This window comes from Frankia sp. Mgl5 (assembly GCF_023242985.1).
Lineage (GTDB): Bacteria > Actinomycetota > Actinomycetes > Frankiales > Frankiaceae > Parafrankia > Parafrankia soli.
This window is the reverse complement of record NZ_JALKFY010000008.1, coordinates 1-51,559: the sequence shown is the minus strand read 5'-3', so window position 1 is coordinate 51,559 and position 51,559 is coordinate 1. Positions and strand designations below refer to the sequence as shown.

The 51,559-nt window shown below is 71.8% G+C and carries 43 protein-coding genes and 3 pseudogenes; 22 read left to right on the top strand and 24 right to left on the bottom strand.

Features of this window, described 5'->3' with window-relative positions:
* Window positions 1-80 precede the first annotated feature (80 nt).
* The 3 genes from MXD62_RS06015 to MXD62_RS06005 form a co-directional block, all read right to left on the bottom strand.
* Window positions 81-1,757, bottom strand: coding sequence for an ABC transporter substrate-binding protein (locus tag MXD62_RS06015; protein WP_248828435.1), 1,677 nt, complete (start codon window positions 1,755-1,757; stop codon window positions 81-83).
* Between the two features lie 107 nt (window positions 1,758-1,864).
* Window positions 1,865-3,712: an ABC transporter ATP-binding protein gene (locus MXD62_RS06010; protein WP_248828434.1), complete on the bottom strand. Its 1,848-nt coding sequence runs from the start codon at window positions 3,710-3,712 to the stop codon at window positions 1,865-1,867.
* Entirely contained in the window at window positions 3,709-4,524 is an 816-nt protein-coding gene (locus MXD62_RS06005) for an ABC transporter permease (RefSeq protein WP_248828433.1), read from the bottom strand. The genes MXD62_RS06010 and MXD62_RS06005 overlap by 4 nt, the downstream gene beginning before the upstream one ends.
* Window positions 4,525-4,753: 229 nt before the next feature.
* On the opposite strand from MXD62_RS06005, the gene MXD62_RS06000 reads away from it, so the two are divergent.
* Together MXD62_RS06000 and MXD62_RS05995 are read left to right on the top strand one after the other, a co-directional pair.
* Entirely contained in the window at window positions 4,754-5,155 is a 402-nt protein-coding gene (locus tag MXD62_RS06000; protein WP_248828432.1) for a helix-turn-helix domain-containing protein, read from the top strand.
* A 152-nt stretch (window positions 5,156-5,307) separates the two neighbouring features.
* Window positions 5,308-6,843: a multicopper oxidase family protein gene (locus MXD62_RS05995; protein WP_248828431.1), complete on the top strand. Its 1,536-nt coding sequence runs from the start codon at window positions 5,308-5,310 to the stop codon at window positions 6,841-6,843.
* A gap of 120 nt (window positions 6,844-6,963) precedes the next feature.
* Here the strand turns inward: MXD62_RS05995 and MXD62_RS05990 are convergent, their stop codons facing one another.
* The 3 genes and pseudogenes from MXD62_RS05990 to MXD62_RS05980 form a co-directional block, all read right to left on the bottom strand.
* Window positions 6,964-7,593, bottom strand: a complete 630-nt coding sequence (locus MXD62_RS05990) for a lactate utilization protein (RefSeq protein WP_248828430.1) — start codon at window positions 7,591-7,593, stop codon at window positions 6,964-6,966.
* 253 nt (window positions 7,594-7,846) lie between these two features.
* On the bottom strand, window positions 7,847-8,545 hold the full coding sequence (locus MXD62_RS05985) for an alpha/beta hydrolase (protein ID WP_248828429.1): 699 nt from the start codon (window positions 8,543-8,545) through the stop codon (window positions 7,847-7,849).
* A gap of 577 nt (window positions 8,546-9,122) precedes the next feature.
* Window positions 9,123-10,216, bottom strand: a pseudogene (locus MXD62_RS05980) (LLM class flavin-dependent oxidoreductase).
* Window positions 10,217-10,531: 315 nt separating this feature from the next.
* Between MXD62_RS05980 and MXD62_RS05975 the strand changes: the two are divergent.
* Window positions 10,532-10,924, top strand: a complete 393-nt coding sequence (locus MXD62_RS05975; protein WP_248828508.1) for a helix-turn-helix domain-containing protein — start codon at window positions 10,532-10,534, stop codon at window positions 10,922-10,924.
* A 3-nt stretch (window positions 10,925-10,927) separates the two neighbouring features.
* Here the strand turns inward: MXD62_RS05975 and MXD62_RS05970 are convergent, their stop codons facing one another.
* Both MXD62_RS05970 and MXD62_RS05965 read right to left on the bottom strand, forming a co-directional pair.
* Window positions 10,928-14,014 (bottom strand): TIR domain-containing protein, encoded by a 3,087-nt coding sequence (locus tag MXD62_RS05970; RefSeq protein ID WP_248828428.1) that lies wholly within the window; start codon window positions 14,012-14,014, stop codon window positions 10,928-10,930.
* A gap of 233 nt (window positions 14,015-14,247) precedes the next feature.
* Window positions 14,248-15,834: an MFS transporter gene (locus MXD62_RS05965; RefSeq protein ID WP_248828427.1), complete on the bottom strand. Its 1,587-nt coding sequence runs from the start codon at window positions 15,832-15,834 to the stop codon at window positions 14,248-14,250.
* A 400-nt stretch (window positions 15,835-16,234) separates the two neighbouring features.
* Between MXD62_RS05965 and MXD62_RS05960 the strand changes: the two genes are divergently transcribed.
* The 3 genes from MXD62_RS05960 (at window position 16,235) to MXD62_RS05950 (ending at window position 19,321) form a co-directional block, all read left to right on the top strand.
* The gene (locus MXD62_RS05960) at window positions 16,235-17,224 is read left to right on the top strand and encodes an aldo/keto reductase (protein WP_248828426.1); all 990 of its coding nucleotides are present in this window, start codon (window positions 16,235-16,237) and stop codon (window positions 17,222-17,224) included.
* A 104-nt stretch (window positions 17,225-17,328) separates the two neighbouring features.
* Entirely contained in the window at window positions 17,329-18,654 is a 1,326-nt protein-coding gene (locus tag MXD62_RS05955; protein WP_248828425.1) for a TrkH family potassium uptake protein, read from the top strand.
* The gene (locus MXD62_RS05950; protein ID WP_248828424.1) at window positions 18,647-19,321 is read left to right on the top strand and encodes a TrkA family potassium uptake protein; all 675 of its coding nucleotides are present in this window, start codon (window positions 18,647-18,649) and stop codon (window positions 19,319-19,321) included. The genes MXD62_RS05955 and MXD62_RS05950 overlap by 8 nt, the downstream gene beginning before the upstream one ends.
* Window positions 19,322-19,356: 35 nt before the next feature.
* On the opposite strand, the gene MXD62_RS05945 is transcribed toward MXD62_RS05950, so the two are convergent.
* Genes MXD62_RS05945 through MXD62_RS05935 form a run of 3 tightly spaced genes read right to left on the bottom strand, consistent with a single transcriptional unit; the run spans window position 19,357 to window position 22,429 of the window.
* Window positions 19,357-20,088 (bottom strand): ABC transporter permease, encoded by a 732-nt coding sequence (locus MXD62_RS05945; protein WP_248828423.1) that lies wholly within the window; start codon window positions 20,086-20,088, stop codon window positions 19,357-19,359.
* A complete protein-coding gene (locus MXD62_RS05940) occupies window positions 20,085-21,683 on the bottom strand; it encodes an ABC transporter permease subunit (protein ID WP_248828422.1) in 1,599 nt (532 codons plus the stop codon). Before MXD62_RS05940 ends, MXD62_RS05945 begins: the two co-directional genes overlap by 4 nt.
* On the bottom strand, window positions 21,680-22,429 hold the full coding sequence (locus MXD62_RS05935) for an ATP-binding cassette domain-containing protein (RefSeq protein WP_308301200.1): 750 nt from the start codon (window positions 22,427-22,429) through the stop codon (window positions 21,680-21,682). Before MXD62_RS05935 ends, MXD62_RS05940 begins: the two co-directional genes overlap by 4 nt.
* 88 nt (window positions 22,430-22,517) lie before the next feature.
* On the opposite strand from MXD62_RS05935, the gene MXD62_RS05930 reads away from it, so the two are divergent.
* Together MXD62_RS05930 and MXD62_RS05925 are read left to right on the top strand one after the other, a co-directional pair.
* A complete protein-coding gene (locus MXD62_RS05930; RefSeq protein WP_248828421.1) occupies window positions 22,518-23,180 on the top strand; it encodes a response regulator transcription factor in 663 nt (220 codons plus the stop codon).
* A complete protein-coding gene (locus tag MXD62_RS05925; RefSeq protein WP_248828420.1) occupies window positions 23,177-24,268 on the top strand; it encodes a HAMP domain-containing sensor histidine kinase in 1,092 nt (363 codons plus the stop codon). Before MXD62_RS05930 ends, MXD62_RS05925 begins: the two co-directional genes overlap by 4 nt.
* Before the next feature lie 6 nt (window positions 24,269-24,274).
* Here MXD62_RS05925 and MXD62_RS05920 read toward each other — a convergent pair whose 3' ends face one another.
* The 6 genes from MXD62_RS05920 to MXD62_RS05895 form a co-directional block, all read right to left on the bottom strand.
* Window positions 24,275-24,745: a hypothetical protein gene (locus MXD62_RS05920; RefSeq protein WP_248828419.1), complete on the bottom strand. Its 471-nt coding sequence runs from the start codon at window positions 24,743-24,745 to the stop codon at window positions 24,275-24,277.
* A 28-nt stretch (window positions 24,746-24,773) separates the two neighbouring features.
* On the bottom strand, window positions 24,774-27,032 hold the full coding sequence (locus MXD62_RS05915) for a hypothetical protein (RefSeq protein ID WP_248828418.1): 2,259 nt from the start codon (window positions 27,030-27,032) through the stop codon (window positions 24,774-24,776).
* A gap of 134 nt (window positions 27,033-27,166) precedes the next feature.
* A complete protein-coding gene (locus MXD62_RS05910; RefSeq protein ID WP_248828417.1) occupies window positions 27,167-28,396 on the bottom strand; it encodes a hypothetical protein in 1,230 nt (409 codons plus the stop codon).
* A gap of 11 nt (window positions 28,397-28,407) precedes the next feature.
* Window positions 28,408-29,916 carry an alkaline phosphatase gene (locus tag MXD62_RS05905; protein ID WP_248828416.1) on the bottom strand — a complete coding sequence of 503 codons (1,509 nt, stop codon included), beginning with the start codon at window positions 29,914-29,916 and terminating at the stop codon, window positions 28,408-28,410.
* A gap of 274 nt (window positions 29,917-30,190) precedes the next feature.
* Window positions 30,191-30,853: a histidine phosphatase family protein gene (locus MXD62_RS05900; RefSeq protein WP_248828415.1), complete on the bottom strand. Its 663-nt coding sequence runs from the start codon at window positions 30,851-30,853 to the stop codon at window positions 30,191-30,193.
* Between the two features lie 118 nt (window positions 30,854-30,971).
* Window positions 30,972-31,505 carry a GNAT family N-acetyltransferase gene (locus tag MXD62_RS05895; RefSeq protein WP_285223967.1) on the bottom strand — a complete coding sequence of 178 codons (534 nt, stop codon included), beginning with the start codon at window positions 31,503-31,505 and terminating at the stop codon, window positions 30,972-30,974.
* 252 nt (window positions 31,506-31,757) lie between these two features.
* On the opposite strand from MXD62_RS05895, the gene MXD62_RS05890 reads away from it, so the two are divergent.
* Together MXD62_RS05890 and MXD62_RS05885 are read left to right on the top strand one after the other, a co-directional pair.
* Window positions 31,758-32,363, top strand: a complete 606-nt coding sequence (locus tag MXD62_RS05890) for a MerR family transcriptional regulator (RefSeq protein ID WP_308301199.1) — start codon at window positions 31,758-31,760, stop codon at window positions 32,361-32,363.
* The gene (locus MXD62_RS05885; RefSeq protein WP_248828412.1) at window positions 32,360-32,863 is read left to right on the top strand and encodes a nuclear transport factor 2 family protein; all 504 of its coding nucleotides are present in this window, start codon (window positions 32,360-32,362) and stop codon (window positions 32,861-32,863) included. The genes MXD62_RS05890 and MXD62_RS05885 overlap by 4 nt, the downstream gene beginning before the upstream one ends.
* A 218-nt stretch (window positions 32,864-33,081) precedes the next feature.
* On the opposite strand, the gene MXD62_RS05880 is transcribed toward MXD62_RS05885, so the two are convergent.
* Window positions 33,082-33,450 (bottom strand): hypothetical protein, encoded by a 369-nt coding sequence (locus MXD62_RS05880; protein WP_248828411.1) that lies wholly within the window; start codon window positions 33,448-33,450, stop codon window positions 33,082-33,084.
* 472 nt (window positions 33,451-33,922) lie between these two features.
* Between MXD62_RS05880 and MXD62_RS05875 the strand changes: the two genes are divergently transcribed.
* Window positions 33,923-34,243, top strand: a complete 321-nt coding sequence (locus MXD62_RS05875) for a helix-turn-helix domain-containing protein (protein WP_248828410.1) — start codon at window positions 33,923-33,925, stop codon at window positions 34,241-34,243.
* A gap of 122 nt (window positions 34,244-34,365) precedes the next feature.
* Window positions 34,366-34,737 carry a hypothetical protein gene (locus MXD62_RS05870; RefSeq protein WP_248828409.1) on the top strand — a complete coding sequence of 124 codons (372 nt, stop codon included), beginning with the start codon at window positions 34,366-34,368 and terminating at the stop codon, window positions 34,735-34,737.
* Window positions 34,738-34,828: 91 nt separating this feature from the next.
* Here the strand turns inward: MXD62_RS05870 and MXD62_RS05865 are convergent, their stop codons facing one another.
* A complete protein-coding gene (locus MXD62_RS05865) occupies window positions 34,829-36,820 on the bottom strand; it encodes a serine/threonine-protein kinase (RefSeq protein ID WP_248828408.1) in 1,992 nt (663 codons plus the stop codon).
* Between the two features lie 258 nt (window positions 36,821-37,078).
* Between MXD62_RS05865 and MXD62_RS05860 the strand changes: the two genes are divergently transcribed.
* Window positions 37,079-37,669 (top strand): NUDIX hydrolase, encoded by a 591-nt coding sequence (locus MXD62_RS05860; protein ID WP_248828407.1) that lies wholly within the window; start codon window positions 37,079-37,081, stop codon window positions 37,667-37,669.
* Between the two features lie 103 nt (window positions 37,670-37,772).
* Here the strand turns inward: MXD62_RS05860 and MXD62_RS40080 are convergent.
* A pseudogene (locus MXD62_RS40080) lies at window positions 37,773-38,063 on the bottom strand (ATP-dependent helicase); the annotation flags it as partial.
* A 389-nt stretch (window positions 38,064-38,452) separates the two neighbouring features.
* Here MXD62_RS40080 and MXD62_RS05850 point away from each other — a divergent pair.
* Genes MXD62_RS05850 through MXD62_RS05830 form a run of 5 tightly spaced genes read left to right on the top strand, consistent with a single transcriptional unit; the run spans window position 38,453 to window position 46,199 of the window.
* Complete coding sequence (locus MXD62_RS05850) at window positions 38,453-39,562, top strand: hypothetical protein (RefSeq protein WP_248828405.1); 1,110 nt, start codon at window positions 38,453-38,455, stop codon at window positions 39,560-39,562.
* Window positions 39,474-39,974: a hypothetical protein gene (locus tag MXD62_RS05845; RefSeq protein ID WP_248828404.1), complete on the top strand. Its 501-nt coding sequence runs from the start codon at window positions 39,474-39,476 to the stop codon at window positions 39,972-39,974. Before MXD62_RS05850 ends, MXD62_RS05845 begins: the two co-directional genes overlap by 89 nt.
* On the top strand, window positions 39,971-40,747 hold the full coding sequence (locus tag MXD62_RS05840) for a hypothetical protein (protein ID WP_248828403.1): 777 nt from the start codon (window positions 39,971-39,973) through the stop codon (window positions 40,745-40,747). The genes MXD62_RS05845 and MXD62_RS05840 overlap by 4 nt, the downstream gene beginning before the upstream one ends.
* Window positions 40,747-45,150 (top strand): hypothetical protein, encoded by a 4,404-nt coding sequence (locus MXD62_RS05835; protein ID WP_248828402.1) that lies wholly within the window; start codon window positions 40,747-40,749, stop codon window positions 45,148-45,150. Before MXD62_RS05840 ends, MXD62_RS05835 begins: the two co-directional genes overlap by 1 nt.
* The gene (locus tag MXD62_RS05830; protein ID WP_248828401.1) at window positions 45,147-46,199 is read left to right on the top strand and encodes a DUF2220 domain-containing protein; all 1,053 of its coding nucleotides are present in this window, start codon (window positions 45,147-45,149) and stop codon (window positions 46,197-46,199) included. Before MXD62_RS05835 ends, MXD62_RS05830 begins: the two co-directional genes overlap by 4 nt.
* Window positions 46,200-46,316: 117 nt before the next feature.
* Here the strand turns inward: MXD62_RS05830 and MXD62_RS05825 are convergent, their stop codons facing one another.
* On the bottom strand, window positions 46,317-46,919 hold the full coding sequence (locus MXD62_RS05825; RefSeq protein WP_248828400.1) for a TetR/AcrR family transcriptional regulator: 603 nt from the start codon (window positions 46,917-46,919) through the stop codon (window positions 46,317-46,319).
* Window positions 46,920-47,138: 219 nt separating this feature from the next.
* Here MXD62_RS05825 and MXD62_RS05820 point away from each other — a divergent pair, with 219 nt between their 5' ends.
* Window positions 47,139-47,354: a hypothetical protein gene (locus MXD62_RS05820; RefSeq protein WP_020462278.1), complete on the top strand. Its 216-nt coding sequence runs from the start codon at window positions 47,139-47,141 to the stop codon at window positions 47,352-47,354.
* 20 nt (window positions 47,355-47,374) lie between these two features.
* On the opposite strand, the gene MXD62_RS05815 is transcribed toward MXD62_RS05820, so the two are convergent.
* Both MXD62_RS05815 and MXD62_RS40075 read right to left on the bottom strand, forming a co-directional pair.
* Window positions 47,375-47,749, bottom strand: a complete 375-nt coding sequence (locus MXD62_RS05815) for a hypothetical protein (RefSeq protein ID WP_248828399.1) — start codon at window positions 47,747-47,749, stop codon at window positions 47,375-47,377.
* Window positions 47,750-47,877: 128 nt separating this feature from the next.
* Window positions 47,878-48,231: a PASTA domain-containing protein gene (locus tag MXD62_RS40075; RefSeq protein ID WP_368862318.1), complete on the bottom strand. Its 354-nt coding sequence runs from the start codon at window positions 48,229-48,231 to the stop codon at window positions 47,878-47,880.
* 67 nt (window positions 48,232-48,298) lie between these two features.
* Here MXD62_RS40075 and MXD62_RS39105 point away from each other — a divergent pair, with 67 nt between their 5' ends.
* Together MXD62_RS39105 and MXD62_RS05805 are read left to right on the top strand one after the other, a co-directional pair.
* Window positions 48,299-48,670, top strand: coding sequence for a ClpX C4-type zinc finger protein (locus MXD62_RS39105; protein WP_308301198.1), 372 nt, complete (start codon window positions 48,299-48,301; stop codon window positions 48,668-48,670).
* 16 nt (window positions 48,671-48,686) lie between these two features.
* A pseudogene (locus tag MXD62_RS05805) lies at window positions 48,687-48,965 on the top strand (hypothetical protein); the annotation flags it as partial.
* 267 nt (window positions 48,966-49,232) lie between these two features.
* On the opposite strand, the gene MXD62_RS05800 reads toward MXD62_RS05805, so the two are convergent.
* Complete coding sequence (locus MXD62_RS05800; protein WP_248828398.1) at window positions 49,233-49,889, bottom strand: FMN-binding negative transcriptional regulator; 657 nt, start codon at window positions 49,887-49,889, stop codon at window positions 49,233-49,235.
* A gap of 332 nt (window positions 49,890-50,221) precedes the next feature.
* On the opposite strand from MXD62_RS05800, the gene MXD62_RS05795 reads away from it, so the two are divergent.
* Window positions 50,222-51,415 (top strand): cytochrome P450, encoded by a 1,194-nt coding sequence (locus MXD62_RS05795; RefSeq protein ID WP_248828397.1) that lies wholly within the window; start codon window positions 50,222-50,224, stop codon window positions 51,413-51,415.
* Window positions 51,416-51,559 lie beyond the last annotated feature (144 nt).

Below are 51,559 nucleotides of genomic sequence, written 5' to 3'. Positions count from 1 at the left end.
GGGGCGCGCGGGGCGCCCCCCCCCCCCCCCCCCCCGCGGGCGGGGCGCGGCCCCCCCCCCCCCGCGGGTCGCCCACCAGGTCAGGAGACCCAGACGTCGAACAGCGGCGGGATGCGTGAGTCGAAGTCGAGGGCGAAGTCGTGGACGTTGGCCCCCACGCCGACGACCGCGGTGTCCTCGACCAGCGGCACGGCGAGGCCCTGCTCGGCGATCCGCTCCTGGACGTCGGCGAGGATGCCGGCCCGCTTGTCCGGGTCGGTCGTCACCGCCTGCTGCTGCAACAGCGGCTGCAGGGCCGTGTCCTGGACGTTGTAGATGTTCGGCGCGGCGTTGGCGAAGCTGCCCCGCAGCCCGTTGTCCGGGTCGATGCCCCCGGCGACACCCGCCAGGAACAGGTCGTACTGGTCATGCTTGCCGAGGGCCTCGACGGCGGCGGCGGCGGTGTCCAGCCGGGGCTGCAGATCGATGCCGACCTCGGCGAGCTGGGCCTTCAGCAGTTCCACCAGGCCCTGGTCCCACGGGTTGCCGCGATCGATCCAGCCGAAGACGACAGTGAGCTTCCTGCCGTCCTTCTCCCGGATGCCACCGTCGCCGCCGCGCCGCCACCCGGCCTCGTCCAGCAGGCGGTTCGCCTCGTCGATGTCGGTCTTCAGGTGCGCGGACTGGTCCGACCACCCGATGACGGTCGAGGTGAGGACGCTCGTGGGCAGCTTGAACGACGGGTGCAGCAGCGAGTCGCGGATCGCGCCGGTGTCGACGGCGTGCACGATCGCTTGGCGGACGGGCAGTTCGTTGAGCGGCGTCCGGTCGGCGCCGGTCACGACGAGGGCCTCGGTGTTGCGGGGCAGCGGTTGCGTGATGACCGTGGCGCCCGCGGACCCGGCGGCCTCGATGTCGGCCGGGTTGAGCGACGTCGACACCTGGACCTGGCCGTTCTGCAGGGCGCCGGCGCGCACGCTCGGCTCCGCGATGATCCGGTAGACGACCTTGTCCAGGTAGGCGTCACCGGTGCGGGAACGGTACTGGGGCGCCCATCGGTAGCCGCTGCGCCGGCTGAGCACGATCTCGCTGTTCTTCGTGTAGGAGTCGAGGACGAACGGACCGGAGCCCACGACCTTGTCGAAGCGCTGCTCGTAGGGCAGGTCAAGGGTGGCCGGGGCGAGGATGCCGAATCCGGTGCTCGCCAGCGCGACCGGCCACGCCGGGAACGACGCGCCGAAATGCTGGACGACGGTGAGGTCGTCCACGGCGTCGGTGCCGGTGTAGCCGCTGGTCTTCAGCGTCGACAACGCGGCGGACCCGGTGCTCTTCGCCGCGTTGGCGAGGATGTCGTCGAAGTTCCGCTTCACCACCGCGGCGGTCAGCGGCGTGCCGTCGGAGAAGGTCACGCCCGCGCGCAGGTGGAAGGTGTACTCGGTGGCGTCGGCGTTGGCCTCGTACTTCTCGGCCAGCCAGGGCACCGGCTGGCGGGTTTTCGGGTCGAGCGTGACCAGCGAGTCGACGATCGGCCGGGCCACGTCGCGCACGATCGGGCTCACCGCCCGCGGGTAGATGCTCACCGGATCGCTGCTCAGCGCGATGGTCAGTGTCCCGCCGGATGTGGGCGAGGCGGAGGCGGCCTCGCCGCCGGTGTCGTCCCCGCTGTCGCCGCACGCCGCGAGACCCAGCGCGAGCGCAGGTACGAGTGCGAACGCGCTGAGCAGGCGCGATGCTCGCGCCAGGCGGGCCGGCCGTCGCGGCCGGATGGTTCTCGACATGCGGATTTCCCCCTCGGGACGGATGACGTGCGATGACGCGTGGGAACTAGAAGGGCTGCGGTGTGCGGTGCCCGTCGGTCGGTGTCTGCTGCCTGGTGGTCGGACGGTCAGCTGGGTGGTTTCGGCCGGCGGCGCGGGATGGAGGCCAGTAGCTCCCGCGTGTACGGATCGGCGGGACCGGTGAAGACCGCCTCGGTGCTGCCGGTCTCGACGAGCCGGCCGCGGTGCATGACGCCGACCTCGTCGGCGATCCGCCGGACGACCGCCAGGTCGTGCGAGATGAACAGGTAGCTCACGCCCAGCTCGGCCTGCAGCCGCCCGAGCAGGTCGAGGATCTGTGCCTGCACCGAGACGTCCAGCGCCGAGACGGCCTCGTCGCAGACGAGGAGCTCCGGGCGCAGCGCCAGAGCCCGCGCGATCGCGACCCGCTGGCGCTGGCCGCCGGAGAGCTCGGCGGGACGCCGCCCCAGCATGGCCGCGGGCAGTGCGACGAGATCGATCAGTTCGGCGGCCCGCTGCCGGCGTTCGGCCCGGCTGCCGACGCCGAACGAGGCCAGCGGATCGGTGATGATCTGCTCGACGGTGAACCGGGGGTTCAGCGAGGCGTACGGATTCTGGTAGACGATCTGCATCCGGCGCCGCAGCGCCCGCTGCTCCTCGCCGCGGGTGTGGGTGATGTCCTCGCCGGCGAGCGCGATCCGCCCCGAGGTCGGCTCGGTCAGCCGAAGCACGAGCCGGGCGGCCGTCGACTTCCCCGAACCGGATTCGCCGACCAGCGCGAACGTCCGTCCGCGCTGGATGGTGAAGCTGACGCCGTCCACCGCGCGCACCGTCCGGGCGGAAGGCCCGGAGCGGGGCAGCCGGAACTCCTTGACCAGGTCGTCGACGCGTACGTGCGGTGGTTCGGGCGGGGGCGCCGCGGCCGGTGGCCGCACGTCCCTCGCTGTCGCGGGGGATCCTGCCGCTGGGGTTGCCGGCGCTGGGGTCGCCGGCGCTGGGGTCGCCGGCGCTGGGCGCGGTGCCGCCCGCGGTGCCGCCCGTGGACGGGGTTCGAGGCTCGGCGCGGCCGCGATCAGCGCTCGGGTGTACGGGTGCTCCGGTTCGTCGAGGATCCGCTCCGGGGCACCCTCCTCGACGATCCGGCCGTCCGTCATGACCAGGATCCGGTCCGCCCGCTCGGCGGCCACCCCCAGGTCGTGCGTCACCAGCAGGACGCTCGTCCCCGCGTCCCGGGTGAGGCCGGACAGATGGTCGAGGATCTGGCGCTGCACGGTGACGTCCAGGGCACTTGTCGGTTCGTCCGCGACGATGAGCCGCGGCTTCGCCGCGATGGCGACGGCGATCAGGGCCCGCTGGCACAGGCCACCCGAGAGCTGCGACGGGTACTGGCGGGCCCGCAGTTCCGGCTCGGGCATGCCCGCGTCAGCCAGCACCCGCAGGGCCTCCCGCCCGGCCGTCCGCCGGTCGGCCAGGCCGTGGAGGATCAGCACCTCGGCGACCTGCGCGCCGATGCGCTGGGTGGGGTTGAGGGACGTCGTCGGCTCCTGCGGGATGAGCGCGATGTCCCGGCCGCGCAGCGCCCGGAAACGGCGCTCGCTCAGGCCGGTGACGTCCTGGCCGTCGAACCGGATCCGGCCGGCCGCGATCCGGGCCGAGCGTGGCAGCAGACGCAGCACCGCGTGCGCGGTCGTGGACTTCCCCGACCCGGACTCCCCGACGATCGCCACGACCTCCCCGGCGGCGACCCGCAGGCTGATCGAGCGCACGGCGTGGACGACCTCGCCGCGCGGCCGGTAGTCGACCTCCAGCCCGTCGATCTCCAGCAGGGCGGGCCGCGCGTCCGGCCCCGCGGCCGCGGCCGTGTCGGACCCCGCGTCCGTGATGGGCACGCCGGTGCCGGTGCCGGTGGTGGTGGTGCCGGTGGGCTCCTGCGCCACATCGGGAACCGTGTTCATCGGGCGGCTCCCGGCTCGTCCCCGAACTCGTGCGACAGCCGGTTCGCCGCCAGCACCGTCAGCGCCACGACCACGCCGGGCAGGATCGACATCCACCAGGCACCGCGCAGGAAGTTCCGGCCGGTCGACACCAGCGAGCCCCACTCCGGGGTCGGCGGCTGGGTGCCGAAGCCGAGGAAGCTCAGCGTGGTCACACCCAGGATCGCCGCCCCGAACAGCAGCGCCGTCAGGGCCCAGACCGGCCCCATGGAGTTCGGCAGCACGTGCCGGGCGAGGACCCGGTGCCAGCGCGCACCGCCCGAACGGGCCGCGTCGACGAACAGGCTTTCCCGCACCCGCAGCACCTCGGCGCGCATCACCCGGGCGGTGCTCGCGATGGCGGCGACCCCGATCGCCACCGCGACGTCGACGGTGTCCCCCCGGCCGAGAACGGCGATCAGCGCGAGCGCGAGCAGCAGTCCCGGGATCGACAGCAGGACGTCCACGATCCGCATCAGCACGAGGTCCGTCCAGCCGCGCAGGAACCCGGCGAGCAGCCCGAGCAGGGTGCCCGCGCCCAGCCCGATCACCGTGGCCAGCAGCGCCGCCGGAACCGTCCGGCTCGTGCCGTGGACCGCGCGGGTGAACAGGTCCCGGCCCAGCTGGTCGGTACCGAACGGGTGGCTCCAGGACGGCCCGAGCAGGCGGTCCGCGGTGCTGGTCGCCAGCGGATCCCGGGAGGTGAACAGTTCCGGGACCATCGCGGCCAGCAGGACGGCCACGAGCCAGGCCAGGGCGAGCAGCAGCCCCGGTCGGCGCAGCGCGGCGGACATGAACGGGCACACCCCTGTCAATGGACTCAATGCTCCGCGGGACGCCGGTGGCACTGGCGGCGGCGGCGCCCACCTGGGGAAATGTCCATCGCGCCGGGTGCGGCGCATACCCCTACAGCTCCCCACTCTGGTGGAGTCCTTTCCGTGCGCTCCACACGCGGCGAGGTAGGGCCGCAAAGCAGGTCCGGTCGGTGAGAGGGTGGGTGGCGGTGAAGGGTGGCGATCAGGTATGCGAACGTGGTCTGCCGGGCGGACGGCCGGTTCCCCCGGTCCGCTCGAAGGCGATTCCCAGGACGGGGCGGCGGGCCGTGCCCGGGAGATCATCGGCCGGGTGGGTGACAAATGGACGGTGGCGGTGGTGCACGCGCTCGGAAACGGGCCCCTGCGATTCACCGAGATCCGGCGCGGCGTCGACGGCATCAGCCAGCGGATGCTCACGACCACATTGCGGGCGCTGGAGCGGGACGGTCTGGTCAACCGCACGGTCTATCCCGAGATACCGCCCCGGGTGGACTACGAGCTCACCCCGGTCGGTCGGTCGCTGCTGGACACCCTCTGGCTGCTGATGAACTGGGCGGTGCTGCACACCGAGGACATAGACCGAGCCCGGCGGGAGTACGACGCGAAGTAGCTCGCCGAACCGGCCGCGGGTTGTCAGCGGATTCGCGGGCAGCCCGGAGAGTGGGAGGGCTTAGGGGTAGGCATCAGCGTGTGCGCCCAGGGAAGGTGCTGGCCGTCCGGCGACTGTCCGGAGCGCACCAACCATGGTGGAGGCAATCGCTGATGAGTCGTCTGGTGAGCCGACGAAACGTGCTGGGCGCCTGGGTGGCCGCGACCGCGGCGGGCACCGGCTGGCTGGCAACCGTCGGCGGTGGTGACGGCGGTGCCGCACTGGCCGCGGTCGGTGCGCCCGCCGACCCCGCTGCCCATCTCGGCCACACCGGCACCGTCGAGGCGGTAGCGGACGAGGTGACCGCGGCCCCGCCGGTGACGCCGTTCTCCGTTCCGCTGCCGGTCCCGCCGACGCTCGCGCCGACGTCCACGACCGCGGACACGGACTTCTACGAGATAACCAGCCGGACCGCGACGGAGGAGATCCTGCCCGGTTTCTCCACCGAGATCCACGGCTACGGCGGCAGCTACGTCGGGCCGACGATAAGGGCGAAGGTCGGCCGCAAGGTCGTCGTCCGGCACGCCAACCAGCTGCCCCACCCGACCGCCGTCCACCTGCACGGGGCGCACGTCCCGGCGTCCAGCGACGGCTTTCCGACCGATGTCATCGACACGGGGGCGACGAAGACCTACGAGTACCCGAACAACCAGCCGGCCGCGACGCTGTGGTACCACGACCACGCGCATCATCACGAGACCGAGAACATCTACCGGGGCCTGCATGCCTTCTACCTGCTGGAAGACCCGGCGGAAACGGCGCTGAACCTTCCCGGCGGGGAGTTCGACGTTCCCATCCTGCTGTCCGACGCCAACATCGACGCCGACGGCCAGCTCGTCTTCATCAGTCTGGACGAGTACGGACGGACGACGCTGCTGACGAACGGCCGGCCCGCCCCGTACTTCCAGGTGCAGGCCCGCCGCTACCGGTTCCGGTTTCTGAACGCCAGCAACATGCGGGTGTTCAACCTGGTGCTGGGCAACCAGGAGAGGTTCACTCAGATCGCGGGGGACGGCGGTCTGCTGCCGGCCTCGGCGACCGTCGACAAGGTCCTGCTCAGCGCCGGTGAGCGGGCCGAGATCGTCATCGACTTCTCCCGGTACGCGCCCGGCACCCAGCTCGTCCTGAACAACACCCGGAACCTCAACGACCCGAGCCGGCCGGTCGCCCTGCCCGTGCTGCGCTTCGACGTCGTGGCCCGGGTGGGGCAGGACGCCAGCGCCGTGCCGGCCACCCTGCGAGCCCATCCGCCACTGCCCGCGGCGACCCGGGTCCGGGATGTGGTGCTCTCGTACCACACGGCGGCTTTCCCGTTCGCGATCAACGGGATGTTGTTCGACCCCAACCGTGTCGACTACACCATTCGCCGCGGCAGCACCGAGATCTGGCGGATCACCAATCCGGTCACCCCGGTGGCCGTGTACCACAACCTGCACCTGCATCTGGTGCAGTTCCGGATCCTGGACCGCAACGGCATACCGCCCGGTCCGGCGGAGTCCGGCTGGAAGGACACCGTGTTCGTGGCACCGGGCGAGACGGTCCGCATCCAGGCCACCTTCACCGAGTACCTCGGGAAGTACCTTTACCACTGCCACGTCCAGGATCACGCCGGCACCGGGATGATGGCGCTGTTCGAGACGGTGGCCTGAGAACGGACGCGTGAACGCGGGCCGCGGCCCCGGTGATCTCCACCGGGGTCGCGGCCCGCGCCGTGCGGCGTAAGCGGGTTCCCGCGGCCCGTCGACCGTCGCGAACCGCGCTGAGCCAGGTCAGAAGCCGATGGTCTCCCGGACGAGGATGACCGTGCCGCGCTCCGGGAACGCCTCGCGCTCGAGGATCAGGATCCGCCCGATGAACGAGGACTGGCCGTAGAGGTCCGCCAGGCGCTGGTGCTCCCGCGGCAGGCTGTAGGTGCGGATCCGGCGCAGCGCGGTCTCCAGGTCGCCGACGACCTTCTGCGCGCCGACCACCCAGATGGCGCGCCGAGCACCCGACGCGTAGGGCGAGAACTGGCTGCCGCTGGCGGAACCGACCACCAGGTGACCGTTCTCCGTGATGGCATGGACGCTGCCGACGACCACGTCCGGGGTCGCGCCCAGCCGGATCGTGGCGTAGACGTCGTCGCTCGGCGGCGGGGCGGCGGCCCGGACGGAATTGTACTTTCCGGACTCGTCGATGTCCGCGGTGATGCCGGAGAGCCGTAGCGTCTCGCTGGAGGCGGTGAAGACCGACTGGTCGGTCGGCAGCAGTTCGGCGACGAGTGCACGGGCCTGCTCCGCGGTGTCCACCACGTGCACGAGATAACCGTTCTCGCGCAGTGCCGCGGTGGCCCGGTCGATTGCCGCCTCGTCGGCGGCGACGGCGAAGGCTTCGTCGAGCGGCGGGGCTTCGACAGTCATTTTTGTCCCTTCGGTGCGGATATTCATTCGTGTCAGGTGCAGGCGGCGACGCGACGGAGGAACCGCCGCGCCCCGCGCGGCCTTCCCGCCGCGGACGAATACTGCGCCGGGCGGCGCGGGGAGTGGGCGAAACCACCGTGCCGAGCCCGTGACCCGTCGCGTGGTAGGCGCCTGACCAATTCTTCCTCGGACCGGTGTCAGGTGGAAGAAGGCACCTTTTTCTGCCCTGGTGAACTGGAGGTAACCGACATCGTCACAGCCGATTCGTGGCGGGTTCGGGCTGGCGCGGGACGCGCGCGAGGCGGGCGCGCCCGCCCCCCACACCCTCGACCCGGCGCAGCCTCTCGACGAACAGCACCGTGAGCGCCGCGACCAGGCGTACTCCGGGCCCGGCCATGACCTGGTGCCCACCCGGCACGCTCCTCAGCCGGGCCGTGCTCACCGTTCGTGTGATCATCTTGCTGAGGTGCAGCGGGCTCGTCTCGTCCTGCTCGCCGTGGATCAGCAGCACCGGCAGGTCGGGCAGCGCCCGCGGTGGCAGTTCGGCCGGCAGCTCGCCGGCGAACGGTTGGTGCACCAGGGGAAGCCCCAGCAGGATCAGAGCGTCCGGTCGCAGCGCCGGTGAGCCCGCCAGGGACAGCGCGCGCAGGGCCCCGGTGTCCGAACCGAGCAGGACGAACGGAACGCCGGGCACCCGCGCCTCCGCCAGCGCGACGGCGCTGTGCTCCTGGGAGGCCAGGTAGGTCACGTCGTAGCCGTCGATCGCCAGCCGTACGGCGGTCCGCTCGTAGCTGTCCACGCTCTCGCCGCGGCCGGGGATCATCACGATCGAGGCCCGCGGCGGTTGGCCCGCGTCGGCGGCGGGCCAGAACCGCGTGGCGGCACGGCCGACGAAGCCGCGCACCTGGCGGCCGGACCGGATCGGGAATCGGGTGTCCGTCGGGGAATGCATGATCTACTCCAGAAAAAGGGGCCGGTGGCGGGAAAAGACTCCCCGCGGGCAGGCATGGGAAAGCGTGCCACGCGGGCTGGGAAGAGAATCCGGACGTTGCCGGAACGGTTGGTAGCGCGCCGTCGCGGAATTTTCCGGAGGCGCGTCTGTCGTCGCTGAAAGCCTCGGCGCCGCAATGGCGGGGCCGAGCGTGCGGACGAAAATCCTTGGTGGTGGCCCGGCTCGACTCGCCCTCGGCGAGGTCAGCTGGCGGGTGACCGCATACAGGCGGCCGACGCCACCCGCAGGAAATCGATGTGACCGCGGATCACGAGGCGCGTCGTCGGCATGAGCGGCTGTGTCGTTCGCGGAAGCCGCCGTGTTGCCTGCAGTTGCCGTGTTGCCCGCAGCTGCCGTGTTGCCTGCAGTTGCCGTGTTATCGGCGAACCCGGCCGGAGCATGGTCCAACTCTGTGCTGTGGCGGCGCGGATGTCAACACCATTACGAAAGCCGCCCGGCAGGACCCGGTTGGGGAAAGCACTGCCGGACAGGCTGCCGGTATTCCCGGTTCCATCCGCGGCGGGCGTCCGGGCCGAGGTCACGGAGACCATCGGCCCCGGGCACGCAGGATCGGGAGCACACCCTCCCCGAACCAGTACGCCTCTTCCAGATGGGGATACCCGGAGAGCACGAACTCGGTGACGCCGACCTGGTGGTAGGTCTCGATGAGGTCCGCCACCTCGCTGTGGCTGCCCACCAGCGCGGTACCGGCGCCGCCGCGGACGAGCCCGATCCCGGCCCACAGGTTCGGGAAGATCTCCAGCTTCGCGGTCGATCCGTTGTGCAGGGCGAGCATCCGGCGCTGGCCCTCGGACTCGCTGCGCGCGAGCTGCTCCTGGACCGTGGCGACCGTCGTCGTGTCGAGGCCGGCGATCAGGCGGTGGGCCGCGGCCCAGGCATCCTCGGCGGTGTCCCGGGTGATGACGTGGGCGCGCAGCCCGAACCGGGGGTCCGCCCCGCGGCCTCGGCCCGGGACCGGACCTCGGTGAACTTCGCGGCCACGGCGTCCGGTGGCTCTCCCCAGGTCAGGTAGACGTCGGCGTGGCGGGCGGCGACCTCGAGCGCGGCCGGCGACGATCCCCCGAAATAGATCTCCGGGGGCGGGTCGGGGAGCCGGGACAGCCGTGCTCCCCGCAGGCGCACGAAGCGCCCGTCGAGGTCCACCGACCGCCCCCGCCACAGCTCGGAGAGCACCGACAGGTACTCGTCGCAGCGGGCGTAGCGGTCGTCCTTGTCGAGAAAGTCGCCGTAGCCGCGCTGTTCGGCCGTCTCGCCGCCGGTGACGACGTTGAGCAGCAGCCGCCCGCCCGAGAGCCGCTGGAACGTGGACGCCATCTGCGCGGCCAGGGTCGGCGAGACCAGCCCCGGCCGGACGGCGACCAGGAACTTCAGCCGTTTCGTCGACTCGACGAGCATCGCCGTGGTCAGCCAGGCGTCCTCGCACCACGAGCCGGTGGGGGTCAGCGCGCCGGTGAAACCGAGCTGCTCGGCCGAGCGGGCGATCTGGCCGAGGTAGTCGAGCGTCGGCGGCCGGCCGCGGGTGTTCGCCACGGCGGGCGCGCCGTGCCCGCCGCCGACCACGTCGCGTGCGTCGCCGGAGGTGGGCAGGAACCAGTGGAAGGTCAGAGACATGCGCGGGCTCCCGGTGGGGGCGTGGCGTCGGCAGTCGCCACGTCGCGGCCACCACGTCGTACGAGACCGGATCTCGGGCGACCGGATCTCGACGAGTCGGTGCGGGAGCGGTCGGACGTCCTGGCGGCCGGCGTGGCCGAGGAGCGTCTCAGGAACAGCGCATGCTGCCGCTGCGCGCGAGGTCGATGACGAGACGTCGGATCAATCTCAACTTCATCGACACGGAAAGTAGTATTTGCGCAAGAGAGAGCCGCCGTCAACCACCGACCGGAGGTCGCGGTGACCCACAACGTGCCGGTGACCCACAACGTGCCGATGCAGCCGGCGGAGCGCGGTTCGCTCGTCGCCGCCTGGGAGCCCCAGGACGAGGCCGACTGTCGTGTCCGGACGATCATGGACCGGGTGGGCGACAAGTGGTCGGTCGCGGTCGTCACCCAGCTCAGCGCCGGCCCGCGCCGGTTCAGTGAGCTGAAGCGGGCGCTGCCCGGTATCAACCAGCGCATGCTCACCAGCACACTGCGCGTCCTCGAGCGGGACGGGCTCGTCACCCGCACGGTGCACCCGCAGGTGCCCCCGCGCGTCGACTACGAGCTCACCGACCTGGGGCGAACCCTGCTTGACACCGTCGCCTCGCTGCTCGACTGGGCTGTGCGCAACGCCGACGGCATCGACGAGGCCCGCCGCCGCTACGACGCCCGCAGCTCCTGAGCGTCAGTCGTCGCAGGGATCACGGTAGGGGATTCCCGGGGCGTAGAAGGCCCACGCGCGTGGGGACAGCCCGCCCGTACCGCCGCGAGCACAGGCGAACCGCAGTGGATCGTCGCGAGCCGCTTCGAGTGGGCTCAGATCCCACCGGGTGAGTGCGCCGGAGTCGGTGGCGGACACGAGCTGCCCGCCGGTCGAGAACGTCATGGGGGCCAGCGCGCCCGACACCAGCTCACCCAGTGGGCGTGGCCTGGACTGGTCGGTGAGGTCCCAGAGCCTCACCCGCCCGCCGAACGCGCCGACCACGAGGGTTCTGCCGTCCCCGTCGAAGGCGACCGAGTCGACGCGGTCCGCGATGCCCAGCGTGAGCGGGTCCCCGATCCTGCTGGGGGTCGCTGGTTCCGCCACGTCCCAGACCACCGCATGGCCGTCGAGAGTTCCCCCCACCAGGATCCGGCTGTCCGGGGAGAAGGCCGTTGTCATGATGGATCCGACGAAAGGTGTCGTGGCCTCGCCGAGCCGCCGAGGGGGGCCGCTCGAGATATCCCACAGCACCAGGGACTCGGCGGTGCCACCCGCCGCTGTCGCGAGCAGCTTTCCGTTCGGGGCGACGGTGACCCCGCCACTGCCGAGGCCCGTGTGCGACATCTTGGGCAGCCGTGGTCCGCCGGTGGACGAGCCCTCCTCGGCCAGCCGTGCGATCGACCACGAGGTGACATCCCCGTCGCTGCCCCCGGCGATCAGCATGGAGTTGTCGGAGGTGAAAGCCAGGGACATGACCCGCGACCGCGCAGGGGCGAGAGATGTCGGCAGACGCCGTGGGCGTTGCGGGGTCGTCATGTCCCACAACACGATCTGCTCGTCGGTCGCCACCGCGAACAGCGAGCCGTCCGGGGAGAAGGCGGCCAGGCTGACGCCGGGGAGGTCTGTCAGCGGCGCGCCGACGGCCCGCGGTCCGCCGGCGCCTGCGACGTCCCAGAACGTCACCCGGTCGGTAGCGGAGCTTCCCACGGCGACGAGGCCGCTCTTCCTGTCTCCGGCGAGATAGGAGATGTCGGCGCCGGTGGAGGAATGTTCGGTGGGCCGCGGCCGAAGGACGTCTGGCACGTTCCACATCATCACGGTCCGGTCAAAACTGCCGGAAGCAAGAACAAAGCCGGCATCCGGCCCTTCCGCTGCCGGGTCAACCGGGTCGACCGGGCGGAAACTCAACGTCTCGATGACCGCGGTATGACCCGAGAGCGGCCTGGTGAGCTGCCTCGGTGAACCGGATGGACTGTCACCGCTGAGGTCCCAGGTCGCAACAGTGAAGTCGGCTCCGCCGCTTGCGAGGACGCGGCCGTCGGGTGAGAACGCCACCGCGTAGACGGCCCCCGTTCCGGCGTCTACGGTCATCTGCGTCACCCGGGGAGCGGCTGGGTCACCCACATCGAGCAGTAGCGTGGAGCCATAGCTGAAGGTGTTTCCGCCACTTCCGATCCCGAGCGCGAGGTGTTGACCGGTGGGGGAGTAGGCGACCGCCTGCACGGCACCGTCGAAGTCGGTGATGGTCGGGCCGAACGGCGCGGGTGAGGCGGGGTCTGTGACGTTCCACAGAGTCAGATCGCCGTTTCCCGGGGAGTAGTCACCACCGCCGGCGGCGAGCACGCGGCCGTCGGGGGAGAAGGCGAGCGAGCCAGAGCCACCGACCGTTCCCGCCACCTCGGCGAGACGGATCGGGCGATCCGGGTGCTCGAGGTCCCAGAGGCGTAGGACATTCCCGTCCGCGGACTGGTGCAGCGTCGCCAGCACCGGGGCGACCGGGGAGATCGCCACGGAATGGACCGGGCCGAGGTCGCTCAGGGGCTCCTGGAACGTCATACTGACCGGCCTGGGCGCGGCCGGGTCGGCCAGGTCCAGGATCGCCATCGAGCGCTCGGTCGAGACCACCAGGAAACTGCCGTCGGAGGCGAAGGCACCGCAGACCGCGGCCTGACTGCCCGGAATCGAGGTTCTGCCCACCGGGTGCCGGGACGCGGGGTCGCCCGCATCCCACAGAACCACGGTTGCGCCCTCGTTCACGTCATCTGCCCTGTCCTCGGTGAGGGTCGCCAGGAACCGCCCGTCGGGCGAGTGGATCACCTGCTGGATGTCACCGGCCGAGCTGGGGAGCGTGCCGAGATAGTGACTGGTGGTCAGGGTCTCCACCAGGCTGGCCGAGGTCTCGGCGGAGCCGCCGATGGAATGGGCGGCGATTCCGAGGCGTAGGGCGGTCTGCGGGTCAGCCCCGCGCGCGGCGTCGGCCGCCGCCATGAGGCTACGAGAGATCGCCGTCCGCTGGGAGGCCTCGGCCTGGCGCTGGGCGGTCTGGGCACGTACCCCGAAAGCGATCACGGCGGCCAGAAGGACGACCAGGACGGTGACCGCAGAATATGCCGACAGCAGTAGTCGGCGATGCTGTCGTATGTCCTCGCTCTCCAGATCGTCACGGCTGATGCCATGAATCGGGGCCGCCAGGGTGGCGATCTCCTGCCGGAACCGGCTGTGCCGAACGGAGAGGTTCTGCTCGCGGGCCCAGGTCAGATCGACCCAGAGGGGCTCCCGGTCGAACCAGGCACGAAGGCCGGGTGGGAGAGCGTCGTCTGCGGTACCGCTGAGACCGGCCGCACCATCGCCCCAGATCAGGGTGCCGTCTGTGAGCGCTATCAGCAGCGTGTCGGAGCTCCGGTGGGACTGCCACCACTCCGTTTCCCGCCGCACCCATGGTGATGCCGCCGCCGTCGGCGAGGCGAGCAGAATCAGGTAGCGGCTCTGCTCCAGCGCTCGCTCGATCTCCCCCCAGAGATCGGGGCTTGCCGCGAGGCTGGTCTTGTCCCGGAACACCCGAAGCGCGCGTGCCCGGTACCACCGTCTCGCGAGGCGGTGTAAGCCGCGCTGGACCGCGGGAGCGAGCCTACCGTCCAACGCATGACTATAGGAAAGGAAGGCATCGTAGCGAAGACGACCATCGGATCCCGGCGTCCTGTTCGATTCGTCCAGGTCGGGGGGCGTCGTTCCGGCTGGCGGACCCCCGTGCGTCGGTGGATCCGGCGCATCCTCGTTGTCGACCGTCACTGGAACCCCCGCTCGCAACCGTCGAGCGACATGTTAGCCGGACCGTCAACGAGCTTCGCGCGGTGCTTTCAGTGCGGGGAAAGAGGCAGCGGTTCTGCATGGGTGAATGGGGGAACCGGCGTCGGTACCGGCAACAGTGGAATCAGTACATTGCGGAGGTGCCTTACCGCATCACGTGCGGGGCGCAGGTGCCACGAGAGCGCGATGTGCCGCAGCGCACGGCATTCTGCGCGTCAGTCCGTGGCCGCTGTCGCGGGCGCCACGGCAGCCGTGCCTGCCGTGGGTGGGCGCAGGAGCACCAGGGATCCGAGGAAGGCCACACCGACCGAGACGAGGCCGCAGATCACGGCGGCCAGGAGGCCGGCGTCCGCGCCGTTGCGCGCGGTCTGCGCGAAGAACAACGCCCCCACGCCGGAGACTCCCAACGCCGAGGCGAACTGCTGGGTGGTGGTGAGCACGCCGCTCACCGTCCCGCTGATGTCGGGCGGAGCGGCGGCCATGACACTCGCGGCCAGAGCCGGGATCACCAGGCCGTTGCCGGCGCCGGCGAGCATCAGCAGCGGCGTGAGTTCCCAGGCGGAGAGGCCGGTGCCCTCCGCCGACACCACCAGCGCGACCCCGCACAGCGACAGACCACTGGTGAGGGTCCCGACAACCAGCACCCGCGGCCCGTACACGGCGACCAGCCGCCGTGCCGCCAGCGAGGAGAACGCGAAGGTCACGCCGAGCGGTGCGAACATCAGCCCGGCGTTGAGCGGGGAGCGGTGCTGCCCCACCTGAAGGAAGATCGTCAGGGCGAGCAGGAAGCTGCCGAAGAAAAAGAAGTATCCCGCGCTCATGACCATCCCGCCGACGACCGGCCGGGAGCGCACCACGGCCGGTGGGATGATCGGATGCCCGCCGGAGCGCGCCAGCCGGGCCTCCCAGGCGGTGAACCCGCCCAGCACCAGCACCCCGCCGGCGAGCGCGAGCCACGTCCACAGCGGCCACCCCTCGTCGCGGCCGAGCGTGAGTGGGACGAGGACCAGGCCGATGCCGAGCGTCAGCGTGCCCAGCCCGACCGGGTCGAGCCGCTCGGCGCGGGCCGAGCGCGACTCGCGGACCAGCCGCCGCGCCCCGACGAGCGCGGCCAGCCCGATGGGCACGTTGACCAGGAAGATCGGCCGCCAGCCGAGACCGAAGATGTCCAGGTCGAGCAGCACCCCGCCGAGCACCTGCCCGCAGACCCCGCCGAGCCCGATCGTGACCCCGAAGAACGCGAACGCCCGCGGGCGCTCGGCCGGTGGGAACGTCACGCTGATCAGCGCGAGCACCTGGGGCACCATGGCGGCGGCGCCCGCGCCCTGCAACAGCCGGCCGACGATCAGCACCGCCTCGTTGGGCGCCAGCCCGCACAGCGCCGACGCCGCGGTGAAGAGCGCCATCCCGAGCAGGTAGATCCGGCGGCGGCCGAAGCGGTCGCCCAGCCGCCCGCCGGTGACCAGGGCGGCGGCGTAGGTGAACGAGTACCCGCCGACGACCAGCTCGAGCCCGGCGTTGGACGCGTTCAGGTCCGACTCGATGCTCGGTGCCGCGACGTTGACGACGAAGACGTCGAAAAGGCTCATGAAGCTGGCGATCAGGATCACGGGCAGCGCCCGCCACCGCCGCGGATCGGCGGCCGCCTCGCCCGCCGGCACCCCCGCTGTGCTGGCCGATGGCTCGACCGTGCGGGCCGGCGTCCCCACCGGGCCGGCCGATGGTTCCCCCGTCGCCCGGCCATCGCCGTCCCCGCCGCTGACACCGGCCGGTTCCATCTCTGTGATCACGGGCTTCGTCATCTGGTTCCTTCCGCGACGGACGCCGGACCGCCCGCCGAACCACATCTGCGCACCTGCGGATCCATCGCGCACCTCGTCGGTGACAGCGAAGTCCGCATCGCTCGTAAGCATTCCCGAGCCCGGTCGTCCGCAGCCGAGCGAGCCCCGGTCCGCCGCCGCGCCGGGCCGGGCCTTTCCCTGCATTGGCCCAGGTCAGAGCGCTGCGCCGGGCTTGGCGCGAGGCAAGGTGACCCCGGACACACGCCGGCGGCGGCCAGGTCGTGGCAGAGTCGTGGGCTGCTGATCGCGTGCCGGCCGGCCGTGGCCGTGCGGACCGGTCGGCCGTGGCCGTGGGTGCCGGTCGGGCCGCTCGCCACCGACGGGTGTGGCCGGTGGCTGTGGTGGAGAGGAGTCCGATCTCGTGGAGTACGTCAAGCTGGGGTCGACCGGTCTGGAGGTCTCCCGGGTCTGCCTGGGCTGCATGAGCTACGGCACGCCGGGCAAGGGGAACTGGCCGTGGTCCCTGGACGAGGACGCGTCGCGGCCGTTCTTCCAGCGCGCGATCGAGGCTGGGGTCAACTTCTTCGACACCGCGAACGTCTACTCGCTGGGCCGCAGCGAGGAGATCACCGGCCGGGCACTGAAGGACTTCGCCCGCCGGGACGAGATCGTGCTGGCCACCAAGGTCCACTCCCGGATGCGGTCCGGCCCGAACGGGGCCGGCCTCTCCCGCAAGGTGATCATGCACGAGATCGACGCGAGCCTGCGGCGCCTCGGCACGGACTACGTCGACCTCTTCCAGATCCACCGCTGGGACGCCACGACGCCGATCGAGGAGACCCTGGAGGCGTTGCACGACGTCGTGAAGGCCGGAAAGGCCCGCTACATCGGTGCCTCGTCGATGTTCGCCTGGCAGTTCGCCAAGGCGCTGTTCGTCGCCGAGCGGCACGGCTGGACCCGCTTCGCGGTCATGCAAGATCATTATAATCTGCTGTACCGGGAAGAAGAGCGGGAGATGCTGCCGCTGTGCGCGGACCAGGGGATCGGCGTGATCCCGTGGAGCCCGCTGGCCCGCGGCCGCCTCACCCGCGACTGGGACGCCACCACGACCCGCGCCGAGTCCGACCCCTTCGCCCGCGCCTTCTACCAGGACGACGACCGGCTGATCGTCGAGGAGGTCGCCCGCATCGCCGACGAGCGCGGCGTGAGCCGGGCCCAGGTGGCGCTGGCCTGGGTGTCGCGAAACCCGGTCGTCACCGCGCCGATCGTCGGCGCCACGAAGCCCGAGCATCTCGAGGACGCGCTGGCCTCGCTGGAGCTGACCCTCACCGACGACGAGGCCGCCCGCCTGGAGGCCCCGTACCGGCCGCGGCCCGTCGCCGGGATCCAGGTGCCGCAGGGGCGCCGCTGACGTCCGCCGGCGCCCGCCGGAAGTCCGGGCCGGCCGGGATCGCGAGCATCCTCCGCCCGGAACGCGGCCGCCTGGCCCGTCGGCTGCGGCCCCGCAGCCCCTGGGTGGCGTTGCTGGCCCATCCGGTGCGGCTCGTGGTGCTGGGCTTCGCGGTCACGGTGGCCGCGACGGCACTGCTCCTGCTCGCACCGGTCGCGACCGAGTCCGGCCGGACGACGTCGCCGCTGGTCGCCGTGTTCACCGCGACCGGAGCCGCGAGCGGGGCGCTCGCCGTCGTCGACACCGGCGCCCACTGGACCACCTTCGGCGAGGTCGTGATCATGGGGGCGGTCCAGCTGGGCGGGCTCGGGTTCATGACCTCGGCGTCGCTGCTGGGACTGCTGGTGTCGCGCCGGCTGGGTGTGCGGATCCGACTGCTGGCCGCCGCCGAGACCCAGTCGTTCGGTCTCGGCGACGTGCGTCGGGTGGTGCGCGCGGTGGCCCTGGTGACCTTCACCGTCGAGGCTGTGATCGCCGCGGTGCTGTTCCTGCGGCTGTGGCTGACCTATGACAGGTCACCGGCCCGCGCCGCCTACGAGGGCGTGTTCCACTCGATCACCGCGTTCAACAACGCGGGTTACTCGCTCTACAGCGACAACCTCACGGGCTTCGTGGGCGACCCGGTCGTCATCCTGGCGGTGACCGTTGGCGTGATCCTGGGCGGGCTGGGTTTCCCGGTGCTGTTCGAACTGCGGCACGAGCTGCGGACTCCCCGGTACTGGTCCCTGCACACCCGGGTGACGCTGCTGGGCTACGGGATTCTGACGGTCGGCGGCACGACCGCCATCGCGGCGACGGAGTGGCGCAACGCCGCGACGCTGGGGGAGCACGGTGTCGGCGGCAAGCTGCTCGCGGCGTTCTTCGCCAGCATCAGCGCGCGTACCGCGGGCTTCAACTCGATCGACTACGCGGACGTGGACGCGAGCACGCTCGTCGTGACCGACGTGCTGATGTTCATCGGGGGCGGCAGCGCGAGCACCGCCGGCGGAATCAAGATCACAACCTTCATGATTCTCTTCTACGCCATCCTGGCCGAGGCCCGCGGCGACGAGACGGTGGACGCGTTCGGCCGCCAGGTCCCGCCGGCCGCGCTGCGCCAGGCGCTCGCGGTCGCGCTGCTCGGCGTCGCGCTGCTGGTCGTCGGCACGTTGTGCCTGCTCTCGGCCAGTGACCACACCCTTGACCAGGTCCTCTTCGAGGTCACCTCGGCCTTCGGCAGCGTCGGCCTGTCAACGGGGATCACCGGCGAGCTGCCCGCGTTCGGGCAGTGCGTGCTCATCGTGCTGATGTTCATCGGCCGGACCGGGCCGATCGCCGTCGCGTCGGCGCTGGCGTTGCGCGAACGGCGGCGGCTGTACCGGCTCCCCGAGGAAAGGCCCATCGTTGGCTAGCAGGCATCGCGAGGACGCCGTCCTCGTCATCGGTCTCGGTCGCTTCGGCAGCACGCTGGCGGAGACCCTGCAGGGGCTGGGACATCACGTGGTGGCCGTCGACTCCAACCACGACCTGGTCCAGCGCTGGTCCGGGAAGCTCACCCACGTGGTCGAGGCGGACGCCACCAGCGAGGAGGTGATGCGTCAGCTCGGCGCGCACGAGTTCCGGCAGGCGGTCGTCGCGATCGGCACCGGGATCGAGGCCAGCGTGCTGGCCACCGGTGTCCTCCTCGACCTGTCCGTCGCCGAGGTCTGGTCGAAGGCGATCACCCGCGAGCACGGCCGCATCCTGGAACGCATCGGCGTCAACCACGTCGTCTATCCCGAGCGGGACGCCGGTGAGCGGGTGGCCCACCTGCTGACCGGCCGGCTCATCGACTTCCTGGAGCTCGACGACAACTACGCGATAGCGAAGCTGCGCGCTCCACGCGCGATCTGCGGGCGGGCGCTGGAGAAGACGGCGCTGCGCAGCAGGTACGGGATCACCATCGTCGGAGCGAAGAAGCCCGGCGGCGAGTTCACCCACGCCGAGGCCGGAACGGTCCTCGACGTGGGCGATCTCGTGGTGATCGCCGGAAGGCCGGACCGGGTCGAGAGCTTCGCCGCCGAGATCGGCGGATCCTGAAACCGCTCGCCCGCTGTGGTGAGGCATCGCGGTGGTCAGGCGTCGTGCCGGGCGAGGAGCAGGCCGCCGGTGAGGAGCGCGGCCAGCGCCCACAGCGCGAGCACGCCGAGTCCCTGCCACGGTCCGATCGGCACGGCGTCGACGTCGCCGGTGGCCTGGACGGCGAGCCCGGCGCTCATCGGCCCGGCCTGCTGCAGGTGCCGCCGCCAGCCCGGGTCGGTGACCACCTGGGCGATGATCGGGAACACGTACAGCAGTCCCAGGACGATCCCGGACGCAGCCGCCGGGTTCCGCGCGGCGGTGGCCGTTCCCAGGCCCAGCAGGCCGATGAGGACGAGGTACAGCACGGAACCGACGGCCGCCCGGGGGACGACCTCGTACTCGGGAAGGATGAACCACCCGACGGTCAGGGACCCGAGGACGGCGGGCACGGCCGTCACCGCGACGACCCCGGCGACGACGACGGCCTTGGCGGCCAGGACAGTCGTCCGCCGGGGCAGCGCGGTGAGCGTGACCCGGACCATCCCGGTGCTGTACTCGTCGCCGATCACCAGGACCGCGAGGACGGCGACGACGGCCTGACCGACCTGGACCCCGGTGAGGCTCAGTCTCGTCAGGTCCTGCCCACAGCCTCCCGGCGCGCACCCGGTCGCCGCGGCCACCGCGGCGCTCGACCCGACCGTGCTCACGATCACGGCGAGCGCCAGCCCGAGCGTGCCGGGCGAGGTCCGCAGCTTGGTCCACTCGGCGTGCAGGGCCGATCTCACGCGCTCCTCCGCCGGAGGAGGACGGCGGCCGTGCCCAGGGCGAGGGCGGCCCACCCGGCGAGCACCCCGAAGCCGGCCCACGGGGCGAGGGGGAAGTACCCGTTCGCCGGCGTGTAGAGGTTGGCGACCTGCGGATACTGCGTCACCGTCTGCTGCAGCGCGAACGCCGCCGCCGGGCTCACCCGCAGCAGCCACCGCGCGGCCCCGTCCGGCAGGACGGTCATGGCCAGCAGATACGGCAGGACGAGCACGGCGACGGCGGTCGCCACCGCGGTGACACCGCGCCGCAGCAGCGCCCCCAGCCCGAGCGCCAGCACCGCGGCGACGGCGAGCAGCGCGGCGGTCCCGACGATCACGCGCAGCTCGGTCGGCGTCGTCGCGGGGTGGACGTAGACGCCGTTGCCGCGCAGCACGCGCTGGCCGAGGACGACGGCGACGGCGGCGGCGACCAGGCCGGTCACGAACGCGACGGCGCCGACCACGACGGCCTTCGCGGCGAGCAGCCGGCCGCGGCGGGGGCTGGCGGTCAGGGTGGTCCGGATGAGGCCGCAGCGGTACTCCGCGGTGATGAACCCGGTGCTGACGACGGTCACGACGAGCAACATCACGAAGGTTCCGGCGAGGGTCTGGGCGAGGGACACGCCGATACCGGCCGCGCCGGCGACGGCCGGGGCGATGTCGCCGGAGCCGGTCACCGCGAACACGCCGCCGGCGCGTTCGAGATCGCCGCCGGGAACCCGCGGCGCGGACCCCGGCATGCCGACGTTCTCACCCTTCCACGCCGGCCGCGTCACCTGGCCGGGCGCGCCGGCCGAGCGAGCCCCGCCCCGCACGAGGAGGTGGTCGAAGGTCCCGGTCGCCTCGGTCGGGCCGCCCGTGGTGCCGGTGCCGAGCGATCCGCCGACCCGCTCCGCGTGCTGCGGGGACGTCGTGAACAGCCCCGCCTCGACCGTCGGCGGCAGGCCGGCCAGCCGCACGGAGCCGACCGTGGTCCAGGTGGTGCCGTCCGGCGACTCGGCTCCGGTCACGGTGTCGCCGGTACGGGTGAGCCGCAGCCAGCGCGGGGAGTCGGTGCTGACCGGGCCGGACGTCCCGGCACGGTCGTGGGTGTAGTCGTACTGCATCCGAACGCCGTGGCCGCCGGTGACCAGGACCGCGGCGTAGGACGAGCCCTGCGCCGTGCCCGCCTTGAGGATGAGCCCGGCCTTGGACCACGGCGCGACGGCCGCGCGCGACCCGCGCGTGGGTATCCCGGGCGTGGACGCCTTGCGCGGCGACACCTCGTCCGGTCGCGACCTGTCCGGGTCTGGGTCCAGCAGGCGGCTGGTGAGCGAGGTGACGCGGACGGTGATGCTGCCGTCCCCGGTGAGCGGGCGGTGCGCGAAGGCGAAACTGTCGACGACGACCTCCCCGCCGGGCCCGACCGGCGGCACGCACTCCGACCCGGCCCCGTGCCGGCCGCATGAGCCCTGCATGCCTGGCAGCAGGCCCAACAAGATCGTCGCGCCCGCGGCCGCGACGGCCGCGACGACCCAGCCGCGGACGGTGCGGAACTTCGTGAACTCGGCGCGCAGCACCTGACCGAAGGCGTTCATCGGGCCCGCGCCGGGTCCACGGCGCGGAACTCGACCTCGTCGCGGGTGAGCGCCAGATAGACGTCCTCCAGCGTCGCCCGCTGCGCCCCCGGCGCGGTGGCCAGCAGGTGAGCCACCGGCGCGTCGGCGATGACCTTTCCGCGCCCGACCACCACCACGTGGTCGGCGGCTTCCTGTAGTTCGCTCATCAGATGGCTCGACACCAGGACCGCGCGGCCCTCGGCGGCGAGCGCGCGCAGAAGCCGGCGCATCCACACGATGCCCTCCGGGTCCATGCCGTTGAACGGCTCGTCGAGCAGGAGCGCCGGTGGGTCGCCGAGCAGCGCGGCGGCGATCCCGAGCCGCTGCCGCATGCCGAGCGAGAAGCCGCCGGCCCGGCGCCGGGCGACCGCCCGCAGGCCGGCCTGATCGAGAACCTCGTCGACGCGCCGGGCGGTGAGGCCCTGCGAGTGGGCGAGCCAGAGGAGATGGTTGCGGGCGGTCCGGCCGGGCTGCAGCGCCGCGGCGTCGAGCAGGGAGCCGACGTGGCGCAGCGGGTCGCGCAGGCCGCGGTAGGGATGGCCGTCGATGAGGGCGTCACCGGCGTCGGCCCTGTCGAGGCCGAGGATGACGCGCATGGTGGTGGACTTGCCCGCGCCGTTCGGGCCGACGAACCCGGTCACCTGCCCCGGCCGGACGTCGAAGGCCATCCCGTCGAGGGCGACGGTCCCGCGGAACCGTTTGTGGAGCCCGCGCACAGTAATCATGAGTCCGGGTTCTACGCGTGCGCCGGTGTCATCCCGGTGCCGGTGGACGACACCGGGCTGCCACCCGGGGCATGGCACCGTGATGGGCGTGCGTGTTCTGGTGGTCGAAGACTTCGAGATCCTGGCCCGGGCCCTGGGCACCGGGCTGCGCCGCGAGGGCATGGCGGTCGACGTGGTCCTCGACGGCGCCGACGCCCTCGATCACCTGGCGGTGACGCGGTACGACGTGGTGGTCCTCGACCGGGACCTGCCCGGCGTGCACGGTGACGAGGTGTGCCGGCGGATCGCCGCCGCGCACTCTGCGAGCCGGGTACTGATGCTGACCGCCGCGAGCACCGTCAAACAGCGCGTCGACGGACTCGGTCTGGGCGCCGACGACTACCTGCCGAAGCCGTTCGACTTCGCCGAGCTGGTGGCCCGGGTCCGGGCGCTGGGCCGCCGTCCCGCCGTGGCGCTGCCGCTGATCCTCGAGAGCGGGGATCTGACCCTCGACCCGACCCGCCGGGTCGCGTCCCGCGCCGGGCGCCGTCTGGACCTCAGCCCGAAGGAGTTCGCGGTCCTGCAGTGCCTGCTCTCCTCGGCCGGTCGGCTGCTCTCCGCGGAGGAGCTCCTGGAACGGGTGTGGGACGAGACCGCCGACCCGTTCACGACCGCCGTGAAGACGACGATCCGCCGCCTGCGGGCCAAGCTCGGTGATCCCCCGGTGATCCACACGGTCCGCGAGGGCGGCTACCGGCTCGGTGAGTCGTGACGCTCCGGTGGACGCTGCGCACGCAGCTCACCCTGCTCTACGCGGGCCCGTTCCTCGTGTCGGGCGTCCTGCTGCTCTCCGTGCCGATCCTGCAGACCCGCCAGTCCGTCCCCGTGGGAGTCCCGCCCGGCCTCGGGACGAGCGCCCCGCCCGGCCCGGACACGTCCCGTCTCCTCGCCGTCTCCGCGGTCGCCCTCGCCGCCCTGGTGGTGATTTCGATCATCCTCGGCTGGCTGGTGGCGGGCCGCTTCCTGCGCCCGCTGCGCACCATGACCGCGACGGCACGGGACATCTCCGCCACCAACCTGCACCGCCGGCTCGGGCCCCACCGGCGGCCCGGCGAGTTCACCGAGCTGGCGGGCACGCTGGACGACCTGTTCGAGCGGCTGGAGGCGGCGTTCGCGTCCCAGCGGCACTTCGTCGCCAACGCCTCCCACGAGCTGCGGACGCCCCTGACCGCCACGCGGACGGTGCTGCAGGTGGCCCTCGCCGACCCGGACGCGACGGTCGACTCGCTGCGGGCCGCCTGCCAGGACGTCCTCGCCCTCGGCGAAGCACAGGAGAGCCTCATCGAGGCGCTGCTCACGCTGGCCGGCGGCGAGCAGGGGGTGGAACGCAGGGAACCGTTCGACCTGGCGGTCGTCGCCCGCGGCGTCCTGCTGACCCGGCGGACCGGCGGCGTCGACGGCACCGGACGGGACGAGGGCGTCGAGGGCGTCGAGGTGACCAGCGCGCTCGGCGCGGCGCCGACGGCCGGCGACCCACGGCTGGTCGAGAGCCTGGTGGCGAACCTGGTCGACAACGCGCTGCGGCACAACATCCCCGGCGGACGAGTCGAGATCGCGACGGCGGCTACCAGGCACGGAGCACACCTCACGGTCCGCAACACCGGACCGGTCGTCCCACCGGACCAGGTCGAGCGGCTCTTCCAGCCGTTCCAGCAGCTCGGCGGCCAGCGGGTCCGGCGGGCCGCCGGGCACGGCCTCGGGCTGGCGATCGTCCGCGCCGTCGCGGGCGCGCACGGCGCCACCCTGACCGCGCGCGCCCGGCCCGAGGGCGGCCTGGACATCGAGGTCCGCTTCCCCTGAGCCGGTCTAAAGATCCACGCTGTCGTCGTCGACCGTGTCGTCGTCGACGAGGTAGATGCCGCCGTCGTCGAGGCCGAACGAGGCACCGTCAGCCCCGGAGCCGGCATCGCCGTAGTCGTCCGGGTGCTTCCACCCGTCATCATCGATGTGCTTCGCCTCGTGGGCCTCGTGGGCCTCGTCGGTCTGGTCGGCCCCGTCGGCCTCGTGCGGGTCCGAGTCGTGGAGCTTCGTCTCCTCCGCGCCGGACGCGTCGTGGTGGGTGCCCGTAGCCGTCTCGGCGTTCGAGCCGTGGCCCGGGTCGAGGTCCCAGTCGTGGTCCCAGCCATCGCCCCAGCCGGCGCCGTCGACGGAACCGGCGTCCAGGCCCGCGTCGCCGTGGCGGGTGACCGGGTCCGCCAGGCCCGGGTCGGCATGATGCCCGGCATAGTCGTCGGCGTAGGCGCGGGCCCGGTCGAACTGGCTGGTGAAGATCGACATTCCTGCTCCCCGCGGGTCAGAAGGTGGATCAGAAGTCGATGAAACGGGGCGTGGCGACGGTATCCCGGGCGGCCCGGAGATGGTCCGCGACCGCGCCCCGCCCGACCCGGATCCCCGCCCCCGCGGGATAGCGACGCAGCACGTCCAGCCGCGCGAGCCGGTACGCGACCGCGCGCAGCACCGCCTCCCGGGTGTGGACGGGCGCGTCACGCAGCTCGGACGTCATCCGCCGCGCGGTCTCCCACCGTGGCGCGAACAGGTTCTCGGTGAGGACGTAGCCGAGCACCGGCAGGGTGGTCGAGACGAGGACGTTCCACCGGTCGAGCAGCGTCGCCCAGCCGCGCGCGGACTGCGCCCCCAGCTGCGCGGTCCGCTTCTCGCCCTGTGTGTAACGGCTGTAGGCCTGGGTCGCCCCCGACACCAGGAAGACCGGGTTCAGCAGCGCGGCGACGCCCAGGGAGACCGCCGTCCCGGTGTAGTTGGGGCGTGGCAGCGCCGCCGGGTCCAGGTCGAGCAGCCGGGTCGCCTGGGCGGCGAGCTGCGCGGTCTCCGTCGCCGCCCGCTGCACCGGCGTCAGCGCCGCCCGCAGCCGACCCTCCTGTGCCTTCAGCCAGGCGGGCTCGGCGCCACCGGTCACCGGTTCCAGCAGCAGGGCGTCGCGGTGGCGCACGAACGCGGGCAGCACCGAGCCGACCTGGTCGAGATGGCGCTGCAGCTCGACCAGGCCCTCCGCGAGGGTCGCGGCCGTCCGTGCCCGCGCCTCGTCGTCCGTGGGCTGCGGCACCGCCCGGCCCAGCTCGGCCGCGGTGCCGTCACCGAGCAGCACGGCGTGCAGCTCGTAGAACGGCCCGAAGATCGTATAGAGGAAGTAGTCCTCCTCCAGCCCGACGGCCGCCCGCAGCATGTCGGGGACGGCCCGCGGCCCCGCGGTGGCATGCCGGCCGGCCACGATGTCGGTGTGCACCGCGCGGACCAGTTCGAGCTGGCCGACGATCGAGACCTCGGCGTCGCCGGTCGCCACCCGCAGACCGGCCCGCTGCTCCTGGGACGTCCCCTCGACCGCGCGCAGGGCCGTGAACGGCAGGCGCAGCTCCAGGCCGGGACCGCGGACCCGCAGCGCGTCCGGCCCGACCGCGCAGACGACCGGCCGGCCGTCGGCGAGCTCGGCCGGGTACGGGCCGTCCGCCAGGGTTCGCTCGGCGGCGGTGCGCAGCGCCGGATGCTCCAGCAGGCGCCGACCGAACACCGCCGACTCGCTCTGCACCGTCACCGGGCCGTGCTCCGGGTCGACGACGACGAACCGCTCGGCCGACCCGGCGACGCGCAGCCGCGAGTCGAACAGGTCGAACCTGGCCACCACCCGGGCGCTGTGATGCTCCTGCAGCTCGAGGGCGGTGTCGTCGAGCACGCAGTCGACCCTGGTGACCTCGGCGTCTCCCGCCAGGCCCCGCGCCGACACCGGGGCCGACGTCCCGATGGCGGCCGGCGCGTCCGAGGCGTCCGCCCGTACCGTCCCCGTTCCCGCCGCCGCCAGGAAGGCGTGCAGCACCTGCGGGGTGACCAGGTGCAGGACGACTCCGGTAAGGAACCGGCCGTCCAGGACGGCGCCGCCGCTGACCACCGCGACACTCGGGCCGCCCGGGCCGACGCCGATTCGGTTCAGCGGCCAGTCGAGCAGCGCCCGCCCGCGGGCCCGCAGCTCCAGCCGCCCGCCCCGCACGACCACGTACGCCGTCAGCTCCCGCGGCGCGGCGACGGCTGGTGTCGCCTCCATCGCGGACGGCGCGGCCGCGGTGGGCTCGGCCTCGTACAGCGGTGTCACCGAGACCGCGCACGGGCTGACGAAGGACGTCGAGGCCGCGTCCGCCAGCAGCGCGCCCCGCAGGCCTGTGAGCAGCGCGAGCGCCTCGGTCGGCAACGGTGCCACGGTGGACGCGGCGAACGCCCGTCCCGCCGGTAGCCGCAGGTCGACGACGAGGCGGCCGCTGTGCTCGACGAGCTCCACCGTCGCGCCCGGGTCGACGGCCGGCTCGAGCGCGGTCACGGTGGTGCCCCCACCGAGGACGTTCGTGTCATGGACGTAGGCCGCGGGGTGGTCGGTGAGCACCAGCCGGCGGCTGCCCATCCGGGAGAAGCCCTGCGATCCGTGCTCCCGGAGCGGGAACCACGCGCTGTCGAACACCACCTGCCCGCGGATCCGCTCCAGCCCACCGGAGGCGGGCCCGCCGCCGGCCGGTCCGAGGGACGCCCGGCTGGCGGACGGCGGGTCGAGCGGCGTCGGATGCACAGGCGGGTCCTCGGTCTCGGGCTTCTCGTGTTCCTCGCCGGATGCGGCTCAGCGGTGGCTACAGCCGACGTCCACGGAGTGGAACCCTATCCGCACGTTAGCGCGGATCATCCCCATCGATGCCGGCCCCCTGGTCACCAGGTGCTGTTGACCAGGCCGGTGCCCAGATACACCTGGTCGAAGCCGTTGCCGTCGTTGTCGTCGGTGTAGGCGATCACGATCTGGCCCCACGGGTTGACGCCGAGCGCCGGCTCGTTCTGCTTGCCGGCGACGGTGCTGTGGACCCGCAGCCGGGGCAGCCGGCCGGTGACCGTGCCGTCCGGGTTGAGGCCCTGGGCGTGGACGTCGGTGGACTCGCCCCAGGACACCACCGCGTTGCGCTGGTCGTCGATGCCGGTCTGCGGGTCCGCCCCGGGCAGGACGACCTCAGGCCCGGCCGCGTTCGCCGCGCTGAAGGAACGGGCGCCGACCTGCGCGCTCCCGTTCTGGTCGGTCTCCCACGCGACGACCTGGTCGCCGTTGAGGTTCGCGGCCACCGACGGGCGGAGCTGGTTCCCCGCGGTCGTCACGTTGGCGACGGACTGGGCCGCCTTCACCCCGCCCGAGGAGGTGAGGATCTTCCGGCCGATGTTGAACGACCCGTTGCCGTCACCGTCCTCGTCCCAGACGACGACGGCGTTGCCCGCGGCGTCCATCGCCACGTCGGGCCGGCGGTGGGTGCCGCCCGTCGCGTGCACCTGGACCTCGTAGGTCCTGGCCGACACCGACGCGAACCCGGACACCCGCACGGTCGGTGCCGCGGTGCCCTGGACGTCCTCGAACGCGACCGCGAACCCGGGGCCGTCCGGGTCCGCCGCGACGTGCGCGTTGAGCTGCTGCCCGTCGGCGTTCGCGTTGGCCTGGGCCGAGCCGGTCACCGTGCCCGCGGTGTTCACCGCACGCACGGCGATGTTGTAGTACCCGTTGCCGTCAGGGTCCTCCGCCCAGATGACCACCGCCGTGCCGTCCTCGTGCAGGGCGACGTCGGGCTGGACGTGCCGCCAGTCGCCGCTTCCTCCTGCCGACAGCTTCTTCTCGTACAGCGACGTCCCGTCGCGGTACAGACGGAGGTACACCTCGGTGCGAAGGGTGTCCTCGGGGGCCGTGGTGTCCAGGTCGTCCTCCCAGACCACGGCGGTGTAGCCGTTGCGGGTCGCGGACACCTCCGCGTTGTCCTGGTCGCCGGTGGCGTCGGAGTTGGCGGCCGTCCAGGTGACGTCGGCCGCCGTGGTCCCGTCCGCCGCCGCCGTGCCGACGAGCGCCCCGGCGAGGGTGACGGCCGCCGCGGCCCCGACGACCGCGACGCGAGTGCTGTGCCTGCGCATGCCTGCCCCGTTCACACCGTCTGGAGACCGGGGTTGCCGGCCTCGATCACGTAGCTCTGCACGGTGGTGGCCGCGCTGCCACGGACCGTGACCTGGTTGAGCACGCGGAAGTCCACCGTCATCTGGGTGGGTGTGGTGACGGTGCGGACGTAGCCGCGCCGGTTCCAGTTGAACTTCACATGCGGGTTGAGGCTGGACAGGCCGGTCCCGGCACCGGCGCCGTCCCCGCCCGAGGTGATCGAGCTGGACACCAGCTCGGTGCCGATCACCTTGTTCTGGGTCGCGTAGTCGTCCATGATGTCGGCCGCCCAGTGCTGGTGGACGTCCCCGGTGAGCACGACCGTGCTGGTGTTGCCGCGGGCCTGCCAGCCCGCCTGGATCCGGCCACGGTTGGCGGTGTAACCGTCCCAGGCGTCCATGCTCTTCGAGCCGTCGGCGGCGGCGAGGCGCTGGGCGAAGAACACCTGCTGGCCGATGATGTCCCAGGTACCCAGGCGCTGGCCGAGGCCGTCGAGCAGCCATGCCTCCTGCGTCGCCCCGGTCAGCGTGCGTGCCGGGTCGTCGGCCGCGGCGCAGACCTTCGTACCGTCACCGCACGCCTGGTCGTCCCGGTGCTGCCGGGTGTCGAGCATGTGGAAGGTGGCCAGGCTGCCCCAGCGCAGGCGCCGGTAGAGCTGCAGGTTCTCGTTGACGGGAACCTGCGCCGACCGCAGCGGCATGTGCTCGTAGTACGCCTTGTAGGCGGCCGCCCGGCGGGCGGTGAAGTCGCCGGCCGGACTGCTGTCGTTGCGGACGAGGTCGGCGTAGTTGTTCTCGACCTCGTGGTCGTCCCAGACCGGTATCCACGGCGCGGCGGCGTGCGCGGCCTGCAGGTCGGCGTCGGACTTGTGGAGCGCGTGCCGGACGCGGTAGTCGGCCAGCGAGCTGATCTCGGCGCTGGGCACGTGCGAGCGCACGCCGGACCCGGCCGCGCCCTCGTAGATGTAGTCGCCGAGGTGCAGGATGAGGTCCGGGTTCTCCTCGGCCATCCGGCGGTAGGCGGTGAAGTAGCCGGCCTCGTAGTGCGAGCACGAGGTGAACAGCATCTTCAGGACGGGGCTGGAGCCGACGGCCGGGGCGGTCCGGGCCCGGCCGACCGGCGAGATCTGGCCGGAGGCGCGGAAGCGGTACCAATACTCCCGGTTGGGCTGCAGGCCGCCGACCTCGACATGCACGCTGTGCGCCCAGGCCTGGACGGCGGAGACCGAGCCGCCGGCGGCGATCTGGGTGAAGTACTGGTCCGTGGCGACCTGCCACTCCACGGTGACGGCGCCGCTCGACATGCCGCCGAGCCCGTCCGCGGCGAGGGGCCTGGGCGCGAGGCGGGTCCACAGCACGAATCCGTCCGCGCTGGGCTCGCCCGAGGCGACGCCCAGCGTGAACGGATAGGAGGCGGCACGGGCCGCCGCGGCACCCGCCAGCACCGTTCCCACGCCCGCAATTCCGCCGAGAACGACGGACCGTCGGCTCACCTGGTTCATGAATGATTCCTACGACCTGCCGAAGCAACCGGAGGTGCGATCCAGAAAGCGTTCACGGCCCGTTGGCCAGTGCGACCCCAGGTCCCGTCTCGACGGATCATCCGTCATCTGCTCGACGCCTGGAACGGTCTATGCACACAGCACGGTTTATGGCATGGGAACCGGCCGCGGAAGAAACCAGGAGACGTGTTTCGCGCCAGGCTCGCCCACGGCGGCGGGGGATGTCGGGTCGAGCGGCGTCGAGCCGTTCAGGCACATGGCCGCGTACTGCCCGTCAGGGGCCGGATTCCCGCGCCGCGGGTGTGGGATGGGCGGACTCGATCTGATCGAGGTGTCGGGTGCTGTTGTGCTTGACGAGCTGCCAGCGTGCCGCCCCGAACTCCGGCGCGCGGTGCGACCACCAGGTGATCGAGCAGTGCGCCACGGCGAAACCGACCCCTGGGCGCGACGGCAGCCGCAGGAACCGTGTGTGGGCGGCCTCGACGGTCTCGGCGTGCGCGACGACGAGCACCCGCTGCTCCGGATGTCGTTCGATGATCTCTCCCAGAGCTGCCATCGCCCTGGCGAGGTACTGGTTCCAGCTTTCCGCGCCCTCGGCGAACGGCCGGTCCGGCTCGTCGCCGGGGCTGGCACCGAACGCGGCCCAGATCTCCGTCCAGGGCCGGCCGTCCGCGACGCCGTGCTGCGGCCCCGCCAGTGCCGGCTCGACGGTGACCGGCACGCCGAGCCCGCCGGTGGCGAGTTCCGTGGTCTCCCGGGCACGGCGCCTCGACGAGACGTAGACGGCGTCGAAAGGCTGGTCGTCGTGCATTCGGCGAAGCCGCCTGCCGAGCTGCCGCGCCTGGTCACGGCCGCGTTCCGTCAGTCCGGTGCAGCCGATCTCGCCGCCCGCGACACGTCTGAGATTGCAGTGCGCCTCGCCATGCCGCGCGAACAACAGATCCGTCCCCACCGCCGCGATACCCCCGTCCCGGAACGCGCCTGTCGCTGAGGGTGTCACGCGCCGCCATGAGATGCGTGCCGATTCGCGGAGGACGGGGCCGGGAGTACAGAGCTCAGCTGACGGATCTGGACATTGAACCTGGCGCCCAAGGATCGGGCGTGTGTGCGGAGCCGGTGTCGCGGCGCCACTGCATCCACCGCTGGAGACCGGTCAGGGACGTGAAGCCGCTTGCGGCGTAGTGGGCGTGCGCGTCGTTCGTCACCAAAGTGAACTGCGAGATGCCGCGCAACAGCCGATGCTGGAGCAGCCCGCAGACCAGCCAGCGCCCGACCCCTTTACCGCGATGATTCGCGTCGACGTAGACGTCGTCGATGAATCCGACGGCCACCCGGTCGGTCACGCAACGGGCGACTCCCCGCTGCCGACCAGCCGGATCGTAGACGCCCACGGTGAGGGAATGGTCAAGCGAGGTGTTCACGGCCTCCTGGCTACGGCCCCGCGACCAGGCGGCCTCCAACGACAACCACCTCCACACCTGGTGGCGGTCCAGGAGTTCAGGACGGTCCGACAGTCGCCACCCCTCGGCCTGTAACGCCTGCCAGGGCGGGCTCGCTGGTTCATCCAAAGAGGTGATCACTTCTTTCATTGTGCCGCCGGTTGTAGGTTCTCGCCACGCTTGGCGTCGGGCGCTCAGCCTACCTGGCCCGATGCAAGCTTTCTCGTTGGTCTGCCGCCGGGCTTTCTCTCATCGACCTGTGCTTTTTCCCTGCGGTTGCCGATGTGACGGGACGCACGAGGCTGGCGACCAAAGATCGATAGCCTCACCGCGCCCTTGAACCCGACGTTACGTCAGGTCCTACGGTGGGTCCTGCGGCACTAGGAAAAGGGAGGTTGGCGTGTGCGGCAGGACAGTACGTGGACGATAGGCGGGCTGGCTCGTGAGACCGGACTCACGGTGCGGACGCTGCACTACTATGACCAGCTCGGCTTGCTGTCGCCCCTGTCGCGGACCGAGGGCGGGCATCGCTGCTACACCGCGGACGACGTGCGCCGCCTGCACCGCATCGTCGCGCTGCGCAGCCTGGGCATCTCCCTGAAGGAGATCGGGGCGCTCTTGGACGGTGAGCCCGATCCGGTCGGCCTGCTGAGCCGTCAGCTCGACGCCGCGGAAGAGCGCATCCGCGCGGCCGTCAGCCTGCGCGCGCGGCTGCTCGACGTGCTGATGTGCCTCAGCCGGAATGCCGAGCCCTCCGTAGGTCAGCTACTGCAGATCATCGAGGAGACAGCCGTGGTGAATGAGCCAATGACCCCACAGCAGCTCGCGAAGCTCCAACAAGAACGCCAACGGCGGGTGCGCGAGCTGAGCGACGAGGAGTTCGCCGCGCTCAGGCGGAAAAGGGATGACACGTGGAGCGCGCTGAGCCGCCAGGACCAGGAGCGCCTCACGGAGCAGCGCCGCAGGACACTCCCTGCCGCCGGCGGCGGAACGGAGGGCCGGTCATGACGCTCACTGCCTCCGAGTTGGCCGACCGTGCCGAGATCACCGGCCTGGTGAGCCGCTACTTCAGCACGGTCGATGACAAGCGCCTCGACCGTGCAGTGGTCGAAGCGGTTTTCTGCCCCGGCGGGCGCCTCGTGCGCCCCAATGGCGCGGCGCTCACCGGCCCTGAAGCCATCGCCGCCGGGCAGAACGAGAGCTTCGCCCGGTTCCGGGCGACCCACCACGTCAGCTCCGACTACGTCTTCGACCTCGACGGCGACACCGCCCGGCTCCGCGCCAACATGATCGCCATGCACCTGTGGGCCGATACCGAACGAGATCCCAACGCGCTGCAAACGCACTTCGTAGCAGGCGGCGTGCTCCGCGCTCTCGCGGTGCGCACCGGGCAAGGCTGGCGCCTCAGCGAGCTGGCACTGCACAACACCTGGCGAACCGGGACCGGGTTCGCCGCCGTACTCGCGACCGGAAGGCAAGCCGCTGCATCGTTGACGGCGGCTAGCTAGGAAAGAAGACCCACGGCCGACGAGGTAGGACGCTGCCATCCGCATCCTGGCGTCCTGGCCCCGCCCGACGATGGCATCCCGTGTCCCCAGGCGAGGCTGGCAAGCCAGGCGGACGCGATCCGGGTTCCGGGGCACGTCGACATTCCTGCGGTGGGTGGTGCGCCGGGACTTGCGCGCACCACCCACCGGTCAGATCGTCGGGAGATCCGGCCGGGTTGTCAGGCGACGAGGTTCACGTTGAGAACCTGGCCGACCGCCGGGTGACGTAGGAGGAAGCTGGTCGGGTGATACGTCCGCTGGCCCGCGACGTCGCATCTCACCTGGACGGTCGCGGTGCTGGGGACGGAAGGATTGGCGAAGACGACCGAGAAGCGCCCGCCCACGCCCACCGAGGCGCCGTGCGACTCCCCGCCGCCGCTGATCAGCAGCGACTCGGCCGAGCCGATCCTGCATTGGACGGTTCCGGCGACCGCCAGCGGGCCCGTCATGGCGGCGCTGGCCGGCGCCGCGGCCAGCGGAATCACGGCCAGCGGAGCTCCGATTCCGGCGATCAGGGCGAAGGTCTTGATCCTCGAAATTCCTCGCAAGACGCACCTCCGTCGCCCGTCAACTAACTGGGCGCGTTCGGTGTACCCGAGATGACTCTGTGTTAATCGATGGTCGTGGCGGCCTCGGTGGCTATGTGCAGCTACTTGACCTCGATGATCTGACGAGCCAGATCCTGTTCGGAGATGCAAATTTATAAATAAAAATGACTGATTCGTGGAAGGCGGTTCGGGGGGGTCGGGGTGGCTCACGATCCGGCGTCCCTGCTCCGCTCCCACGCCGAGCCACGCGGCGATGTCGTGCGTCGTCCACACGGGGACGTGGCTTAGTTGTGGTCACAGCAAAAGCCTGGTGGGTACAGCTGATTTAACCCGCTACTGTGGGTTATCCCTCCCAGTGGGGCGGCCCCGCCCGGTGTTAGCAGCACCGGAACGGGGCCTCGATCCGAACCCTGTCAACCCAGGAGCCCGAACCGTGCCATCCAGCATTCCACAACGCTCTGCCGTCTCCGCGATGTACTCCCACGTTCGCGCGCTCACGCTCGCCCCGACCGCCGTCGGCGGCCGGCTCGTGTCCGTGCGTGTCCTGCGCTCAGTCCTGCTCGCGATCGCCTACTACCTCGACGCGGCGGACTGGTCGGGAGCGTTCCCGTCGATGCCCACGCTGGCCGCGCGCGCCGAGGTGTCGGTGTCCACCGCCCGGCGCGCGGTGCGCGCCCTGGAATCGGCCGGCGTCCTGGTCACCGAGCTCGGTGGCGGCCGCCGGTCGGAACCGGTACCGCCTGGTCCGCCCAGCGCCAGCGCCGGCACCAGGGCCGGCACCGGCTTCGAATAATGAGGACCGGGCACCCCGGTCACCAGGACCGGCGACCCCCCCAGGGTTCCACCTCGCGCTCTCCCGGGGGGAGAACGCGGCGGCCGCGCTGGCCGGCGGCCACGTCGAGGCGGGGACGGACGGTGCCGGACGATCTGCGGCCGCTCGCGGACGCGCTGACGGCCCGGGGGCTGCGCGCGTCGTACGCCCTGACGCCGGGTCAGACCGACGGTGTGCGCGCTGTGCTGAGGCGTGCCGGGGTGGGAGCGATGGTCGCGGCCGCCTACCGGGCGCACCGGGCGGCTGATCCGGCCCGGTGGTGGTCGGCCTGGCTGAACATCTGGTCGGGCCTGCACACCCCGGCCCCGCCGACCGGCTCGGCGCCAGCGCCAGCGCCAGCGCCAGCGCCGGTTCCGGTCCCGGTCCCGGTGGTCGGTGACGCGGTGGCGGGGGTCGCCGCCTGCCGTGCCGTGCTCGTCGCGGCCGGACGGGGCCGAACTGGTGGCGCCCGGTAGTAGGGCGCCGCGTTGGTCAGATTCTCCGGGTGGCGAAGCGCGCGGGCTCGCACATGACGGTGGGGGCGCCGGTCTCGGTGGCCTCGGGTCCTCAGCGCAGGGTCGAGGTGATCCACGGCTCGCAGGTGTCGGCGCTCTGGTGGTTGGTGTCCCATTTGCAGCCCCGCCACCGGAAGGAGAGGATCTCCGACTGGGCGCCGGCGATGGAACCCGACCACTCGACCGGGTCGCAGTCCCCGGAAAGATATTTGCTGCCCTCACGCGGGTTCCCCTGCGAATCCTGGTAGGCGTACTGGACGTAGATGCTCCAGGCATCGCCGCAGGCGACGTCCTTGACCGTGAAGGAGTTCCGACCCTTCTCCAGGTTGGCGGTTCCACTGTTGAACCAGACCCAGCCGGCAGTGCCACCGGCGCCGTGCAGGACGAGCTGGCTGGTCGTCCCGCCGTCCGGGTCGGGCGGCGGGCGGGTGGTGGACGGCACCGGCGGGGCTGGTGCCGGTGCGGCTGGTGCCTGTGGGTTCGGCGCCTGTGGATTCGGTGTCGGCGTCGGGTTCGGTGGCGCGCCGGCCGTGGGCGCGGCTGTGGGGCCGGCGGTTCCGGGGCGCTGCGGCAGCTGCCCGGGATCCGGTGCGCCGGCAGCTCCGTCCGGGGTGCTGTCGCCCGCCGCCGGTGACCCGGAAGGATCCGCGTTCGGCAGGGCCGAGGTCGCTGTGGCGGTGGGGGCCGGTCCGGTCGGGTCGGCGGGCGGAGCGGACGACCGGGAATCGGATCCGGGGCGGAGGGTGGCGGCGCCGCCCGCGAGCGGACTGTTCCCGGAGGGACGGCCCGCGGTGATCAGCATCGCCAGGCCCGCGCCCATGACGAGGAGCGCCACCGCCACCGCCACCAGCGCGCGCGGCGGGCGGCGGCCGATCGAGGTGATGAGCCACGTCACCCAGCGAACGGGGAGGTCTCTCAGTCGTGATGGCGGGCCTGGCTGCGGTGATGGCGGGTCGGGTAGCTGCGGTGACGCCTCGTCCGGCGCGGGATCCGGGTCCGAAAGCGGGTCCGGCGTACGGGGCGCCGGGACCAGCGGTACCGACGTCACCGGCGGGCGCGCCCATTCGCCGCCAAGCCCGCGGACGGCCGCCTCAGTGTCCGCCAGGTCGGACGCCAGGCCGGAGGCGTCCCGTTCCAGGATCTCGGCGACCAGCTCGATCGCGCTCGGCCGCTGGTCGGGGACCTTGGCCAGGGCACGTCGCAGCAATGGCCGCAGATCTTCCGGCACGCCGTCGAGGTCGGGCTCGGCGTTCAACCTACGCAGCGCGGACGCAACCGGTGTGTTCACCGGCGAGCCGGTGAACGGCTGGCGCCCGGTCGCCGCGAAGGCCACACAGAGGGCCCATGCGAACACATCCGCCGCTGGCCCGGCACGCTCGCCGAGGAGCTGTTCGGGCGCCATCCAGGCGGCCGTTCCGATGACGTTCCCGGTGTCGGTCAGTGCTGTCTCGTCGAGGGCGCGGGCGATACCGAAGTCGACGACCTTCGGACCATCCCGTCCGAGCAGAATGTTCGCGGGTTTGAGGTCACGGTGTACGAGCCCCACCTGGTGCACGGCGACGAGCGCGCTCGCCAGGCCCGCGGCGAGGCTGACCGCCCGGCGTCCGTCGAGGTGGCCTTCCTCCGCCACGGCCCTGGCCAGGGTGACGCCGTCCACGTATTCGGTGGCCATCCACGGCGGCTCCGCGTCGACATCGGCGGCCCGCACCTCGGCGACGAAACCGCTCCGTACCCGCCGCGCCGCGGCCACCTCCCGGCGGAACCGTGCGTGGAACTCCTGGTGGGCGGCCAGATCGGGTCGGATGATTTTCAATGCTGCCGGCTGGTCGTCCGCGCCGAATGCGAGATAGACGACGCCCATGCCGCCTGAGCCGAGCCGCCCGTCCAGCCGGTACCCGCCCACGCTCCTGGGGTCGGCCTCGGTCAGCGCTGCCAGCACGCCCCGCCCCCTGTCGTCCTGCCCCGAGGCGCCCTGCGCAAGGAGCTCATCGCTGACCGCGGCCGAGCCGATCATCGTCACCTTGCTCGCGCTTACGATCGGCAACCACGTGACTTGTCGGCGTTCGAGTGAGGTTTCGAGGTTGGTGGCGGTTCACGCAGGACCGTGGTGGTGGGGGGACGTCCGCGAGGCTGGTGGCGGGGCTGAGGCCCCAGGCCAGGGCGGGAGTTGCGTCAGGCGGCGGAAGCGGCCGCTTACCGCCCGCCAGGCCCGCGATCCGCGACCCTACCCGCCCTACCCTGGGAACGCGGCGCCGAACTCGTCGGCCTGCCGGGTAGCCATCCGCACCGAAGCGAGGAGACCGTGCCAGCTGGCGACGGAGGTTTCGTCGTTCGCGACACCCGCATCGCCTACGAGAACCCGTGGATGCGGGTCCGGGAGGATGTCCTCGTCCGGGCGGATGGCAGCCCCGGCCTTTTCGGTGTGGTCGAGAAGCCGGACTTCGCCCTGATCATCCCCGTCGATACCAATGGCGTGTGGCTGGTCGAGCAGTTTCGCCACCCGGTCGACGGCCGCTACTGGGAGTTCCCGCAGGGGTCCTGGGAGGATCGGCCGGAAGTCGGGCCCGCGGACCTGGCCGAGGCCGAACTACGGGAGGAGACCGGGCTCCGGGCCGGCCGGCTCGACCATCTGGGTCAGATCTTCACCGCCTACGGCTACGCCGACCAGGCGTGTCAGGTCTGGCTGGCGACCGAGCTCTCCCACGGACAGCGCGAGCTCTCCGTGGAGGAGCAGGATCTCGTGACACGTCGATTCAGCCACCGTGAGTGGGGCGACATGCTTGCTGGAGGAGTCATTAAGGACGCCTCGTCCCTGGCGGCCTGGGCGCTGCTGTGCGCGAGCCCGCTGCGGGAGCGGGCATTCGGACGAGCGGTCAGGTTTCCAGGGTCGTGAAGCGGACGGGTTCGCGCAGGACGGTGGTGGCGGCGGGGAGGTCGGCGAGACGGGTGGCGAGAGTCGCTTCGGCCAGACGCGGAGGTAGCGCGGTGTTGAACTTCAGGCCGGCCAGCACCTTCGCCGCGTTCGTCACCGATCCGACGTAGTCCAGCTCGACCTCACCCGGCGGCGCCGCGACCGGCCCGGCCACCGTAACCGGCCAGAGGGCCGCAGAGGGTCTGAGGGCCGCGGAGGGCGCGGGAGTCGTCGCCGGCGAAGGCCGCCGGGACGAGGCGGTCGGCAGATCCGGTGCTATGACGTGGGCCGGGCGCCGGCGCGCGCCCGAGCCCTACAGCCAGCGCAGCAGCTCGGCCGGGTTCCCCACTGTCGCGGACAGGCCGATGACCTGCAGCTCCCAGAGCGGCTCCGTCACGGTGGCAGGCAGACCGCCCGGTGCCGCGTCCCGCGAGACGGGCGTGGTGTTCCGCGGAACACGATGATCACCGTGCGCCGCCGCCTGCTCGGCGGCGATGATCCGGCGCAGTCGTTCCAGGACGGCGAGCTGCGGAGTGGTGGACCTGGAGCAGCAGTGACTCTTCCTGTCGCGGCGGCTACTCCTGCGGCCACGGTCTGGCGCCCGCCGTGGCCGTGTGGGGCGTGCGGGGCGTGTGGTGTGGGCGCGAGCCGCCTCCGGACCTGTGGTAACGGAGTTTGTCGACCACGTTGTCGGAGGGGGGCGTCATCATCGTCTACGGAAGAGGACCGACGCGCGTCCCATGGCTCGGGTAGAGGGAGAAGCCAGTGGCGGATGACGAGCTCTACCGGCGGTGGCAGGTCGCCCGGCTGACCGAGCCGCTGCACCGGCTGGAGATCCGTTCGGCCACCAAGGCCGACTTCAACCACGTTCGCTACGACCTCGTCCAGCTCGCGCTGCGCGCCATCGACTACGTGGTGGCACACCAGGCCAGCATGGAGGGCACCGTCACCCCCGACGAGCTGGTCGCCCACCTGGCCGGGCTGGCCCGCCGGCTCTCCCCGGACGACCCGGACCGGCCCTGGGCCCAGGTGGCGAAGCTGACGCTGGCGAACCTGCTCAACGACGGTCGTCCGCTGCGGGCCCGGTGGGGCGAACTGGCGGACTCCGATGACGAGCGCTCCGGTACCCGCACCTACAGCTTCCGGTTGTTACGCCTCCTCGACGCCGGTGACTCACCGCAACTGTCCGCCACTGACGAGGCGGTGATGCTCTACCTGCAGGCACTCGACGTCGACCTGGCGGACCGGGAGGCGGCGGCAAGGCTGATCCTGCGCCGGCAGATGGAGGCGGGCGAGTTCGAGCGGGCGCGGCGCTCCGCGGTCGACGCGCGGCGTACCGCCGAAGGACTGGCCGCCTCGCTGCGTGACCGGCTCGACGAGACCCGGCGTGACCTGCGCGGCGTCGACTGGAACGGGGACGTCCCGGCGCAGCTCAGAGGGGCCCACCAGCACGTCACCGAGCAGCTCGGCCTCGACCGGCACATCCTCGACCTCGCCGAGCGCGGGATCGAGCGCGGCAGCGGCACCGAGCGCGACGCGTGCCGCGCCGTCCTCGCGGAGGTGCGGCGCAGCCAGGAGGTCCACACCCGGCTCGAGCGGCTCATCGTCGGTGCGATCCCCGTCTACCTGGCGGCGCAGGAGGCGCAGCGTTTCGCGTCGGCAACGTCCAGCCTGGCTGTCCGACCTGGGCGAAGACGTGCTCATGCCTTATCTGGTGGCGGACGAGGAGCGGGCGAGTACCGCCGCGACGGATTTCGTGGGGCGGCTCTGCGCGCGCTGCCCACCGGTGTGGACCCTCGACACACTGGCCGCGGTGCTGCTGCGCCCACCGGCGATCTACGAGCAGTCGAAGCCCGCCTGGGACGATCCGGGTGATCTCGACGAGCCGGAGGAACGGGGTCTGCCGGCGGATGTCGAGGCGGCGGCGAGCGCGGTGTTCCGCGAGTGCCGCGGCGCACCGCACCGACTGTCCGAGCTCGCCGCGCTCGGTGCCCACCACGCGGAGGACGTGGCGGACGTCTGCCTGCTCGACGACGTCATCCACCTCGCGGCGGCGGGCCGGTTCGTCGCTGGTGGGGGCTTCGGCGAGGACGACCCCGGCTCGGCGTCGACCGGGCTGGCCGCCGCGCTGGAAGGGCTGGCCGCGGAGGCCGACCGCACCCCGCTCGTCGGCGGCCGATGGTGCGGTGACGATCTGCTGGTGGGGCGGGCCTCCGATCTGGCCATCCGGGAGGCCGAGGGGACAGCGGGCGGCGCGGTCGTGGCGTCGGGGGAGAGGTTGCCATGAAGGCTGACGACGCCTACCAGGCAGGTCGCCTGCTCGCGCTCGCGCTCGACCACACCGCACGGCCGGGGAGCAAACATCCGGACTACGAACGGCTGCTGACCCGCTGGCGTACCGATGCCCCGTTCCACGAGGTGGTGCGGACCTTCGCCGAGGGCCTCGGTGTGGAGATCCTCGGCGCCACCCCGCAGGGCCTCACGGTGTCAGGAGGGCTGGACGGTCCGTTCGCCGTTCGGGCCGATGACCTCCCGTCGGTCCGCGCCGCGTCCCGGTCGACCGACCGGCTGCTCGCCGGGCTGGTCCTGCTCGCCACCGCCGCGTACGCCTACCCGACGGGCAGCGACCTCGTCGAGGCGTCCACGCCAGCGGTGCGACCACGGGAGCTGATGGCGTTCATCACCCGTGCGGCCGAGCGGGTGAAGAACCTGACCAGCGAGGACGACCTCGATCGCGGCGCGGCGCTCGCGGCCAGGGCATGGCTGGAGCTGCCACCGGTGCTGCCCGGGGAACGCGGTCGGCTGAAGCGGGAGTGCCAGCTGTGGCATACCCGCACCTATCTCGGCTGGCTGGCCGAGCAGGGGCGGGCACGGCCGATCGCCGCCATCGCCGGGGACGGCGAATCCGCCTACCAGCTCACCGACCGGTTCCGGCTCGGCGTCTCCGACGTTGTCGACCACATCGCCTTCACGGTCCTCGCCGAGGCCCGGATCGCCGAGCGCGAGGGCACCTCGCCGCCCGATCTCGACGGTCTGGCCGCGGATCCTGGAGGGGCGTGATGTACAAGCTTCGCCGTCTGCACCTGGACACCGTCGGCGTGCGGGAGAACCGGTTCGCCGCGCTGACCCTGGACACCGTCGACGTGGACGGGAACCCGGCCGACACCCTCATCTGGATGCGCAACGGCTCCGGCAAGACGACGATCATGTCGCTGCTGGCCGCGCACATCCTTCCCGCTCGCCGCGACTTCCTCGCGGCGCGCAAGAAGCGCCGCCGCGACGACGTCACGAGAACGCTCGAGGACCTCGTGCTCACCGACGACACCTCCCACGTCGTCGCCGAATGGGAGGCACCGGACGGAGCCCTGCTGCTGACCGGAGCGGTGTGGGAGTGGCCGAACAGGCGGCGGCCGGTTGACCACAACGGCGCGGGTGCGCAGAAGCTCAGGAAGCTGTTCTGGACGATGCGCCCGGATCCGGCGGTCGAGGGCACGATGTTCGAGGATCTGCCGCTGACGCACCGCACCCGGGGCGAGGTGGATCTCGCCGGCTTCCACGCGTGGATCAAGAGCCGGGCGGTGGCGGGAGCGGACGCCGCGGCCGTGGACCAGATCGACCCGTGGCACCGCCTGCTGGACGACCGCGGCTTCGACGCGGGTCTGTACCGGTACTTCGTCACGATCAACGCGACCGAGGGCGGGATCGACGCTCTCTTCGCGAACATCCGCAGCGAGAACGACTTCGCCCGCTACCTGCTCGGCTTCGTCGCAGACGCGGGGCGGGCCGCGAGCGTCCGCGACCTGCTCCGTCAGGTGGCGACCGAGCTCGCGCTGCGCCCCAGGTACCGGACGGAGCAGGAGTTCTGCGTCGACGCGCAGCCCCGGCTCGCCACGTTGGCCACCGCGCACGAGGACGTGGGGGGTGCCTCCCGGGAGCGCGCCGAGACGGCCCGCGCGGCGGCGGCCTTCCGGCTCGGCCTCCTCGACGCGGCGCACACGGCGGAGGCGGGTGCCGAGCAGGCGGCGCAGGAGCGCCGCGACGTCGATGAGCAGCGGCTGGAGACGCAACGCCAGGCTGACGGTGCCCGCCGCCGCCGTGACGAGCTGATGCGCCTGGCCGCCGGGTACTGGTTCGCCGACGCCACGATCGAGGAGGAGGCCGCGCGCGAGGCGCTCGCCGCGGCGCGGACCACTGAGCGGGCCTGGGAGGCCGTGCTTGCCCTGCAGGCCGTCAACCGCGCGAGGATCGATGTCAACGCCCACCGCCGGGCGATCGACGCGGCGCGGACGCAGGCCGCCCCGCTGCTTGTCCAGGCGGACCGGGCCGACGCGGACCTCGCCGCCGCGCTCGACGCGGAGCTGCGAGCCGTCGCCGTGGAGATCGAACATCTCAGCCGCCGGATCGACGAGACCGGGACTCGTGCCGAGGCGGCAGAGGACCGGCGGGATCAGGCGGCCGACGAGATGGGCGGGCTGACCGCGGAAGCTGATCAGCTCGCCCAGCGCGCCGACGAGCTGGAGCGGAAGAGAACACGGGCCGTCGGCGCGGGTCTGCTCGTCGACGGAGTCCCGGTGGAGATGGCCGTCGCCGAGGCGGAGACCGTCCTGGAGTCGCTGCGCGCCGACCTCGACGCCTGTGTCGTGGAGCTGGACGGGGCGGACAGGGCGGTGCGCGGCACCGCCACCGCCTACGACGCGGCCCGCGGGCGACACCGGGACGCACAGCACGCGGCGGACACGGCAGCGACGACTCTGCACGGGCTCGAGGAGCGGGCCGCCCAGCTGAACAGGTCCGGTGCCGCGGCCCGGCTGGCGCAGACTTCCGACCTCGATCTGCTCGCCGACGCGGGGCGTGTCCTCGCGCTGGGCGAGGAGGCGATCGCGACCTCGCAGACGAGGCTGCTGGAACGCGGAGTCGACGCGAGCAGCCTGCGGCTCGCTGTGGCCGGCCTGGAGGAGACCTCCCTGCTGCCGCCTCGCCCCGCGCTCCGGCAGGTGCTCGGGGTGCTGGACGATGCCGGGATCCCCGCCGTTCCCGGTTGGGTCTACCTGGCGGAGCACCTGCCGCTGACCGCGGCGGCGGCGCTCGTCCAGGAACGGCCGGAGATCTGCGACGGTGCCGTCGTCTACGGTGACCTCGCGGCCGCCGCCCAACTCGCCGCCGAGCTCGTTCTCGACGACCCGGTCGTCCTCGCGCCGGTGACGGTCTTCGGTGAGACGCCCGTCGTTCGCGACGGCCTGGTCGTGGTCGGGCCGGTCGCCGCCCGCTACGACCACGCGGCCGGGGCCGTCGAGCTCGAGGCTCGTCGTGGCAGGCTGAGCGAGCATGACCAGGAGAGCGGTCGGCTGCGTACCGATCTGGACGAGCTCTCCCGCCTCACCGCGGATCTGCGCACGCTCGCGGCCGACGTCGCGACGCGCGGCGGTGCCGCGGCGGTGCGGGAGCGGGCAAGCCACACCGCCGCGGTCCTCGAACAGGCCGAAGACGCGCAGACGGCGGCGGCCGACGCCCACCGCGAGGGCCAGGTGGTCCAGCGCGAGCTCGCCGCGAGGCGCGAGGAGCTGCGTGGCGCGGTCACCGGAGCACAGGGGCGACTGGACCGGCTCAACGACCTCGCCGAGGACCTGGCGGCTCTCCCGCCTGTGCGGGCACGGCTGGAGGAGATCCCCGCCCTGCGCGCGAAGGCGGTTGCCGCGCGGGAGCGGGCCCACAACGAGGCTCACGCGACCCGCCGGGAGCAGCTCGACCTGAGCGACACCCGGGCCCGTCTCAGCACCAGGAGCGGCGATCTCACCCTCGAGCGGGGATCGCTCACCGTGCACGGAGAGCACCGGGGCGAAGTGCCGGAAGGCGGCCTGGACGGGGCGCGCCGAGCCCGGGAGCAGGCACACCGGCTGGCCCGGGAGGCGTTCGACGAACCCGAGCTGGTCCGCCGACTCGACGACCTGGTCGACATCGCCGCCCAGGCAGGTGGGGCGTGGGGCGAGTATGCCGTGGAGGTACAGGAACGGGCCCGGGAACTGGCCGGGGCGCCTGGCGCCGCCGACCCGGCCCTACGGTCCCGCTACCGAGACGAAGCCGCCCAGGCCGCGGACCAGGCAGCCACCCGTCACGCCCTGGCCAAAGCCGACCTCGACGACGCCGGCCATGCCGTGCGGGAGCGCCGGCCGGTGGACCGGCCGCGGCATGCCGAGCTCCCGCACGAACCGGTGAACCGCGCCGACGCGGAGGTCGCCGCGGCGGAGGAGGACCGCGCCGCGGCCAGGATCCAGGATGATCTCCGTCGGGTGGAGCAGCGGCTGGAAGCCCTGGAGAAGCACCATGACGCGTTGGCGGCACGGGCTGTGCAACTGCGGCTGCGCGCCGACCGGTTCGACCAGTGGGCCGACGTCGCCGTCACCGCGACCACGGTGTCCACCGATCCGGCCGCGCTGGACGAGTCCACCACACGGATCCTCGACCGGGCTCGGCGTACGGTGGCCCGCCACACCGAAGCCGTCGACGCACGAGGCCGCGCGTTCGAGGCCCTGCGCCGCTGGGCCGCGGACGAACGGTTCGCGCTGACCACCGGCGACACCGAAGCCACCCGGCGGCTCCGGAAGATGTTCCTCGACCAGCCCGTGGAAGGAGTCGCCGGCCGGGCCGGTGCGCTGAGCGCCGAACTCGACCAGCGCCGGGCCCGTATCGACCAGCACCTCGAGCATCTCGACCAGTCGCAGGAGAACATCGTCACCCGGCTTATCGATCTCGTCGACGCGGCGCTGGCGGACCTCGCCCGGTTCACCCGGCTGTCCCGGCTGCCCGAGAACATCGGTCCCTGGGGTGGTCACGAGTTCGTGCAGGTCCGACCGCGCGGGGAGCGGCCGAGCCAGGAGCAGGCGCGGGTCCGGGTCTCCGACCTCGTCGACCAGCTGGTGGCGCCCGGTGCGTCCCTCGACATGGAACCGGTGGACCTGGTGTGGCGGGCGACCGAGGCGGCCGTCGGCGGCTCGGGGTTCCGGGCCCGCATCCTCAAGCCCGACCCGGCGCAGCCGACGCAGAAGGTCGACGTGACCGAGATGAACAAGTGGTCCGGCGGCGAGAACCTGACCGCCTGCCTGGTGCTGTTCTGCGTCATGGTGAAACTGCGGGCGGAGAACCGAGGCGGCCGGGTCGAGGGCGGTGTCGCCGGCGGACTCGTCCCGCTGGACAACCCGCTCGGCAAGGCGAACTACGTGCCGTTCCTCCAGCTGCAGCGCACGGTCGCGGCTGCGTCCGGGGTGCAGCTGCTGTTCTTCACCGGGATTGGCGACCTCCCGGCCATTCGCGCCTTCGACGCCGTCCTCGCCTGCTCCAAACGTCGGTCGCGAACCGGCCCGGGAACGTACGTGACCCTGGACGAAGCCGACCGCCCATCTCGAACCGAGGAGATTGACGGCATCCGCCTGGTACGGCAGCGGACGACGAGCGAACCCTCGCCGTGAGCGGATCGGGCCTGAGCTCGCTGGCCGCCGCGATGGAGTCTGTCGTCCAGGATGCTCCGGGCGTGCGTGTTCAGGCAGATGCGCTGATCAGGGCGGCCACTGCCATCGATCATTCCGGGCCGGGCAGCCCGGACTGGCGCGCCCGGGTCGCCGGGGCGATCGAGGAGCTCGTAGCCGCCGGGCTCGTCGAATGCCCGAAGACGAAGGCTGGGTGGGACCGTCGTACCCTTCCCGAGCTTCCGCACTGGGTGCGGCGCAGCGCGCCGCCGGTGGCAGCGCCCCGGATGACGGCGAAACCGTGGCACCATCTCCTGCACTGGGTGCCCACCGTCGACTCCGAACGGCGCCTCAGCAGCGCCGAACGCGGCCTTCTCGACGCCGTGAACCGCTGGCTTCCCGCAGCAGACCAGGCCCCGGTCGTGCCGATGCGGGAACGCTCATGGGGACTCCTCGGCGACGACAAAGCGCTGGAGAAGCTGCGTTCCGGTCGGTTGTTCGTCCCGGGCCGTCTCACCCTCGAGCTTCTGCGTTGTCGTTCGACCTGGCCGCCGGTGCAGCAGCGGGTGCTCGGTGCCGGAACCTGGCTGATAGTGGAGAACTGGTCGACCTTCGAATCGCTGTGCACGGTGGCCGAGGCCGATGGATTCGACGGGCGGATCATCTTCGGCTCCGGCAATCAGGTGGGCACACGCCTCGCCGCGCTCGCTGACAAGGGAGACACCCCGGCCTCGCCGGTCCTGTACTTCGGTGACATCGATGTGGGCGGTATCCGTGCCGCCCGGTTGGCCGTGACAACCGCACAGGGGGCGGGCTGGCCGGCGATCCGGCCGTGCCGGCCGCTGTACGAGCTCGCCCTCGCCTCCCCGCACCGGCTGAGGGTGCAACCCGCGTCGGCCGACACGGTCAGTTGGACGACGGCCTGGATCGCCGGCGAGCTGGGACAGCAGGTCGCTATGTGCCTCACGCGCGGCGAAGCGGTGCGACAGGAGGCGGTCGGCCTGGAGATTCTCGGACCAGCTCCGTTCGCCGAGCTCGTCGCGGACGTCTGAGGGGACGTCTGAGGGGACGTCGTTCGTGGTACGCCAGCTACGCGGCCAGGACGTACGCCCGTTCGGCGGCGCCGGCGCGGCCGATGGCCAGAGTCGCGTTCGGCGGTCCGTCCTGTGCTACTTACCCGGGCGACGTGCCCGCTTCTCCTCGAGGCGGGTCACCAGGCGTGTCATGGCGACCGCGGCCTCCTCGTGCGCCGTGTCGTAGCCCGTCGACTTGTCCGCCACCACCGCGAACGCGAGGCCCTGGATCGTGGCGGCGACGAGCGCGGGTGGGTACTCGTCCGCGTCGAGGCCGTACTCGTCGAGAATCGTGGCCAGTTTCTCGATCTGCATCCGCCTGAGCTCGCGGGCCACCTTGCCGACTTCCGCCCGCAGCGCCGGACGGTGGTTCGCCGCCGCCACGAACTCCACGATCAGGGCTGTTCCGCGTGGATCCGAGACGAGCTCCCACCAGGCGCGCAACGGCTCCGCGGATGCCAGCGCCACGGCCATCTGCTCCACCGTGCGCTGCGCGCGCCGCCGCAGGACCGCCACGAACAGGTCGTCGATCGTCGGGAAGTAGTAGTGCACGAGAGGGGCGTTGATGGCGACGCGGGCGGCCACGCTCCGGGAGCTGACTGCCGCGTAGCCCTCCCGGAGGATGATCTCCTCGGTCGCGTCGAGAAGACGAGTGGCCTTCTCGACGGTCGCGGCTCGGCGCCGACGGGGCGCGGTCATGCACCTTCCTCCAGAGCGCGGAGTCCCAGCCTCGGATGGCAGCCGGCCTTCCATCTTCGCGGATGATCGCGACCGGATCGAGCCCGCGGCTCCGGACGCGCCTGGTCGTTCAGTGCCGCTGGCCACCTTTCCCGACGTCATCGTGGGCTTCCCACGTAGCGTTGTCATGACCCCCTCGGTACAGGGGGCGATCAGATTCGCGACGAAGGGCATGTGACGATGGCGGACGTATCGGTGCGGTTGCAGGCGGATGCCGGCACCGAGATCGTTCTGAATCTGTCTGTCCTTCAGGCGATCCGGCTGGTCGAGGCCATCGCGAGCGGGGCGGCGAACGTGATGCCCGAGCCCGGACGGGCACAGGCCGACTCACCTTGGCTGGTGCCGCACACCGGCCCGCAGACGTCAGCCGCGATGCCGCTCCGGCCGGGCCGGTGAGGCGGCAAGTCCTGCGATGGTCAGCGAGGGCCGTCCGTCGGCGGCGCGAACAGGCGTAGCAGGCGTGCTTGTTCCGGCTCGACCGTCAGCAGCTCGCTGTTCGCCCGGGGGAAGACCTCGGCTGCCTCCCAGTGCGCGGCGCGCACGCTCGCCGCGGTTCCCGTCCTGACGCCTCGGGCGCGGAGCTCGTCGAGCAGCCGCTGCGCGTCGAACAGGTAGACCGCTGCGATGGTCCACGGGCGGGTTCCGCCGCGCGAGGACGCCGCCGCCGATGCGGGGCCGGTGAACAGTTCACGGTTCGTCCCCGCAGCGGGCCGGATGCGAAGCGGCCGTCGATGGCGGCGGCCACCGCCGACTGCTCGAGCTCCACGTGGAAGATGTGCGCCGCGATCCACTCACCGAGGTGCCCGGCCGTCATCGGCCGGTCGACGACGGCGGCGATCTGCTCGTCAAGGGCGTTGCGCTGCCGTAGTAGCCCGGCGATCCGCTCCAGGTCCACACTCACACGGACGATCTTTTCGTGTCACCACGACCATGACTGACCGTCGCTGGGTCTCGGTCGAGGAGCGGTCGCTCCGGACGAGACGGTGAGCGTAACCGTCGAGCCAACCGCTACGCGCCGGCCGGCGCCGGGCCTGCTTCTGATGACCTGGCCTGCGGGGACCCGTGTGCTGGTCTCGAAGGTCCCGTTGACGGTGAGGCCGAGGTTTTTCAGGCGCTGGCGGGCGGTGCCATGGATTTGGCCTGCGGGGACTCGCCGGCCATCGGGCGGATCCTGGGCAACCACCGGACCAGCGGCGACCACGTCGCTGGTCACTGCCTCGGCTCGCACCGGGCGCAGCCCGAGAGCCCGCAGCGCTTCCTCATGGACACGCACACCAGTTGTCAGGGTGCCCCTGACAACCTAAGGTGTCAGGGACGCCCTGACACCTTAGGAGTGCGCTGTGGCAACGCCTGACACCCTGATCGAACTCGCTCAGTGTTCCTTCTGTAGCAAGCCGAACACCAAGGTCGACAAGCTGGTCGCTGGTCCTGGTGTGTACATCTGCAACGAGTGCGTGGCTCTCGCCACGTCGATCATCGACGGGAGCCTCGCCAGTCCCGCGGGACCGCGTGTGCCCTTCTGGGAGTCGATGACAGACGGGGAGATGCTGAGCCACATTCCGCGCGTCGCCGCGCACATCGACCAGGCCGAGGCCGACCTGCGCTCGTGGGTACGGGAACTGCGCCGACGCGGCGTCACCTGGATCAAGATCGGCGAAACTCTCGGGATCACGCGCCAGTCCGCATGGGAGCGGTTCTCCGGCGAGGAGTGACACGACCCGGGGCAACCCGCCCGTACTGGACGACTGGCTGCCCGAGGACCACCTGGCCCGGTTCGTCGCGGACCTGGTCGACGAGGTGCTGGACCTGAGGCCGGTCTTCGTGGACTACACCGAGAAGCGTGGCCACCCGCCCTACGCCCCGTGGCTGATGGTGCACCTGCTGATCTACGGCTGCACCACCGGCGTCCGATCCTCGCACAAGGCCATGAGCTACGGGCGTCTGGTCGACAAGGAGGAACAGGTCGAGGCCGAGATCGCCGAACTGGAGACCAAGGCCGCCGCCCTGACCGGTCAACGAACCGGACCGCCCCGGCCAGACATCGCCCGCCGGCACCAACACCAGGCCGGCTGAACCCGAGCACCACCTCACTGCCACCAGCAGCGACGCCCGACCCGATCACACGGAATGTTGTGCTCCGGTCGACAACCAAGGGGTGCTCCCGCGACACGAGGGGCTCGACAACCTGGCCAGCGGGAACGCGGCCGCTTCCTGTACGGCGTCCGACATGCCGTCAACCCTGCTTGCGAGCAGGCCAGGGACCAACCCGGGGTGTCAGGTCTGCCCAGGTGGCCGGGGTTGCATGAGATCGGCGATGGCGGCAGACCCGGTGTCGGGTTCCCCGCGCAGCCCCGCGATGACCCCGGCATGGTCGGCGGGGGAGCGGTTCTGGCTGAGTTTCTCCTTCGCCGTCACCGACGCGACGGCGAGTTCGAAGCCGACGATCCCCCGCAGCAGCCCGGCCACGAAGTCGGGCGGGGCGTCGTCCACAGCCCAGGGCTGTTCCCGGTGCTGTTCGTGCCGGTCGGTGAGTCGGGTGACGATGCCACGGAGCTGTTCGGGGTCGTGGTGGAACGTGACGGGTCCGCTGAAGTGGATCGCGGTGTAGTTCCAGGTCGGGACGACCCGTCCGTGTTCGGTCTTGGCGGCGTACCAGGACGGTGAGATGTACGCCTGCGGCCCGTGCACGATCGCCAGCGCTGCGCAGCCCGGGGACGCGGTCCGCCACTGCGGGTTCGCGTGGGCGAGATGCCCCAGCAGCCGTCCGTGCGGCGCATCAGGTCCGTTCGGGGTGCGCTCCCAGATGATCGGGACGAGGGTGGCCACCGGCTGGGTGCCGCTGACGGTGACGAGGTCGGCTGCTCCCGCGGCCGCAACGCAGCCAGCGACCTGGTCGAGGTCGGTGAGGGCGAAGGCGCGGGGCACATGCACAGAGCCCAGGCTACGAGCCGGATCCCGCCGATGGGCCTGGGCTGTTGGCGCCGCGACCCGGCGGTCCGCGTCCGGAGAAGTGAAACAGCAGCGCCCCGTCCTGCCGGACGCCGTCATCGGCGGCGAACCGGCGGTAGTCGCCCGGGTTCACCTACCCTGCCGGCGAGTAGTCGGGTGATCGCCATCCGTGTCGCGATTTCGTGGGCTCTTCTCCCGGTGAGCTGGGCGTATTGACAGCGGCGTCCCATCAAGTTAGAACGACCGTTAAAATTTCGTTTTCGGGTCGTGGCTGACCGGCCGCGGCGCGGCACCGATCGAAGGAGGCTCGCCAGATGAGTCGTAGCGGTCCGGTCTACTGGGATCCCTTCGACCGCGATATCGCCGGCGACCCCTACCCGGTCTACCAACGGCTGCGCGCGGAGGCGCCGCTCTACTACAATGACCAGCACGACTTTTACGCCCTCAGCCGCCACGAGGACATCGACCGCTGCCTGACCGACTGGAAGACGTTCTCGTCGGCCCGCGGGCCGATCCTGGAAATCATCAAGGCGAACGTCGAAATTCCGCCGGGCACGTTGCTGATGGAGGACCCGCCGGCTCACGACATCCACCGCGCTCTTCTCGCGCGCGTTTTCACCCCGCGGCGGGTCACCTCGCTCGAGCCGCAGGTCCGGGACTTCTGCCGGCGCAGCCTCGACAGACTCGTCGACGTCGACAGCTTCGACGTCATGGCGGAGTTCGCCAACGAGGTGCCGATGCGCGTGATCGGGATGCTGCTCGGCATCCCGGAGTCGGACCAGCCGGCGATCCGCGAGCGCGCGGACGCGAAGCTGCGCACCGAGCCGGGGCAGCAGATGAAGGTGTCCCAGCAGGCGCTCATGGACTCGGACCTGTTCGCGGAGTACATCGACTGGCGGGCCGAGCATCCGTCGGACGACCTGATGACGGAGCTGCTGCGCGCCGAGTTCGAGGACGAGGCCGGCGAGACGCGGACGCTGACCCGTGAGGAGATCCTGACCTACATCACCGTCCTGGCCGGCGCCGGCAACGAGACGACGGCCCGCCTGATCGGCTGGCTGACCGTGCTGCTGGCCCGGTACCCCGACCAGCGCGCGCAGCTGGTGGGCGATCCGCGGCTCATCCCGAACGCGATCGAGGAGACGCTGCGGTTCGAGCCGACCGGTCACGCGATCGCCCGCTACGTCACGACCGACGTCGAGTTACATGGCCGCACGGTGTCTGCCGGCAGCGCGATGATGCTCCTCATCGCCTCGGCGAACCGGGACGAGAACAGCTGGTCGGACCCTGACCGGTTCGACGTCCACCGCAGAACCGGTCACCTCCGGACCTTCGGCCTCGGAACCCATTACTGCCTCGGAGCCGCGCTGGCCCGGCTTGAAGCCAGAGTGGCGCTCGAGGAGATCCTGAAACGCTTCCCGCGATGGAACGTCGACTGGGAGAACTCCGCGCTTTCGTCGACGTCGACGATGCGCGGCTGGGAGACGCTGCCGATCACCGTCGGTTAGCTCGAGTTACGCCGGTCCGCACGGCATGGCTCGCCCGCACCACCGCACCACGACTCAGGGAGACGCAGATGGGAAAGCTCGATGGCAAGGTCGCGTTCATCACCGGTGCTGCCCGAGGTCAGGGCCGTAGCCACGCGGTCCGGT

Coding starts and splice junctions, on each gene's coding strand:
- MXD62_RS05965 (WP_248828427.1), bottom strand. CDS start 15,834: ATGACGAAGCCCGTGATCACAGAGATGGAACCGGCCGGTGTCAGCGGC.
- MXD62_RS05835 (WP_248828402.1), top strand. CDS start 40,747: ATGTACAAGCTTCGCCGTCTGCACCTGGACACCGTCGGCGTGCGGGAG.
- MXD62_RS05910 (WP_248828417.1), bottom strand. CDS start 28,396: ATGCGCAGGCACAGCACTCGCGTCGCGGTCGTCGGGGCCGCGGCGGCC.
- MXD62_RS05990 (WP_248828430.1), bottom strand. CDS start 7,593: ATGACTGTCGAAGCCCCGCCGCTCGACGAAGCCTTCGCCGTCGCCGCC.
- MXD62_RS06015 (WP_248828435.1), bottom strand. CDS start 1,757: ATGTCGAGAACCATCCGGCCGCGACGGCCGGCCCGCCTGGCGCGAGCA.
- MXD62_RS05825 (WP_248828400.1), bottom strand. CDS start 46,919: ATGACCGCGCCCCGTCGGCGCCGAGCCGCGACCGTCGAGAAGGCCACT.
- MXD62_RS06010 (WP_248828434.1), bottom strand. CDS start 3,712: ATGAACACGGTTCCCGATGTGGCGCAGGAGCCCACCGGCACCACCACC.
- MXD62_RS05940 (WP_248828422.1), bottom strand. CDS start 21,683: ATGAACGCCTTCGGTCAGGTGCTGCGCGCCGAGTTCACGAAGTTCCGC.
- MXD62_RS06005 (WP_248828433.1), bottom strand. CDS start 4,524: ATGTCCGCCGCGCTGCGCCGACCGGGGCTGCTGCTCGCCCTGGCCTGG.
- MXD62_RS05840 (WP_248828403.1), top strand. CDS start 39,971: ATGAAGGCTGACGACGCCTACCAGGCAGGTCGCCTGCTCGCGCTCGCG.
- MXD62_RS05975 (WP_248828508.1), top strand. CDS start 10,532: ATGCAGCCGGCGGAGCGCGGTTCGCTCGTCGCCGCCTGGGAGCCCCAG.
- MXD62_RS05920 (WP_248828419.1), bottom strand. CDS start 24,745: ATGTCGATCTTCACCAGCCAGTTCGACCGGGCCCGCGCCTACGCCGAC.
- MXD62_RS05935 (WP_308301200.1), bottom strand. CDS start 22,429: ATGATTACTGTGCGCGGGCTCCACAAACGGTTCCGCGGGACCGTCGCC.
- MXD62_RS06000 (WP_248828432.1), top strand. CDS start 4,754: ATGCGAACGTGGTCTGCCGGGCGGACGGCCGGTTCCCCCGGTCCGCTC.
- MXD62_RS05885 (WP_248828412.1), top strand. CDS start 32,360: ATGACGCTCACTGCCTCCGAGTTGGCCGACCGTGCCGAGATCACCGGC.
- MXD62_RS05995 (WP_248828431.1), top strand. CDS start 5,308: ATGAGTCGTCTGGTGAGCCGACGAAACGTGCTGGGCGCCTGGGTGGCC.
- MXD62_RS05905 (WP_248828416.1), bottom strand. CDS start 29,916: ATGAACCAGGTGAGCCGACGGTCCGTCGTTCTCGGCGGAATTGCGGGC.
- MXD62_RS05820 (WP_020462278.1), top strand. CDS start 47,139: ATGGCGGACGTATCGGTGCGGTTGCAGGCGGATGCCGGCACCGAGATC.
- MXD62_RS05875 (WP_248828410.1), top strand. CDS start 33,923: ATGTACTCCCACGTTCGCGCGCTCACGCTCGCCCCGACCGCCGTCGGC.
- MXD62_RS05795 (WP_248828397.1), top strand. CDS start 50,222: ATGAGTCGTAGCGGTCCGGTCTACTGGGATCCCTTCGACCGCGATATC.
- MXD62_RS05895 (WP_285223967.1), bottom strand. CDS start 31,505: ATGAAAGAAGTGATCACCTCTTTGGATGAACCAGCGAGCCCGCCCTGG.
- MXD62_RS05985 (WP_248828429.1), bottom strand. CDS start 8,545: ATGCATTCCCCGACGGACACCCGATTCCCGATCCGGTCCGGCCGCCAG.